The organism is Ramlibacter paludis (assembly GCF_022012305.1).
In the GTDB taxonomy this organism is placed as follows: Bacteria; Pseudomonadota; Gammaproteobacteria; order Burkholderiales; family Burkholderiaceae_C; genus Ramlibacter; species Ramlibacter paludis.
Genome location: NZ_JAKLTM010000003.1, coordinates 1 through 54,027 on the forward strand (window position 1 = coordinate 1; position 54,027 = coordinate 54,027).

The following is a 54,027-nucleotide window of genomic DNA, read 5'->3' on the forward strand; positions in this document are numbered from 1 at the left end:
GTACGAACCGCGGCTCCCCGGTAGGTCGGGGTGGCAACCCCGCCTCTCCCTACAAGCCCTTGCGCTTCATCGCTCCCCATTGCGACTGGCGATTGGTGGCCCAGCGGTACAGCCCCACCAGCCGCCACCAGCTGTTCAACTGCCGGTAGCCGAAGTTCTCGGCCACCACCACCAGCGCCAGCAGTCCCAGCTGCGAGGGCTTGGGGTAGATGTGGAAGGCGAGTTCCTCCAGCAGCAGGCCGGAAGCAGAAAGAAGGATGCCCAGCCCGATCGCCAGGAACAGGAAGATCGCGAACGCATCCCACGACACCAGCCCGAACGCATAGGCAAAGGCCATGAAGAGGTAGCCCCCGAGTTCGACCACCGGCCCCAACCACTCGAAAGCCACCATGAAGGGAAAGGCGAGCCAGCCGGGCGGGCCGCCGCGGCGGCTGAAGATCAGCCCCCAATGCGGCGCCAGGCTTTCCGACAGGCCGCGCTGCCAGCGGATGCGCTGGTTGCGCAGCGTCTGGAAGTCCTCCGGCGCTTCCGTCCAGCACACCGGGTCGGGCACGAACTCGATGCGGTAGTCGACGCCTTGCGCGCGCAGCATGCGATGCATGCGCACCACCAGCTCCATGTCCTCGCCGATGGTCTTGGGCCGGTAGCCGCCGGCCGCCACCACGACTTCCGTCTTGAACAGGCCGAAGGCGCCCGAGATGATCAGCATCGCGTTCACCTGCGACCAGCCGAGGCGGCCGAACAGGAAGGCGCGCAGGTACTCCACCACCTGGAACAGCGCCCAGATGTTGGAAGGCAGGCCCACGCGCGTGAGGAAGCCGCCCTCGATCGCGCAGCCGTTGGCCACGCGCACCGTGCCGCCGCTGGCCACCACGCGCGGGTCGCGCAGGAAAGGCTTCACCACGCGGTGCAGGCTGTCGCGCGCCAGGATCGAGTCCGCGTCGACGCCGCAGAAGAGGGGATGGCGCGCGAGGTTGATGCCCGCATTGAGCGAATCGGCCTTGCCGCCATTCTCCTTGTCGATCACGCGCAGGTTGGCATGCGTGCGCGAGCGCCAGATGCCGCGCAGCGGCTTGGTTGCCAGCCGCTCGTGGACGGCCTGCGGGAACAGCTCGAGCTGGAACTCGCGCTGCAGCACTTCCAGCGTGGTGTCCTTCGAGCCGTCGTTGATCACGATCACCTCGAACTCGGGATAGGCCAGCTGCAGCATCGAGCCGACCGATGCCGCGATCGAGGCTTCCTCGTTGAAGGCCGGCACCAGGATGCTGATCGGCGGCTCCAGTCCGGTGAAGACCTGCGGCAGTTCCTCCAGCACGCGCTCCTGCAATCCCCGGTGCAGGCTCAGCAGCGACAGCAGGTTCAGCAGCAGGTAGCCGCCATTGAGCAGCGCGAAGTACAGCAGGATGAACCAGGTGACCAGGTCGATCACGAGCCGCTGCGTCATCCCAGCCCCCGTTCTGCCAGCACCTGGCGCAGCTGCGCCGCCGCCGCGGGATGGTCCGCGCCCAGGGCTTGCAGCTCGCCGCTGCCCAGGAAAGGCAGGCGGCCCAGCGCACGCGCCGCGGCCATCCGCACGCCCCATTGCGGGTCGCCCAGCAGCGCGGCCAGCGCCGGCACGTCCTCGCGCCGCGCCAGTTGCGCCATCTGCACGGCGGCCTGTTCGCGCACGCCGGCTTCGGCATGGCCCAGGCAGCGGCGCACTTCATCGGCCAGCGCGAGGCTCTCGGTCAGGCGCAGCGCGGCCTGCACGACCTCCGTCGGCTGGCCGGGCTGCAGCAGGCGGGCCAGCGTGGCGTCCGGGAGCTGCAGCCGCAGCGCTTCCGCCAGCAGCAGGGTGCGCGGGAGCTCGTGCGGACGCAGCAACGGGATCGACTTGGCCATCAGCAGCCAGAAGGCCTGGCGCGCATCGGCCAGGAAGCCGGCGATGCGGCTCAGGTCCCAGTCGGTGCGCACGACCAGCAAGGGCATCAGGCCGTTGGCGGCGCGCAGCGGGTTGATCTGCACCAGCGCGCGGGCCGCATTGACGGCCAGCAGCGGGTCGCTGCTGCGCGCCAGGTCCACCAGGGCGTCCCAGGCTTCGACATCGCGCAGGTAGCCTGCGGCCAGCGTGGCCTGCAGCTTCTCGGCGCGGGCACCGCGACGCAGCAGGCGCCGCGCCGTGGCGTCCAGGCCCAAGGCGCGCGCCGTTTCGTTCAATTGCTGGCGGGCGTCGCCGCGCACCGACTCCTGCAGGTAGGCCCACAGGCGCAGGAACAGCACGTGCTCGCGCCGCTGCAAGGGTGGCAGGTCGTTCGCCGGTGCGGGATCGATGATGCGCGCCAGCAAGGCCGGGCGCCAGGTGGCGACGAAGCGCTGCCAGCGCCGCTCGCGCGAACGCAGGCGCAGCCGCAGGACGATGATGGTCAGCGTGAGCGCGAGCGTCAGCGCGACGGCCACGAGGCCGACGGCAAGCGCAACGCGCAGGTAGGGGTCAGAAATCGCGCTGGACACCGAGCGTGGCGCCGCTGCGGTTGTAGAGGCTGCCCTGGCGCACGTAGTGCAGCCCGTAGCGCAGCAGCCAGGGCCCGGCCCCCAGCGTGTGCTTGCCCACCAGCGCCAGCGCGCTCACGTGCGTCAGCACCACGCTGCCGGGGCCGGCCTGCGAGGCCTCGTTGCCGTCGCTGGCGATCAGGCTCACGGACGAAGTGTCCGAGTAGTACCAGGCGGCGCGCAGCTCGCCCACGTACTCGGTGGTGCCGAAGCCGCGCACCGAGCGCACGCCGGCCAGCGCGCCGAAGTCGCCGAAATAGTGTTCCACCATCACGCTGCCCTCGGTGATGTCCACCGACGGATAGCGCGTGTGGCGCAGGCCGGTGTGCAGCAGCCAGGCCTTGCGGAATTCCCATTGCAGGTTGGCGCCGGCGCTGTCGCGCGCCAGCACCCGGTGCGTGGGGCTGGCCGCCAGGCGGCCCGAGAGCGTGAGGGTGGGGGAGAGCGGTGCAAAGCCCTCGACCGCCATTTCGGTGTCGCGCTCGCCGAAGCGGCGCGTTTCGGTCAGTTCGGCGTTGACGCCGGTGCGCTTGTCCCATTGGCGGCCCACCTGCAGGGTCACGCTGGTCCAGTCGGGGGTGCCGTTGCTCAGGTGGCTGGCTTCGGTGAGCACGCCGACGTGGCTGACCGGCCCGCTGTCCTGGGCCGCGGCCAGGACCGGAAGCGCCAGCAGCAGCGCGGCGGCCGGCCTCATGCCTGCGGCCGGACGAAGCGGCGCAGGCGCGCCAGCAGTTCTTCCGGCTGGAAAGGCTTGACGATGTAGTCGTTGGCGCCGGCATCGAGCGCGCGGACGATGTCGCGCTCCTGCGCCTTCGCGGTGAGCATGATGACCGGCACTTTTTCCCAGCCCGGCTGCTTGCGCACCAGGCCGACGAGCTGGAAACCGTCCATGAAGGGGAGCATCACGTCGAACAAGGCCACGGCGGGCGCCGGCTGCGACTGGATGTGCGCCTGGGCCGCGCGGCCGTCGGGGCAGAGCGTGACCGCGTAGCCGGCACGGTCGAGCATGAATTTCAGGAGATGGCCGATGTGTTCGTCGTCCTCGACGACAAGGGCCGCTGGCTGCGATGGGGTATCTGCGGTCATCGGGCCCGATTGTCGCGCAGCCGGGCGGCTGCGCGGGACCTTCCCTGGGCCGAAAGTCCGGCGCGTCGCGCCGGCCCTACGGTCAGAAGCTGGTGCGGTAGTACACCATCGGCCGGCCGTCCTTGCGCTTGACCGAGATCTTGGCGCCGCTTTCCAGCTGGAAGCCGAGGAAACCGCCGGTCATGTTCAGGAGCGGGGACTTGCCGTTGTCGAGCCGCATTTCCACGCGCGCGCCGTACATGGGCGTGCGCTGCTGGATCAGGCTGTAGGCGTCCTGGTCGGTGCTCATGCGGCGCCAGGCCGTCACGTCCACCTGGTTGCTGTACACCGTCTGCCTCCAGCGCAGGCCGAGGTCCAGGCTCGGCTGGCCGGCAAAGCTGTTCGGCTGGGTGGCGTTGCGCAGGCCCATGTTGCCCATGCCCATGACGACGCCGAGGCCGCGGTTCTGCGGCGACAGGGCCAGGTCCACGCGCGGGGCCTGGAAGCCGCCGTCCTGCGCGTCCAGGCGCGGCAGGGTGCTGCTGTTGACCTCGAGCCGCACCCCTTGTTCGGAGCGCATCTCCACGGCCATCGCGCGGTCCTGCATGGACGACGCGACTGCGACTTCCTGCGCCCAGCCCAGCGGGCAGACGGCCAGGACACCCAACGCGATCGCGGCGCAACGGCCCATCGAACGCACCTCTTTGACAGCGACCAGCTTCTCCATGATGTTCACCTCCCAGTGATGCGAGTCACTTTAGGTGGGCGGTCGGCAGGAGTTTGTGGGAGCTTCCACCCGGATCCTGTCAGCCGGAACCCGGCATGCCACCGGGCACGCAACGGACAACTGCAGGATAGCGCCATCGCGCCCGAAAGGCGAATGGGACGAAAGGGAGGGTTGATCCCGCGCAAGTTGCCGGCGAAAAGCCGGATGGCGCGGAAAGTTGACGAGCCTTACCCCCGGCACTGGCTCCACAGTTAGGGCTGCTTGGTTCCCCACCTGACCCGGTTGGCCGCTTCACCATGCGGGGAGGCCCGTCAGGGTGCATTGTAGGCGAAGAGGGAGGGCGGAAACCCGCACGGGCCGCGCACTTAGAATCGGCGTCGATGTCGTACATAGTGCTTGCCCGCAAATACCGGCCCCGGACCTTCAGCGAGATGGTCGGACAGGAGCACGTGGTGCAGGCACTGTCGAACGCGCTGGAGCAGCAGAGGCTGCACCATGCCTACCTCTTCACGGGGACGCGCGGCGTCGGCAAGACCACCGTGTCGCGCATCCTGGCCAAGTCGCTGAACTGCCAGGGCGCCGACGGCAACGGCGGCATCACCGCCGCGCCCTGCGGCGTCTGCCAGGCCTGCACCGACATCGATTCGGGCCGCTTCGTCGACTACACCGAACTCGACGCCGCCTCCAACCGCGGCGTCGACGAGGTGCAGCAGCTGCTGGAACAGGCCGTCTACAAGCCGGTGCAGGGGCGCTTCAAGGTCTTCATGATCGACGAAGTGCACATGCTCACCGGCCACGCCTTCAACGCGATGCTGAAGACGCTGGAGGAGCCGCCCGAGTACCTGAAATTCGTGCTGGCCACCACCGATCCCCAGAAGGTGCCGGTGACGGTGCTGTCACGCTGCCTGCAGTTCAACCTGCGGCCGATGGCGCCGGAGACGGTGCAGGAGCACCTCGCGCACGTGCTGGCCGACGAGAAGGTGGAAGCGGAGCCGGGCGCGCTGCGCCTGCTGTCGCGAGCCGCGCGTGGCTCGATGCGCGACGCGCTGTCGCTGACCGACCAGGCCATCGCTTTCGGCGCCGGCCAGCTGCAGGAAGCGGCGGTGCGGCAGATGCTGGGAAGCGTAGACCGCAGCCACGTGTTCCGGCTGATCGAGGCGCTGGCCGCGGGAGACGGCAAGACCGTCGTCGAAACGTCCGAGGCGCTGCGCCTGCACGGGCTTTCTGCCGCCGCGGCGCTGGAGGAGATGAGCATGGTGCTGCAGCGCATGGCGGTGCTGCAGGCCGTGCCTTCGGCTTCCGAGGGCGGTGACGAGGAAGCGGCCACGATCGCGCGGCTCGCGCAGATGCTGCCGGCCGATGAAACGCAGTTGCTCTATTCGATCTGCCTGCATGGCCGCACCGAACTGGGGCTGGCGCCGGACGAATATGCGGCGTTGACGATGGTGCTGCTGCGGCTGCTGGCGTTCAAGCCTTCGGCTTCGCAGGAAAAAAAAACTCTGCTGACTAGGCCGGCGCCGCAAGCCGCGGTTCCTGCGTCACCACGGCCTACGGAAAATCCGGACGGCAGGCCGTCGGTGAGCCCGCAGGCGAACCGCGGCGATGCCCCCGCGGCGCCCCCGCGCCCCACCGCTCCCCCCGGCCGCGTCCTCCCGGTCGTCGAACCGCGCCAACCCGCGCCGCGCGCCGCCGCCCCCGCGGGCCAGGGCAACGACGTCGTCGGCGTGCCGGTGCGCTTGCAACCCGAACCGCTGCGCGACACCGCCACGGGCGTGCCCGCCGTCACGCCCACGCCCGAAGGCGACTTCTGGCAGGCGACGGTGCAGCAGCTCGTCGACCGCGAAGCCATCACCGCGCTGGTGCGCGAGCTGGCCCTGCAGGCGCAGCTGGTGGGCCGCGACGAAGGCCACTGGATGCTGCGCGTGGAGCGCGAGTCCCTCAACCAGCCGGCCAGCCGCGAGCGCCTGAAGAATGCGCTGCAGGCCGCCGGCCATGCCGTCGAGATTTCGGTGGAAGTGGGCGCCGTGAGCGACAGCCCGGCGCGCCGCAACGCCCATGCCGCCTGGCTGCGCCAGCAGGCCGCCGAGCAGATCATCCTGAACGACCCGTTCGTGCAGCAGATGCAGCGTGACTTTGGCGCGAAAATCGTGCCTGGCAGCATCAAACCCGTAGCGAAAACCAGAGAGTAGGAACCCATGTTCAACAAAGGACAGCTGGCCGGCCTGATGAAGCAGGCCCAGCAGATGCAGGACAACCTGAAGAAGGCGCAGGAAGAGCTCGCGCTGATCGAGGTCAGCGGCGAAGCCGGCGCCGGCCTGGTGAAGGTGGTCATGACCTGCAAGCACGACGTCAAGCGCGTCACGATCGACCCCAGCCTGCTGGGCGAGGACAAGGACATGCTGGAAGACCTGGTGGCCGCCGCCTTCAACGCCGCGGTGCGCAAGGCCGAGGAAACCAGCAACGAGAAGATGGGCAAGCTGACCGCGGGCCTGCCGCCCGGCATGAAGCTGCCTTTCTGAGTTGGCCGAACCCAGCCTCCAGGCGCTGATCGAGGCATTGCGCCGCCTGCCCGGCGTCGGCGTGAAGTCGGCGTCGCGCATGGCCTTCCACCTGCTGCAGCACGACCGCGAGGGCGCGCACGTGCTGTCGCGGGCGCTGGAGCAGGCCGCGTCGCACATCCGGCACTGCAGCGAGTGCAACACCTTCACCGAGGACGAGGTCTGCGCCACCTGCCGCAGCCCGCAGCGCGACCGCAGCAAGCTGTGCGTGGTGGAGACGCCGGCCGACCAGGCCGCGGTGGAGCGCACGCAGGCCTTCTCGGGCCTCTACTTCGTGCTGGGAGGCAAGCTGAGCCCGCTGGACGGGATCGGGCCGAAGGACATCGGGCTGCAGAAGCTCTTCACGCGCGCGACCAACGGCGAGGTGCAGGAGGTGATCCTGGCGACCAACTTCACCGCGGAGGGTGAAGCGACGGCGCACGTGATCGCCGAGGCGCTCAAGCAGCGCGGACTGCGGGTCACGCGGCTGGCACGGGGGGTGCCGGCCGGAAGTGAACTGGAATACGTGGATCTGGGGACCATCGCGCATGCGCTGGTGGACAGGAGGACAAAATAATGAACTACATGCGCTTCACCGTGGCGTACTGGTGCGTGCTGCTCGCGGTGCTGCTCCCGTACGCCTGCGCGATCCTCGCCAAGCGCGGCGGCATGGGCAAGCCGCGGCGCGAAGGCGGTTACGACAACGCCGACCCGCGCGGCTGGCTCGCGCGCCAGGAAGGCTGGAAGGCGCGTGCCAACGCCGCGCAGGCCAACAGCTTCGAGGCGCTGCCCTTCTTCATCGGCGCGATCATCATCGCCCACCAACTCGGCGCGCCGCAGACGCGTCTGGACATCCTGGCGGTCGTCTTCATCACACTGCGCATCATCTACATCGTGATGTACGTGGCCGGCCTGCCGACGACGCGCTCCGCCATCTGGGGGCTTGCCTTCCTCGTGAACCTGGCAATTTTCTTAAGCGGCTGGCACTAAAGGGAGCACTGATGCTCCGTCCGGTCCAAGTGCCGCTGCGCGGAGAGCACACCCGGGAAAATGCGAGGACCGCGCGGAATAACATGCAGCGCGGTCCCTCCTGTCGAGAGGATCCGGCTTTGCCGGTCCTCTCGACACTGATCGGGCAACTCTGAAAAATCGCATGGCGATTTTTCAGAGTTAAGTGATTACCCGCAGGGGATGGTCCTGATGCAGTGCAGCGAAGCTGCGTCTAACCTCTATTCATTCCGACAAGAAAAGAAGAGAGGACCACCGCGATGCCCCCGCCTTTGCTGGACCGACGGCGCTTTGGCCTGCTGGCCGCGGCCGTGGTGGCAGCCCCGGCGCTGCGTGCGCAGGGCAAGGTGGAGAAGCCGCGCGTCGTGATCGCGGTCGCCGGCAAGGCTTCGTTCTATTCGCTGCCGCTGACGGTGGCCGACCAGCTCGGCTACTTCAAGGCCGAGGGCGTCGATGTCGAACTGGCCGACTTCGCCGGCGGCGCCCGCGCGCAGCAGGCCGTGATGGGCGGCAGCGCCGACATCGTGAGCGGCGCCTACGAGCACACCATCAACCTGCAGGCGCGCAACCAGCATTACCGCAGCTTCGTGTTGCTGGGACGCGCGCCGCAGATCGCGATGGGCGTCTCCCCGCGCGCCATCCCCGGCTACCGCACGATCGCCGACCTGCGCGGCAAGCGCATCGGCGTGTCGACGCCGGGCTCGTCGACCAACATGGTCGCCAACCTGGTGCTGGCGCGCGGCGGCCTGAAGCCGGCCGACGTCAGCTTCGTCGGCGTGGGCATGTCGACCAGCGCCATCACGGCGCTGCGCGCGGGCCAGGTCGACGCGATGAGCAACACCGAACCGGTGATGACCATGCTGGAGCAGAAGGGCGAGGTCAAGATCATCAGCGACACGCGCACGCTCAAAGGCACGCAGGAGGTGTTCGGCGGCCCGATGCCGGCGTGCTGCCTGTACGCGCCGGTGGAATTCGTCGACCGTCATCCCAATACCTGCCAGGCGCTGGCCAACGCGGTGGTGCACAGCCTGAAGTGGCTGCAGACGGCGGGGCCCAGCGACATCATCAAGACGGTGCCCGAGGGCTACCTGCTGGGGGATCGCGCGCTGTACCTCGCCTCGTTCAACAAGGTGCGCGAGGCGATCGCACTCGACGGCATGCTGCCGGAAGAGGGCGCGAAGACCGCGCTGAAGGCGCTGGCGAGCTTCGAGCCGGCGGTGGTGGCGGACCGCATCTCCCTGGGACGCACGTACACGAACGATTTCGCGCGGCGGGCGAAGGAGAAATTCAAGGCGTAGAAAAGGGGCCCGAGGGCCCCTTGTTCATGTCGCTCGCTCTCTTAGCTGCGGCGGCGGTCGTCCGGGAAGCGGTCGTCGCGGTTGCGCACGCCGTCACCGTCGCGGTCGCGGTCGCGGGCATTCGGGATGCCGTCGCGGTCTAGGTCGCCGTTGGGGCCGAAGCGGCGGTTGTCGGCGTCGTAGCGGTTCGGGATGCCGTCATGGTCGCGGTCGCCGTTGGGACCGCGTTCCCAATTGCCGCCCACCATCATCCACTCGCCGTTGCCACGCTGGACCCAGCGCGGTTCACGGTACTCGTAGCCGCTGCGGGCGCTCAGCCAATGGCCGTCGACCCAGGCGTACTGGCCGCCGCGCCACTCGTAGTGGCCGGGCGCCCAGACATAGCCGTGGCGCGGGGCCGGCGCGACTTCGACGCGCGGCGCCGGCGGTGCGACCGACACGATGGCGGTGTACTGGGCATGGGCGGCGGCGCCGAGACCCAGGAGGGAAGCCGTGAGGACGGCCAGGGAGATCTTGTTTCGCATGGATAACTCCTTCCGGATGCAATGGAGCCACTTTGGCCCAGCCCGGCCGGGTGCCGCGTCGGGCCACGGCGGGAGCATCCGTGGGAGTTGTCCTGCTTCAACTGATGGTGGTTACAACTGGACGCCGCGCCTTCACGGGAGCGGGGCCAGCTTCACGCAACGAAGCTCAGCGGCGCTTCTGCTTCTGGATCGCGGGCTTGTGCCCGGCGGCTTTCGCGGGTGCCTTGTGCGGGGCGGCACCGTGGGCGCTGGCCTTGACCGGCGCCTTCGCGGCGGCGCGCACCGGCAGGTGCAGCACGATCTGCTGGCCGGCCTTCAGCGCGCTGGTCGCGCCGATGTTGTTCCAGTCGGCCACCTGCGCCGGCGTCACCTTGTAGCGGCGCGCGATCGCGGCGATGCTGTCCTTGCGGCCCGCCTTCACCACGGTGCGGCGCAGCGTCACTTCGGGCGCCAGGCTCAGCTGCGCGTTGTCGGCCACGTGGCCGGCCACGTCGGCCTCCTTGGCGCTCTTGCGCGGCACGATCAGCACCGAGCCGGCCTTGATCAGCATGCGCGGCGGAATGGCGTTGACGTTGCGCAGGTCGTTTTCCGGCATGCCCACGCGGCGCGCGGCCTCGCCCACGCTCATGGTCGCGGGCGCGGCCCAGGCCGTCCAGCTCGCGTACTTGCCTTCGCTGTACTCGGCGAAGTTGCGCTTGAAGACGGTGGCGTTGTCCCACGGCAGCAGGATCTGCGGCGTGCCCGCGGCCAGGATCACCGGCCGGTTCAACTGCGGGTTGAGCGCCTTGAAGTCCTCGATCTCGACGTCGGCCAGGCGCGCCGCCAGCGACACGTCCATGTCGCGCTCCAGCGTGACGCTCTGGAAGTAAGGATGGTTCTCGATCAGCGGCAGGTCGGCGCGGAAGCTCTCGGGCGTGGCGACGATGTTCTTCACCGCCTGCAGCTTGGGCACGTAGTTGCGCGTCTCGTTGGGCATGTTCAGGTCGAGGTAGCCCGTGCCCAGGCCGGCGCGCTGGTTGCGCTGGATGGCGCGCGTGACGTTGCCTTCGCCCCAGTTGTACGCGGCCAGCGCGAGGTGCCAGTCGCCGAACATGCCGTACAGGCGCTGCAGGTAGTCGAGCGCCGCCTTGGTCGACGCCAGCACGTTGCGGCGGTCGTCGCGGAACACGTTCTGCTTCAGGTCGTAGTCCTTGCCGGTGGCGGGCATGAACTGCCACATGCCGGCGGCGCGCGCGGTGGAGGTGGCCTGCGGGTTGAAGGCGGACTCGATGAAGGGCAGCAGCGCCAGCTCGGTCGGCATGTTGCGGCGCTCGAGTTCCTCGACGACGTGGAACAGGTACTTGCGCGAGCGGTCGGTCATGCGCTGGATGTAGTCCGGGCGCGTGGCGTACCACTGCTCGTTCTGGCGCACGAGGTCGCCCGCGAGGTCGGGCATGGCGAAGCCGCGGCGGATGCGGTTCCACAGGTCCGGCGGCGCCTCCAGGCCGGCGACGCCGCGCGAGGCGGACAGGTCGGTCGGCTGGATGTCGCTGAGCGGCCCGGTGGGGATGACGGCGGGCAGCGGCGCCTGCGCCTGGACGGCGGGCTTGCCGGCTTCCGCGCCGGCGGCGGGCACGGCCTCGGGGCCCTGCGTCGTAGCGCAACCGGCCAGGGCCAGCGCGGTGACCAGGACGAGGAGGTGGTACTGCTTCATCTGAATTCGTTCTTCCATTGGCGCAAGGTCGCGAACACCGAAACGGTGTCCTTCACGTCCGCGCCGCCATGGTCCTTCGCCGCCTGCGCCACTTCCGGCACGCGCGTGCGCAGGAAGGGGTTGATCGCCTTCTCCGTCGCGATCGAGGAGGGCAGGGTCGGCTCGCCGTGGGCGCGCTGCGACTCGCATTGTTGCCGGTAATGGATCAGCTGCGTGTTTCCGGGCTCCACCACCGTGGCAAATTTCAGGTTTCCGAGGGTGTATTCGTGTGTACAGCAGACACGGGTCGTGTCCGGCAGCGCCGCCAGCTTGTCCAGGGAGTCCAGCATCTGCGCCGGCGTGCCCTCGAACAGGCGGCCGCAGCCGCCGGAAAACAACGTGTCGCCGCAAAAGAGCAGGGGACGGCCGTCCAGGTCCGGCGTGTAGTACGCGATGTGGCCGGCGGTGTGGCCCGGAACGTCGATCACCGTGAAACGCAGGCCCAGGACCTCCACCGCGTCGCCTTCGGCCAGCTTCGTGAAGGGCTCGGGAATGCGTTCGCGCGCCGGGCCCCAGACCGGGGCGCCGGTGGCTGCGTGCAGTTCGGCGACGCCGCCGATGTGATCGGGGTGGTGGTGGGTGACTAGAATCGCTGCGAGTTGCAGCCCGTTGCGCGTGAGATATTCCCGCACCGGCGCCGCGTCACCGGGGTCGACGACCAGGGCCCGCTGTCCGTCGTGCAGCAGCCACAGGTAGTTGTCCTGGAAGGCGGGCAGCGGGATCAAGTTCATGAGCGAGCAGATTATAGGAATGCAGCAGTGGTTCGAGACCCCGCCCGGCCGGTACCTCCTGGCCTGGGAACGGGCGGAGTTCGACCGCGCGGTCGCCGACATCTTCGGCTACCACGCGCTGCAGCTCGGGGTGCCCGAACTCGATGCGCTGGCGGCGAACCGCATGCCGCACAAGTGGCTGGCGCTCGGCTCGCCGCACGAGGCGCAGGGCCCGCAGCGGCCCGCCCTGCTGACCGACTTCGCCGCGCTCCCGTTCGAGGAGAACAGCATCGACCTGGTGGTGCTGCCGCACTCGCTGGAACTGAACCTGGATCCGCACACGACGCTGCGCGAGGTGGAGCGCGTGCTGGTGCCCGAAGGCAAGGTGGTGGTCTGCTGCCTGAACCCGGCCAGCCTCTGGGGCCTGCGCCAGCGCCGCGCGCACCTGTACCGCCGCCTCGGCTTCGGTGAACTCTTCCTGCCCGACGCGGGCGAGTTCATCGGCTACCGGCGCTTGCGCGACTGGCTGCGGCTCCTCGGCTTCGAAGTGGAGAGCAGCAGCTTCGGCTGCTACCGCCCCGCGCTCGCCAGCGACCAGTGGCTGGACCGCTTCAGCTGGATGGACACGGTCGGCGCGCGTTCCTGGCCGATCTTCGGCGCCGCGTATTTCATCGTGGCGGTCAAGCGGGTGCGCGGCGCCCGCCTGATCGGCGCCAACTGGAAGAAGACCAAGGGGCTGGCCTCCGCGCCGGTCCCCATCGCGAACCGCAGCCACCGGCGGCACCGCGACCTCACACCCACCGAATGAACGCAATCGAGATCTACACCGACGGGGCCTGCAAGGGCAATCCCGGCCCCGGCGGCTGGGGCGTGCTGCTGCGCTCCGGCCCGACCGTCAAGGAGCTGTACGGCGGCGAGCGCAGCACCACCAACAACCGCATGGAGCTGATGGCCGTGATCCAGGCGCTGGAGGCGCTCAAGCGGCCCTGCAACGTCACGCTCTACCTGGACAGCCAGTACGTGCTGAAGGGCATCACCGAGTGGATGCCGGGCTGGAAGGCCAAGGGCTGGAAGACCGCCAGCAAGCAGCCCGTGAAGAACCAGGAACTCTGGCAGCGGCTGGACGCTCTGCTCCAGGGTGGCGGGCACGAAGTCGACTGGCGCTGGGTGCGCGGCCACAATGGCGACCCCGGCAACGAGCGGGCCGATGCGCTGGCGAACCTGGGCGTGACCCAGGCCCTGGCGGGCAAGTGAGGCCGCCGCCGGTGTTGGCATGCTAAATGTAAAGCGCGGGTAAAAAACCACGGCGCGGGGCCCTGCGGCCGGGTTCCTGCGGCCATCGCGGATGCCGCCGGAGCAACCACCTGTTACATTGGGCGATTGGCCTCGCGCCCAGGCGCGCGCCAGCTTGAACAAACGAGACAAGACGGACCTGTTTCCATGGCAGCCAAGGCTCTCTACACCGCCATTGCCGTCGTCGGCATAGTCGCCGCATCCGGCGCCGCCTGGTGGATGCAACACAGGCCCGCGTCGCGCAGCGATGCGGGGGAGACGGCTGCGGCCGCTCCCGGCGCGGCGCGCAGCAGCGCCGGCTCCGCCAGCGGCCCCGCGCGTGCGCCGGCGGTGGAAGTGGCGAAGGTCGAACTGGTGCGCCTGACCGACGATGCGCAGGCCGTGGGCAGCCTGAAGTCGCGCCAGAGCGTGATGCTGCGCCCCGAGGTGAGCGGCCGGGTCACGAGGATCAACTTCCGCGACGCCGACCGCGTGCGCCGCGGCCAGCTGCTGGTGCAGCTGGACGACCAGCTGCCCGCCGCGCAGGTGAAGCAGGCCGAAGCCGAACTCTCCATCGCGCGTGCCAACCACAAGCGCAACCAGGAACTGGTGGAGCAGAAGTTCATCGCGCAGCGCGCCGTGGACGAGAGCGCGGCCAACCTGCAGGTGGCCGAGGCCAAGCTGGCGCTGGCGCAGGCCACGATGGCGCGCCTGAAGATCGTGGCGCCCTTCGACGGCATCGCCGGCATCCGCGGCATCAACATCGGCGACTACCTCAAGGACGGCGCCGACATCGTCAACATCGAGGACCTGGACGCCGTCTACGTCGACTTCCGGCTGCCCGAGCGCTACCAGACGCGCGTGCGCCCCGGCCAGACCGCGCTGGTCGAAGTCGATGCCTTGCCCGGCAAGCGCTTCAACGCCGTGGTGCAGGCCATCGACCCGCTGGTGGACGCCAACGGCCGCTCGGTGGGCGTGCGTGGCTGCATCGACAACCGCCAGCTGATGCTGCGCCCCGGCATGTTCGCGCGCATCACGCCGGTGTTCAGCGTGCGCGAGGACGCTCGCGTGATCCCCGAAGAAGCGATCGTGCCGCAGGGCGGCCGCCAGTACGTCTACAAGCTCGTCGACGGCCCCGACCAGGACACGCGCATCGCGCAGCGGGTCGAGGTGCAGGTCGGCATCCGCCAGCCCGGCAAGGTGGAGATCGTGTCGGGCCTGCAGCCTGGCGACCTCGTCGTCACCGCGGGCCAGCAGCGCATCCAGAAGGACGGCACGCCGGTGCGCGTGCTGGACCTGAACGGCAAGGGCAACGCGCCCGGCGCCGTCGCCGCCGGCGGCATGGGCGCGCCCGGGGCGGCCCTTCGCGCCGCCGCGGCCTCGACGGAGGTCATCGCCTCCAGCGCGGGCAACCCCTGCGCCATTGCCGCCGCCGCTCCCGCGCGGGCTCCGCGCAAGCCGGCCGCCCAGCGCGCCGGCTGAGCGGGGGCCGCGATGCAACTTCCCGAAATCGCGATCCGTCGCCCCGTCTTCGCGACGGTGCTCTCGCTGCTGGTGCTGCTGGTCGGCGTGGTCAGCTTCACGCGCCTGTCGGTGCGCGAGTACCCCAAGATCGACGAGCCGGTCGTCACGGTGAGCGTCAAGTACGCCGGCGCCTCCGCCGAAGTGATCGAGTCGCAGGTGACCAAGCCGCTGGAAGACTCCATTGCCGGCATCGACGCCGTCGACGTGATCACCTCGATCAGCCGGCCCGAGCAGGCGCAGATCTCGGTGCGCTTCCGCCTGGAGAAGGACGCCGACACCGCCGCCGCCGAAGTCCGCGACCGCACCTCGCGCGTGCGCAACCGGCTGCCGCAGGCGATCGACGAACCGGTGATCGCCAAGGTGGAAGCCGACGCCTTCCCGGTGATCTGGCTGGCCTTCACCAGCGACACGCTCAACCCGCTGCAGATCAACGACCTGGTCAACCGCATCGTCAAGCCGCGGCTGCAGACGGTGACCGGCGTGGCCGACGTGCGCATCTTCGGCGAGCGCAAGTACGCCATGCGCGTCTGGCTCGACGCCGAGAAGCTGGCCGGCTACCGCCTGACCACGCAGGACGTGGAGGACGCGATCCGCCGCAGCAACCTCGAGGTGCCGGCCGGGCGCATCGAGTCGCAGCAGCGCGAGTTCAGCGTGACCTCGCAGACCGACCTGGTGAAGCCGGCGCAGTTCGGCGAGATCGTCGTCAAGAACGTGAACGGCTTCCCGGTCAAGATCCGCGACATCGCCCGGGTGCAGGAGGGCGCGGCCGACGAGCGCAGCGCCGCCCGCCTGAACGGCCGCTATGCCATCTCCGCCGGGGTGATCCGCCAGGCCACCGCCAACCCGCTGACCCTGTCGCAAGGCGTGCGGGACATGATCCCCAAGCTGAAGCAGGACCTGCCGGCCGACGTGACGATCGACGTCGCCAACGACAACTCGGTCTTCATCGACCGCTCGGTGAAGAACGTGTACCACACGATCGGCGAGGCGATCGTGCTGGTGGCGCTGGTGATCTTCGTGTTCCTGCGCACCGTCCGGGCGTCGATCATCCCCATCGTCACCATCCCGGTCAGCCTGATCGGCTGCTTCGCGCTGATGGCGATGTTCGGCTTCACCATCAACACGCTGACCCTGCTGGCGCTGGTGCTCGCCATCGGCCTGGTGGTGGACGACGCCATCGTGATGCTGGAGAACATCTTCCGGCACATCGAGGAGGGGCTGGATCCGTTCTCGGCCTCGATCAAGGGCGCGCGAGAGATCGGCTTCGCCGTCATCACCATGACCTTCACGCTGGTGGCCGTGTACGCGCCGCTGGCCTTCACGCCGGGCCGCACCGGCCGGCTGTTCGTCGAGTTCGCGCTGGCGCTGGCCGGCGCCGTGATGGTGTCGGGCTTCATCGCGCTCACGCTGACGCCGATGATGTGCTCCAAGCTGCTGCGCCACACCGAGAAGCACACCTGGTTCGACGCCCACATGGAGCGCTGGCTGACGGCGCTCACCGGCGCCTACGAGCGGGCGCTGCGCTGGGTGGTCACCGCGCGCTGGGGCCAGGCCTCCGGCGGCGCGCGCGGCCGGCTGCTGCAGGCGCGCTGGCTGGTGATCGGCGTCATGGTGCTGTGCGCGGGCGTGATCGGCCTGGTGTGGCCGACCATGAAGTCGGAGCTGTCGCCGCTGGAAGACCGGGGCACCATCCTCGCCAACATCAACGCGCCCGACGGCGCCACGCTGGAGTACACGGACCGCTATGCCAAGGCGCTGGAGCGCATCGGCAGCCAGTACAAGGAATTCGACCGGATCTTCGCCAACCTCGGCAACCCCACGGTCTCGCAGGGCAGCGTGGTCTACCGTGCCGTGGATTGGGACGAACGCAAGCGCTCGACGCTGGACATCGCGCGCGAGATGGCGCCCAAGTTCAACGCGCTGCCGGGCGTCAACGCCTTCCCGATCACCCCGCCGTCGCTGGGGCAAGGCTTCCGGGAGCGGCCGCTGAACTTCGTGATCCAGACCTCGGACAGCTACGAGAACCTCAACCGCGTGACGCGGCAGATGCTGGACGAGATCGCGAAGAACCCCGGCATCCAGAGCGTAGACGTGGACCTGCGCCTGAACAAGCCGGAACTGCGCATCGACATCGACCGCGAGAAGGCGGCCGACCTGGGCGTGGGTGTCGACGTCGTTGCGCGCGCCCTGGAAACCATGCTGGGCGGCCGGCAGGTGACGCGCTACAAGCGCGACGCCGAGCAGTACGACGTGATCGTGCAGACGCTGCCCAGCGGCCGCAGCACGCCCGAAGCCATCGACGCGATCAACGTGCGCGGCCGCGGCGACACCATGGTCCCGCTGTCGGCGCTGGTGAAGACGCGCGAGAGCGTCAGCCCGCGCGAGCTGAACCACTTCGGCCAGCGGCGCGCCGTGGCGATCACGGCCAACCTGGCGGCGGACTACTCGCTGGGCCAGGCGCTGGAGTTCATGAACGAGACCTCGGCCAAGGTGCTCAAGCCCGGCTACACCACCGACCTCAACGGCACCTCGCGCGAGTTCCGCAACTCGCAGGGCGCGCTGGCCATCGTGTTCGTGCTGGCGCTGCTGTTCATCTTCCTGGTGCTGGCGGCGCAGTTCGAGAGCTTCGTCGATCCGCTGGTGATCATGCTGTCGGTGCCGCTGTCGATGGTGGGCGCGCTGCTCGCCTTGAAGTGGAGCGGCGGCTCGCTGAACGTGTATTCGCAGATCGGCCTGATCACGCTGGTGGGCCTGATCACCAAGCACGGTATCCTGATCGTCGAATTCGCCAACCAGCTGCGCGAGCAGGGCCTCGACATGGTCGACGCGCTGGTGAAGGCGGCGTCGCAGCGCCTGCGCCCGATCCTGATGACGACCGGCGCCATGGTGCTGGGCGCCGTGCCGCTGGCCATGGCCACCGGCGCCGGCGCCGAGAGCCGCACCCAGATCGGCTGGGTGATCGTGGGCGGCATGTCGCTGGGCACGCTGCTGACGGTGTTCGTGGTGCCCACCATGTACACGCTGTTCGCGCGCAAGGAAGTGCCGGGGGCCAACAAGGCCGAGGCCAAGGAAGAGGCGGCGCACGTCCTGCCCGCTTGAAGCGGGATTGACCGCCGCCGCCGGGCGGTGTGCAATCCGCGCGTGCCCACCGTCGAATTCGCTCCCGCCCTCACGCGCCACGTGGCCTGCCCCCGGCAGGAAGTCGGCGCGGCCACGCTCGCCGCGGCGCTCGATGCCGCCTTTCGCGCCGCGCCCGCGCTGCGCGGCTACGTGCTGGACGAGCAGGGCGCCGTGCGCAAGCACGTGGCGGTGTTCGTCAACGGGCAGATGATTCCCAGCCGCTCCGACCTCACGCGCGCCCTGCAGCCGCAGGACAGCGTCATGGTCATCCAGGCCCTGTCAGGAGGATGAGATGCAGCCAGTGCTAGTCGCGACCCGCAAGGGCCTGTTCCTGGTCGAGCGGGGCAAGACCGCGTGGCATCCCGGCGCGCCGCACTTCGCCGGCGAACCGGTGACGCAGGTAACGGTGGACCCGTCCGACGGCGCCTGGTACGCGGCGCTGCGCCTGGGCCACTTCGGCGTGAAGATGCGCCGCAGCCGCGACCGCGGGGCGAGCTGGCAGGAGATCGCCACGCCGGCCTTTCCGCCCAAGCCCACGGAAGGTCCGTGGGCCGCCGATGCGACGCCCTGGACGCTGGACATGGTGTGGAGCCTGGAGGCCGGCGGCGGCCGCCTCTGGGCCGGCGGCCTGCCGGCGGGCCTGTTCTCCTCGGACGACCACGGCGACAGCTGGCAGCTCGTGGAAAGCCTGTGGCACGAGCCGGGCCGCAAGGACTGGTTCGGCGGTGGCTACGACCATGCCGGCATCCATTCGATCGTGGTCGATCCGCGCGACGCGAAGCACGTCACCATCGCCATCTCCTGCGCGGGCGTCTGGCAGACGCGCGACGGCGGCGCCACCTGGGCCAACACCTCGCAGGGCATGGACGCCGGCGACTACATGCCGCCCGAGCGCCGCTACGACGGCAACATCCAGGACGTGCACCGCATCGCGGCCTGCCCCGCGGCGCCGGACGTCGTCTGGGCGCAGCACCATGGCGGCATGTACCGGTCCACCGACGGCGGCCTGCAATGGCAGCGCCTGCCGCGGCCCATGCCCAGCGATTTCGGCTTCGTGGTGGCCGCGCATCCGCGCGACCCGCAGCGCGCCTGGTTCGTGCCCGCGCATTCGGATGCGCGGCGGGTGCCGGTGGACGGCAAGGTGGTGGTCAACGAGACGCGCGACGGTGGCGTGCGCTTCGAGAGCCTGGGCTACGGCCTGCCGCCGCATGATGCGTACCACCTGATCTACCGGCACGGCTTGGCGGTCAGCGACGATGGCGGCACGCTGGCGATGGGGTCGACGACGGGTGGACTCTGGATCAGCGAAGACGATGGCGCGCTGTGGCACTGCGTGTCGCGCGATCTGCCGCCCATTGCGCAGGTGCGGTTCGTGTAGCCGCGGTTCGCTTGCGGGCTCACCACGGCCTACGGGGACCGGCTCTCGTAGGCCGGGGTGGAAACCCCGGCTTGCGGCGGAGGAGCCGGGGTTTCCACCCCGGCCTACGCTTCTCGATGCTTTTGTAGGCCGTGGTGAGCCCGCAGGCGAACCGCGGCTAGATCGCCCCGTCGAACATCATCACGTCGACTTCCTCCCCCGCCGCGACGTTGCCCTGCGCGTGGTGCAGCACGATCAAGCCGTTCGCCTGCACCATGGAGCTCAACACGCCGGACCCCTGGTTGCCCGTCGTGCGCACCTGCAGCGACCCGTCCGCGGCCCGCGTGACCGTCCCGCGCTGGTACTCGGTGCGCCCCGGCTTCTTGCGCAACGCCTCCGCGCTGTGCGCCTTCAGCAGCACCGTTTCCGTCGCCCGCGCGCCCATCATGCGCAGCAGGGCAGGGCGCACGAAGGCGAGGAAGGTCACCATCACGGCCACCGGATTGCCCGGCAGCCCGAACAGGACCGAACGGCCGATGCGGCCGACGGCCATCGGCCGGCCCGGCCGCATCGCGATCTTCCAGAAGGCCACGTCGCCCAGCTTCTTCATCATGGCCTTGGTGAAGTCGGCCTCGCCGACGCTCACGCCGCCGCTGGTGATGATGGCGTCGGCACGCGCAGCCGCATCGGTGAAGGCGGCTTCGAGCAGCGCCGGCTGGTCGCGGATCACGCCGAGGTCGATCACCTCGCAGCCCAGGCGCCGCAGCAGCCCGTGCACCGTGTAGCGGTTGCTGTCGTACACCGCGCCTTCGCGCGGCGCCTCGCCCAGGCTCAGGATCTCGTCGCCGGTGGAGAAGTAAGCCACGCGCAGGCGGCGCTGCACTTCCACTTCGGCGATCCCGAGGCTGGCGATCAGCCCCAGCGCCGCGGGAGCCAGCCGTTCGCCGGCGCGCAGCGCGGGCTGGCCCTGCATCAGGTCCTCGCCCTTCAGGCGACGGTTGTCGCCCGCGGCCAGCAATCCGGCCGGGATCACGATGCGGCCATCGGCGCCGGCCTTGGTGAACTCCTGCGGAACCACCGTGTCCAGCCCGGCCGGCATGATCGCCCCGGTCATGATCTTCACGCACTGGCCCGCGGCGGCGGTGCCGCGCCAGGCCTGGCCCGCGAGCGCGGTGCCCACCACTTCGAGTTCCAGGGCGGACCCGCCGGCCAGCTGCGCGCCGTCGAACGCATAGCCGTCCATCGCGGAGTTGTCGTGCGGCGGCACGCTGAGCGGCGAAACGAGGTCGGCGGCCAGCACGCGGTCCAGCGCATCGAGCACGCCGACCGTCTCCGTCTCCGCTACGGGCGCCACGAGCTTCGCCAGGAACGCGCCCACGCCTTCGGCGCTGAGCGCCTGCGGGTCGTAGCCTTGCAGCTGCGCCGCAATCTCGGCGATCGTGGCGCTCATCGCGGTTGTTCCAGCTGGTGCAGCTCCGCCAGCGTGTTGGCGTTGAAGAAAGCGGCCGGGTCGTCGCCCTCCCGGTCGAAGGGAACCAGCACCGTCTTGTGCTGCGCGGACCAGGCGTCGATCTTGCGGCCGCCGCCGGTGGTGAAGCGCACCAGGCTTTCCATCAGCTCGTGCCGCAGGAGGGAGAACACCGGCTGGGAACGCAATTGCCCATCTTCCTCGCGCGCCGTCGCCATCGCGATGTCCGCGTCCTCGCGTTCCAGCGCCTCGGCCAGGCGGGCGACCAGGTCGGTCGGGAAGAGGGGGGTGTCGCAGGGCACGGTGACGAGGTAGGCCGTTTCGCAGCGCTCCAGGCCCACGAGGAAGCCCGCCAGCGGGCCGGCGTAGTCGGCCGGGGCATCGGGCCACACCGGCACGCCGAAGGACTCGTAGGCCGCCAGGTTGCGGTTGGCGTTCACCATTGCTTCGCCGACCTGCGGCCCGAGGCGCAGCAGCGTGTGCAGGGCCAGCGGCATCCCGCGGAAATTTTGCAGGCCCTTGTCGGCGCCGCCCATGCGGGAGCCGCGGCCGCCGGCGAGGACGATGCCCGTGATGTCTTCCTTGGCGATCATGCGCGGACTTTAACCCGCCGGCGCGGGGACCTCAGCCGCCGATGTAGCTCATCTCGACGCGGCGGCCACCGGTGCCGGTGTCGGCGGCCAGCGTGCTGCGCAGCTCGGAGTAGCGGTCGCCGCGGCCTTGCCAGATGTGGCCGATCGCCGAGGCGAGTTCCGCGTCGCTCGCGCCACCGCGCAGCAGCGCGCGCAGGTCGTAGCCGTTGCTGGCGAAGAGGCAGAGGTAGAGCTTGCCTTCGGTGGACAAACGGGCGCGGTTGCAGTCGCCGCAGAAGGCCTGCGTCACGCTGCTGATCAGGCCGATCTCGCCTTGGCCATCGGCGTAGCCCCAGCGTTCGGCCGTCTCGCCGGGCGCCGAGGGCGCGAGCTGCACCAGCGGGAATTCGGCGTGGATGATGTCGCGCACCGCCGCCGACGGCAGGACTTCGTCCATGCGCCAGCCGTTGGTCGCGCCCACGTCCATGTACTCGATGAAGCGCAGCACGACGCCCGTGCCGCGGAAGTGGCGCGCCATCGGCAGGATCTGGTCTTCGTTGGTGCCGCGCTTGACCACCATGTTGACCTTGATCGGGCCCAGCCCGGCGGCCCGCGCCGCGGCAATCCCGTCCAGCACCTCGGCCACCGGGAAGTCCACGTCGTTCATGCGGCGGAAGATCTCGTCGTCCAGGCCATCGAGGCTGACGGTCACCCGCTGCAGCCCGGCTTCCTTCAGCACGCGCGCCTTGCGGGCCAGCAGCGAGCCGTTGGTGGTGAGCGTGAGTTCCGGCGGCGTGCCGTCCACCGTGCGCAGCGCGGCCAGCTGCCCGACCAGGATCTCGAGGTTCTTGCGCAGCAGCGGCTCGCCGCCGGTCAGGCGGATCTTGTGCACGCCGTGGGCGAGGAACTGGCGGGCGGTGCGGGTGATTTCCTCGAAGCTCAGCAGCGAGGCATGCGGCAGGTACTGGTAGTCCTTGTCGAAGACTTCCTTGGGCATGCAGTAGCTGCAGCGGAAGTTGCAGCGGTCGGTGACGCTGATGCGCAGGTCGCGCAGCGGCCGCCCCAGGGTGTCCGCCAGCAGGCCGGTCGCCGCGATGGGCTGCGCGGGCAGGGTCGCGCCGAGCGCCGCGAGGCGCTGGTCGACCAGGGGAATCACGCGTTCAGCCATGCCCTATTGTCGCGCCCGCGGCTTAACCCGCAAAACGCGGGGACTCAGACGCAGCGCGCCCCATCCACCTCGATGCACACGCCCGAAATGAAGGCCGCCTCGTCGCTGGCGAGGTAAAGGCAGGCGTTCGCCACGTCCATGCTGGTGGAAAAGCGTCCCAGCGGGATGGTGGCCAGGAATTTGGCGCGGCGGGCATCGTCCACCGGGCCGCCGGCGAATTCGGCGGACAGGCCGGTGTCGGGGTTGAACACCGGGTTGACGCAGTTCACGCGGATGTTGTCGGGCCCGAATTCGGCCGCCAGGGACTTGCTGGTGGTGATGACCGCGCCCTTGGAGCCGTTGTACCAGGTGAGGCCGGGGCGCGGCCGCACGCCGGCGGTGGAGGCGATGTTGATGAAGCTGCCGCCCTTGTTGGCGCGGAAGGCCGGCACCGCGTGGATGGTCGCCAGGTAGATGCTCTTCATGTTGATGGCATAGACCTTGTCGAATTCCTCCTCGCTCACCTCCAGCGCCGGGCGGTTGCGGTGGGTCCAGCCGGCGTTGTTCACCATCACGTCCAGCTTGCCGTGGCGTTGCACGGCGGCGGCGACCAGCGCCTTCACTTCGTCGGATTTCGTGACGTCGGCGGCGAAGAAGCTGGCCCGGCCGCCCTGGGCGTTGATGGCCGCGGCGACCTTTTCGCCACGCGCGCTGTCGATGTCGTTGACGATCACTCGGGCGCCCTCGGCGGCCAGGCGATGCGCGATGCCTTCGCCGATGCCGCCGCCGGAACCCGTGACGATGATCGATTTGTCCTTCACCCGCATGTCGAACTCCTTTGTTGGTTAAAGCGCACGCCAGCGTGAAACCTGGCCGCTGGCGCGCTGATTTGGGTGCGGGCCGTTACACGTACTGGACGAGCCGGCAGCGCCGCATACAGTCGCATTGTTGCTGATTCCGGCGCGGGCCTCCGCGCCGGTTTCGGCCTTTCCGTTCACAGAGGCAGGAGTTCCACATGCCCGCACTTTTCGCACGCAGCCGCCCGGCCGTGCTGGCCCTGTTGCTGGCCGCCGGCGCCGTCCAGGCCCAGGTCCTGCCCGACACGGCCAAGCTCGCCCCGGGCTTCAGCACGCGGCCCGTCGCTTCCCGGCTGGTCATCATCCCCGCCGACATGGAGCTGTATTCGATCAGCGCCGGCGGCGTGGTCGAACCGCGCGCCGACTGGACCGAGCAGGCGCAGAAGAACCTCGCCGCGGCCCTGCTGCGCGACATCGGCCGCCTGGGCAGCAACATCTCGCGCCTGACGCCCGCGCAGATGGAGGACTTCAGCGAGGTCGCGGCCCTGCATCGCGCGGTGGCCGGCGCGATCTCCATCCACCACTTCGGCAACCTCAAGCTGCCGACGAAGAGCGAGCGGCTCGACTGGTCGCTGGGCGCGGAATCGGTGGCGGAACTCAAGGCGAAGACCGGCGCCGACTACGCGCTTTTCAGCTACCTGCGCGACACCTACGCCAGCAACGAACGCAAGATGGCGATGCTGGGCATGGCGCTGATCGGCGCCTACATGCCCGGGGGCGAGCAGCGCGGCTATGCCTCGCTGGTGGACCTGAACACCGGCCGCGTGGTCTGGTTCAGCGGCCTGGACCGCTCGTGGGGCGACCTGCGCGACGGCGGCAAGGCAATGGAGACGGTCGACGCCCTGCTCAAGGGCTTCCCGGGGCAGCAGTGATCATCGATCCCCGCATGAACCCCAACGGCCGGCGCGGCTTCCTGCGCTCCGCCTGCCGCCACTGCCTGGCGCTCGGCGCCTTGTCCACCGGCCTGCCGGCCCTGGCCGCCGACGGCGACGACAACGTCGTTCCGCCGCGATTCGCGCGGCCCGCGCCGGAAAGCGACGAAGGCGGCCTGTGGGCGATCATGGACCGCGAGGAAGCCCGCGTGCGCCGCAGCCCGCTCACGGTCAAGGACGCGGCGCTCACGACCTACCTGCAGGACCTGGTCAAGCGCCTCGCGCCGGCCCATGGCCTGGACATCCGCCCGCACACGGTGCGCATGCCGCTCTTCAACGCCATGATGGCGCCCAACGGCATGATGCTCATGTGGAGCGGCCTGCTGCTGCGCGCCGAGAACGAGGCGCAGCTGGCCGCCGTGATCGGCCACGAGCTGGGCCACTACCTGGAACGCCATTCGGTGGAGCAGCTGCGCCTGGCGCGCAACCACGCGCTGGTGGCGCAGCTGGTCGGCCTGGTGGGCGGCCTGGGCGGCGTGGCCGGCCAGATCGGGGTGCTGGCGAGCATGTTTGCCTTCTCCCGCGAACACGAGTCGCGCGCCGACCGCCTGGGCATGCGCCTGATGAAGCGCGCCGGCTACGACGGCCGGCAGGCGCCCGCCGTCTGGGAAAACCTGCTGGCGGAACTCAAGGTCACGGGCGGCGAGGAAGCCGGTTCGCGCCAGGACATCTTCGCCACCCACCCGACCACCGCGGGCCGGCGCGACGAACTGCGGCAGATGGCCGGCAACGGCGGCGGCGACCTGGGCGCCGACCGCCTGCGCCAGGCGATCGCGCCGCTGCGCTTCGGCTGGCTGCAGGACGAGATCAAGCGCGGCCAGTACGAGGAAAGCCTGGTGCTGCTCGATCGCATGGTGGCGCGCGACGCACAGGACGTGGACGCGCTCTATGCCCGCGGCGAGGTCTATCGCCTGCGCGACGAGGGCGGCGACGGCAATCGCGCGCTGGCCGACCTGCAGCTGGCCGCGCAGTTCAAGGCGCCGCCGGCGGAGACCTTCCGCTCGCTGGGCCTCATGCACCAGCAGCGCCGCGACACCGTCAACGCGGTCGCGAACTTCGAGCAATACCTGATCAAGGCGCCCAACGCCGCCGACGCCGGCCTGGTGCGCGGCTACCTCACGGACCTGAAGCCATGAAGACCCTTGCAACCCTGTTGCTGGCCTTGTCGCTGGCCGCCTGCAGCATCATGACCCGGATCGAAGGCGACGAAGTCGTCAACGAGAAGCTGGTGGTGCACGTGAGCGATGCCTGGAACCGCATCAACGACCCGTGGGAAGGCGAGAGCTACGACACCTGGACGCAGGAGGGCCTGCCGCTGGACCAGCTGCGCATCTGGGGCGCGGTCAAGCCGGGCCAGGCGCTGATGAACAAGCCGCAGTTCTATTCGCGCGGCGCCGACAGCCGCGAGCCGCGCGTGCCCACCTTCAAGGCCGGCCTGCCGGCCGAGAAGCTGGTGAGCCTGTTCGAGGAGCTTTACGCCAACGAAGGCGCCGTGACGGTCACGAAGATGGACCGCGGCAGCTTCGCCGGCCAGCCGGGGGTGCGCTTCGAGTTCACCCTGGAGCGCCGCGTGGACGACCTGACCCTGCAGGGCGTGGGCTGGGTAGGCGTGCGCAACAACCCGGTGGAAGGCGAAGAGCTCTACGCCGCCACCTTCATGGCGCCGAAGATGGCGTTCTTCACCCGCCTGCTGCCGATGGCGGAGACGGTGGTGAAGACGGCGCGGGTGAAGGGCTAGGCAAATCCCATGTCATTGCGGGCTCGACCCGCAATCCATCTCCCGTTGCTTATCCAGGCGCAGGAGATGGATCCCGGGTCAAGCCCGGGATGACAAGCTGGTGTGGCAACTCACCCGTGCTTGATCGCGACGGTCTTCAGCGTCGTGAATCCGTACAAGGCCTCGAAGCCCTTCTCGCGTCCGTAGCCGGATGACTTCACGCCGCCGAAGGGCAGTTCCACGCCGCCGCCGGCGCCGTAGTTGTTGATGAACACCTGCCCGCTCTTCACCTTGCGGGCCATGCGCAGCTGGCGCGCGCCGTCGCGCGTCCAGACGCCGGCCACCAGGCCAAACTGCGTCGCGTTGGCGAGCTCCACCGCGTGGTCCTCGTTGCGGAAGGACATGGCCGCCAGCACCGGGCCGAACACTTCTTCCTGCGCCAGGCGGTGCGTCACCGGCACGTCGCGCAGCAGCGTCGGCGCCTGGTAGAAGCCGGTCTCGGGCGCTTCGTCCACCACGCGGCCCTGGGCCACCATCGAAATGCCGGCGTGCTGCGCGTCGGAGAGGAAATCCCACACGCGCTGCTGCTGGCTCTGGCGGATCAGCGGGCCGACGTCCAGGTCCATGGGGGCGGGGCCCACGCGCAGGTTGGAGAAGGCCGTGCCGAGCCGCTCCAGGAGGGGCTCGTACAGCGACTGTTCGACCAGCAGGCGCGAGCCGGCGCTGCAGGTCTGGCCGGCGTTCTGCACGATGGCGTTGATGACGACGGGCAGCACCTGCTCGATGTCGGCATCGGCAAAGACGATCTGCGGGCTCTTGCCTCCGAGCTCCAGCGTCACCGGGCAATGGCGTTCGGCCGCCACCTGCTGGATGATGGTGCCCACGCTGGGGCTGCCGGTGAAGCTGATGTGGTCGATGCCGGGATGGCGCGCGAGCGCGTCGCCGACTTCATGTCCGTAGCCGGTGACGATGTTGATCGCGCCGGCCGGGAAGCCCACTTCCGCCGCCAGCTGCGCCACGCGGATCAGCGACAGGCAGGCATCTTCCGAGGGCTTGACCACGCAGACGTTGCCGGCGGCGAGCGCGCCGCCGACGCTGCGGCCGAAGATCTGCATCGGGTAGTTCCAGGGAATCACGTGGCCGGTCACGCCGTGCGGCTCGCGCCAGGTGAACACCGTGTAGCCGTCCTGGTAAGGCAGGGTCTCGCCGTGCAGCTTGTCGCAGGCGCCGGCGTAGAACTCGAAGTAGCGCGCGAGGGCCACCGCATCGGCGCGGGCCTGCTTGGTCGGCTTGCCGCAATCGCGCTGCTCGATGGCCGCCAGCTCCTCGGCGTGCTCGGCCACCTTGAGCGACAGGCGCATCATCAGGCGACCGCGCTCGGCGGCGCTCAGCTTGCTCCAGACGCCTTCGAAGCAGTGGCGTGCGGCCTGCACGGCCTGGTCCACGTCGTCGGCGGTGCCGCGCTGGATGGTGTCGTACTGCTGGCCATCCGACGGATCGATGACGGGCAGGGTGCGCTCGGACGAAGAGCGCACCGGGGCGTTGGCGATGTAGTGGTGCTGCATGGCGCTTATTTTGCGCCAGCAGCCCGGATCAAGCCGAGACGACCTTGTATTGCCCGGCGTTCGCGGCCAGCCATTGCTGCGAGGCCTCGGAATGCAGCTGCAGCGGGTGGAAGTCGGTGCGGAAATACTCGCGCCAGGGCGCGTAGGTGTGGCGCACCAGGCCGCGCTGGCCGAACAGGTAGCTGGCCGCGCTCTTCCAGGTGCTCCACTTCCACAGCGTGCCGTCGCGGCGCAGGTTGTTGACCGTCTGCCGCAGCGTGTCGACCAGGAACACCAGGGTCACGCGGCGCATCCACTTGATGCGCCAGTGATGGTCCCCGCCCAGCGCCTGGTACAGGTCGAAGGCCACGCACTTGTGCTCGGACTCTTCCGCCGAGTGCCACAGCCACAGCGTGCGCAGACGCTCGTCTTCGGTGCCCAGGAAGTCCGGGTTCGTCAGCATGAAATCGGCCAGGATCGCAGTGAAATGCTCGTTGGCGGCGGTGGCGGCCAGCCAGTGGCGTACGTCCACGCCGTCCAGCATCTTCATGCGCTCCTTGGCACGCGGTCCCCAGGTGTTCTGCAGGCCGAGCTTGTCCAGGTGCTCGTTGTAGAGGCTGTGCAGGCGGCGGTGCGTGGCTTCCTGGCCGATGAAGCCCTGGACCTCGGCCCGGTACTTCTCCTGCTTTTCCGGCGGCAGGGCCTTGAAGCCGTCGCGCACCGAGTCGATGAAGAACTGCTCGCCCACCGGAAAGCTCATCGACAGCGCGTTGAACAGCGCCGTGCGGAAGGCGTCGCCGCCGCACCAGTGGCGGGGGATCGGCTTTTCCATGTCGACGAGCAGGCGGCGGACGACGAGATCGGTCATGATCGGGATGCTCTCATCCGTTGTCGGTACTGTCAAGTACCACCGCATTCCATGTCCGAATTCGCCGTTCTCGAACTCGCTCCCGGTGCCTCCCAGCATCGCAGCCGCCTGCTGGAAGGCATGGCGCACGCCGTCGCCGCCAAGGGCTATGGCGAGACGACCATCGCCGACATCGTGCGCGAGGCGAGCGTGTCGCGCCGGACCTTCTACGAGCACTTCTCCACCAAGGCGGAGTGCCTGGTGGCGCTGTACGAGGCGGCCAGCCGCAATGCGCTGAAGGTGCTGCGCGACGCGATCGACCCGGCGCGCGACTGGGAGGCGCAGGTCGAACACGCCACTGCGGCTTACCTCGGCGCGATGGCGGCCAATCCGGTGCTGATGCGCACGCTGTTCATCGAGATCCTGCACGTCGGTGACGAGGGCCTGGCCGCGCGCCGCCGGCTGAATCAGGAGATCGCCGACTTCATCCGCGCGCGCGTGGCGATGCCGCCGGAGCTGGCGATGGCGGTGGTGGGCGGCATCCACGAGCTGGTGCTGCAGGCGATCGAGGACGGCAAGGTGTCGGAGCTGCCGCAGATCACCGGGGCGGCGGTGGCGCTGGTGAAGGCGGTGGCGCACCGCTGAAGAAAAGAGCGACCCGCAGGCCGCTCTTGGAAGCTCTGGATTCCCGCCTGAGCGGGAATGACGGGCTCAGGAGTGGAACTTCACCACCAGCGGCACGATCAGCAGCGCCACGATGTTGATGATCTTGATCAGCGGGTTGACCGCCGGGCCGGCCGTGTCCTTGTAGGGGTCGCCCACGGTGTCGCCGGTGACGGCGGCCTTGTGCGCTTCGGAGCCCTTGCCGCCGTGGTGGCCGTCTTCGATGTACTTCTTGGCGTTGTCCCAGGCGCCGCCGCCCGTGCACATGGAGATGGCGACGAACAGGCCCGTCACGATGGTTCCCATGAGCAGGCCGCCCAGCGCCTTGGGGCCGAGGATCAGGCCCACCAGGATAGGCACCACCACCGGCAGCAGCGAGGGGATCATCATTTCCTTGATCGCCGCCTTGGTCAGCATGTCCACCGCTACGTCGTACTGCGGCTTGGCCGTGCCTTCCATGATGCCGGCGATCTCGCGGAACTGGCGGCGCACTTCCACCACCACCGAGCCGGCGGCGCGGCCGACGGCCTCCATCGCCATCGCGCCGAACAGGTAGGGAATCAGGCCGCCGATGAACAGGCCGATGATCACCATCGGGTCGCTCAGGTCGAAGGTGATCTGGCGGCCGTAGCTCTCCAGCTTGTGCGTGTAGTCGGCAAACAGCACCAGCGCGGCCAGGCCGGCGGAGCCGATCGCGTAGCCCTTGGTCACTGCCTTGGTGGTGTTGCCCACGGCGTCCAGCGGGTCGGTGATGTCGCGCACGCTGGAGGGCAGGTCGGCCATCTCGGCGATGCCGCCGGCGTTGTCGGTGATGGGGCCATAGGCGTCGAGCGCCACCACGATGCCGGCCATCGACAGCATGGAGGTCGCGGCGACGGCGATGCCGTACAGGCCGGCCAGCGTGTAGGAGGCGATGATGGCGGCGCAGACGAACAGCACCGGCCAGGCGGTGGAACGCATCGACACGCCGAGACCGGCGATGATGTTGGTGCCGTGGCCGGTGGTGGAGGCTTGCGCGATGTGCTTCACCGGCGAGTACTGGGTGCCGGTGTAGAACTCGGTGATCCACACCAGCGCGCCGGTCAGCACCAGGCCGACCACGCAGGCGCCGAACAGCTTCATCTGGCTGCCGGTGGCGGTGATCGCGTTGTCCGGCATCAGCCACCTGGTGACGAAGAAGAAGGCGATCAGCGACAGCACGCCGGCAATGGCCAGGCCCTTGTACAGGGCCGGCATCACGTTCTTCATGCCGGGCGAGGCCTTGACGAAGAAGCAGCCGATGATCGAGGCGATGATGGACACGCCGCCCAGCGCCAGCGGGTAGAGCACCGCGTTGACGCGCGCGCCGGCGACCATCAGCGCGCCCAGCACCATGGTGGCGATCAGCGTCACCGCATAGGTCTCGAACAGGTCGGCGGCCATGCCGGCGCAGTCGCCGACGTTGTCGCCCACGTTGTCGGCGATCACCGCGGGGTTGCGCGGGTCGTCCTCGGGGATGCCGGCTTCCACCTTGCCCACCAGGTCGGCGCCGACGTCGGCGCCCTTGGTGAAGATGCCGCCGCCCAGACGGGCGAAGATCGAGATCAGCGAGGAGCCGAAGGCAAAGCCGATCAGCGGGTTGAGCATCGTCGCCAGGTTCCGGTCCGGCGTCAGGTTGCCGTTGCCGGCCAGGAACCAGTAGAAGCCGGTCACGCCCAGCAGGCCGAGGCCCACCACCAGCATGCCGGTGATGGCGCCGCCGCGGAAGGCGACGTCCAGCGCCGGCCCGATGCCGCGCGTGGCCGCCTGCGCGGTGCGCACGTTGGCGCGCACCGAGACGTTCATGCCGATGAAGCCGCAGGCGCCCGAAAGCACCGCGCCGATGACGAAGCCGATGGCCGTGGTGGCGTCGAGGAAGATGCCGATCAGGATCGCCAGCACGACGCCGACGATGCCGATGGTCTTGTATTGCCGCGCCAGGTAGGCGGCCGCGCCGGTCTGGATGGCGGCCGAGATTTCCTGCATCCGGGCATTGCCAGCGTCCTGGCTCAAGATCCAGCCACGTGCCCAGAAACCGTAAACCACGGCCGCAAGGCCGCAGACAAGCGCCAGGATCAGCGCCGAGTTGCCAGTCATGAAGTTTCTCCTGTCGTTTCGCTTGAGTCTTCGTGAGGGCGCCAACGCCGCGGAGCCCCCGCTGCGTTGCTTCCTCGTGGCTCCAGCGATAGGAGACGATTGGCCAACGGGCGGAATATATAGGCAAAGCGATGACAGTCCTACGGCGCCGGCGGGAATGCGGCGTCCGCCCCACTAAAATCAGGGTTTCTCCCGAGCCAACGCTAGTCCTTTCCCTTAACGCCAGAACCATGTCCCTCGACCTCGTCACCCCCGGCAAGAACGTCCCCGAAGCCTTCAACGTCATCATCGAGATCCCGATGAATGCCGACCCGATCAAGTACGAGGTCGACAAGGAGACCGGCGCCATCTTCGTGGACCGCTTCATGTCCACGGCCATGCACTACCCCACCAACTACGGCTACGTGCCCAAGACCATCAGCGGCGACGGCGATCCGGTCGACGTGCTGGTGATCACGCCGGTGCCGCTGATCCCCGGCGTGGTGGTGCCCTGCCGCCCGATCGGCATCCTGAAGATGCAGGACGAGGCCGGCGAGGACGGCAAGGTGCTGGCCGTGCCCACCGACAAGATCCTCTCGATCTACACGCAGTGGCAGAAGCCGGAAGACCTGAACCCGATGCGCCTGAAGACCATCTCGCACTTCTTCGAGCACTACAAGGACCTCGAGCCGGGCAAGTGGGTGAAGGTGCTGGGCTGGGAAGGCCCGGAAAGCGCGAAGAAGGAAGTCCTCGACGGCATCGAGGCGTACAAGAAGGCGCACCCGAACGGCTGAGGCCGCGCGGCGCGGGCGTGGCTCGGCTTCATCGCCGCCTACGCCTGCTGGGGGTGCCCATCCCACAGGGTTGTACGCGCCCGCCCCGTAGATTGGTCATGACCGGCCCGCCAAGCGCGGGCCGTTCCGTTTCAACCATCTACGAGGACCGCATGAGCGACAAAATTGCCTTCGAGGACGCCGTGGACCTGCTGGATGCAGACCACAAGGCCGTCAAATCCCTGTTCATCGAATTCAACGGGCTCTCCGACGACCAGGCCCCGGCGGCCGACCGGCAGGCTGTGGCCCTGAAGATCTGCCAGGCGCTGACCGTGCACGCCCAGCTGGAAGAAGAACTGTTCTACCCGGCGGTGCGCCAGGCCATCGGCGACGACGCGCTGATGGACGAAGCCATCCTGGAGCACGCGGAAGCCAAGGAGATGATCGCCCGGATCCAGGAGATGGATGCGGAGGACGAAGCCTTCGACGACACCGTCAAGGAACTGGGCATCGACATCGACCACCACGTTCAGGAAGAGCGCGGGGAGATCTTCCTGAAGGCGCGCCAGGCGGACCTGGACCTGCGGGGCATGGTGCCTGCGCTCGCCAAGCGCAAGGAACAGCTGCAGAAGAAGGCGGCGATGCCCGCGAAGGCGGCCGCATGAAGGCGCTCGTCTACAACGGTCCGCGGGACGTCAAGGTCAAGGAAGTGCCCGACGCGAAGATCGAACGGCCCACCGACGTCCTGGTGAAGATCACCAGCACCAACATCTGCGGCTCGGACCTGCACATGTACGAGGGTCGGACCAACATGGAGCCGGGCCGCATCCTGGGCCACGAGAACCTCGGCGAAGTGATCGAGATCGGCACCGCCGTCGACCGGGTCAAGGTCGGCGACCGCGTCTGCCTGCCGTTCAACATCGGCTGCGGCTTCTGCGAGAACTGCGAGAAGGGCCTGTCGGGCTTTTGCCTCACCTGCAACCCGGGAATGGCCGGCGCGGCCTACGGCTTCGCGGGCATGGGCCCGTACAGCGGTGGCCAGGCCGAATACCTGCGCGTGCCCTACGGCGACTACAACTGCCTGATCCTGCCGCGCGGCTCCGAGGAAAAGGAAAGCGACTACGTGATGCTGGCGGACATCTTCCCGACCGGCTACCACGCCACCGAGCTCGCCGGCGTGCAGCCCGGGGACAACGTGGTGATCTACGGAGCCGGCCCCGTCGGCCTGATGGCGGCGTATTCCGCAATGATCAAGGGCGCGGCCATGGTGATGGTGGTCGACACGCACAAGGACCGCCTGGCGCTGGCGGAGAAGATTGGAGCCATCGCCATCGACGACACCGGGGCCGCCGGCGTGGAGCGCATCATGGAGCTCACCGGGGGCAAGGGCGCGGACCGCGGCTGCGAATGCGTGGGCTACCAGTGCTGCAACATGCACCGCGAGGAGGTGCCGAACCTCACGATGAACAACCTGGTGAAGACCGTCAAGGCGGCGGGCTCCATCGGCGTGGTCGGCGTGTTCGTGCCGGAAGACCCGAACGCCGAGGACAGGCTGGAGAAGCGCGGCCAGATGGCCTTCGACTTCGGCGCCTTCTGGTTCAAGGGCCAGCGCATGGCGACCGGCCAGGCCAACGTCAAGGCCTACAACCGCTTCCTGAGCCGCTTGATCGAGAAGGACAAGGTCAAGCCTTCCTGGATCGTGTCGCACGAGATCCCGCTGGAGCAGGCGCCGCAGGCCTACGAGAAGTTCGACAAGCGGGAGAAGGGCTGGACGAAGGTCGTGCTGAAACCGGGCATGAAGAAGGCCTAGTCCTCGCGGCGGAAGGGCGTGCGCTCCTGCAAGTGCTGCAGGTAGCTCTCCACGCCCTTGCCCTCCCGCGCCAGGAACTTCTCCACCGCATCCGCGAACGCCGGATGCGCAAGCCAGTGGGCGCTGCTGGTCTTCACGGGCAGCAGCGCCCGCGCCATCTTGTGCTCGCCCTGCGCGCCGCCCTCGAAGCTGCGATAGCCGTTGGCGATGCACCAGGCCAGCGGCTGGTAGTAGCAGGCCTCGAAGTGCAGCGAGTCGACCCGCTCCAGCGCCCCCCAATAACGGCCATAAGCCACGCCGTCGGCGATGCCGATCAGGCTGCTCGCGATGCGCTTGCCGTTGCGCTCGGCGACGAACAGCAGCCAGTTCTCCGGCATGGTCGCGGCCATGCGGCGGAAGAAGTCGCGCGTGAGGTAGGGCGCGTTGCCGTGTTCGAGGTAGGTGCGCTCGTAGCAGCGGTAGAAGAAGTCCCAGTCGGTGGTGGCGATCGCCTTGCCTTCGAGAGCCCGGAAGGTGACGCCGGCCTCGGCGACCTTGCGCCGCTCCTGGCGGATCTTCTTGCGCTTCTCCTGCGCCAGGCTGGCGAGGAAGGCGTCGAAGTCCGTCCAGCCGGCGTTGGTCCAGTGGAATTGGACGGTGTGGCGCAGCATGAGGCCGTGGGCGGCGCACGCCGCGATGTCGTCCTCGTTGCCGAACAGCAGGTGGAAGGACGAGAGCTTGTTGCGCCGGCACAGCGTCAGCACTTCGGCGACCAGCGCGGCGCGCGCCGCGCCATCGCGGGCCAGCAGGCGCGGCCCCGGCACCGGCGTGAACGGCACCGCGGTCAGGCCCTTGGGGTAGTAGCGCACCCCGTGCTGCTCGTAGGCGTTGGCCCAGGCCCAGTCGAACACGTACTCGCCGTAGGAATGGTCCTTGAAGTACAGCGCGCAGGCGGCCTGCAGCTCGTCGCCGTGCCACAAGGTCAGGAAGTGCGCATCCCAGCCGGTGTCGGCGGTCGCGCTGCCGCTTTCGTGCAGCGCCGCGAGGTACTCGTGGCGCATGAAGGGCGAGCCGCCGGAGCGGGCCAGCAGCTCGTTCCAGGCGCGGGCGTCGACGTCGCCCGGCGCGCGCAGCACCCGGGTGACATAATCTTTTGCCCTGTCAGGCAAGGCTTTCATGGCACTCACAATCTGTACGGCCCAGTTGAACGTCATCGTCGGCGACACGGCGGGCAACGCGCAAAAAATCATCGCCGCGGCGCGTTCGGCCTACGAGCAGGGCGCGCGCCTGGTGCTCACCCCGGAGCTGTCGATCTGCGGCTATCCCGCCGAAGACCTGCTGCTGCGTCCCGCCTTCATGGCCGCCTGCGATGATGCCGTGAAAACGGTGGCCCGCGAGCTGGCGGGGTTGAAGGGCCTGCACGTGCTGGTGGGCCACCCGCATGGCACCGCGAGCCGAGGCAAGTCGGTGCAGGTGCAGCACCGCTACAACGCCGCCAGCGTGCTGTGCGAAGGCAAGGTGCTGGAAACCTATGCCAAGCGCGAACTGCCGAACTACCAGGTCTTCGACGAGTACCGCTATTTCATCCGCGGCCAGGGCACCTGCGTGTTCCAGGTCGAAGGCATCAACGTCGGCGTGCTGATCTGCGAGGACGCCTGGTTCGAGGAACCGGCGCAGCTGGCGATGTCCTCGGGCGCGCAGCTGCTGGTCGTGCCCAATGCCTCGCCCTACCACGCCAACAAGGACGACGAGCGTTTCGCCCGGATGGGGGAGCGCGCCCGCGCCGTGGAACTGCCGCTGATCTACGCGCACTGCGTGGGCGGCCAGGACGAGGTGGTCTTCGACGGCGCTTCGTTTGCCGTCAACGCCGACGGCAAGCTCGCCGCGCTGGCGAAAAGCTTCGAGGAAGACCTGTTCTTCGTGCAGGCGGAGATCGCCCCCGACGCGGGCCCGGTGCGCCTCTCGGGCCAGCTGGCGCCGCAGCCCGATGCGGACGGCGAGCTCTGGCACGCGCTGGTGCTGGGCGTGCGCGACTACATAGGCAAGAACGGTTTCCCGGGCGTGCTGCTGGGCCTGTCCGGCGGCATCGACTCCGCGCTGGTGCTGGCCATCGCCGTCGACGCGCTCGGCGCCGACAGGGTGCGGGCAGTGATGATGCCGTCGCCCTACACCGCGGACATCTCGTGGATCGATGCGCGCGAGATGGCGAAGCGCCTGGGCGTGCGTTACGACGAGATCTCGATCAAGCCGGAGTTCGAGGCCTTCAAGGCATCGCTGGCGCAGGAGTTCGCCGGGCTGCCGGAGGACACCACGGAAGAAAACATCCAGGCGCGCATCCGCGGCGTGCTGCTGATGGCGCTGTCCAACAAGTTCGGCTCCATCGTGTTGACCACCGGCAACAAGAGCGAGATGGCCACCGGCTACTGCACGCTGTACGGCGACATGGCCGGCGGCTTCGCCGTGATCAAGGACGTGCTGAAGACGGCGGTGTTCCGCCTCGCGCGCTGGCGCAACGCCAACGATCCCTTCGGCACCGGCGCCAATCCGATTCCCGAGCGGATCATCACCCGGCCGCCCAGTGCCGAACTGCGGCCGGACCAGACGGACCAGGACAGCCTGCCCCCTTACGAAATCCTCGACGGCATCCTCACGCGCTACATGGAAAACGACATGGGCATCGAGGAGATCGTGGCCGAAGGCTTCGACCGCGCCACGGTGGCACGCGTGGCGCGCCTGATCCGCATCAACGAATACAAGCGGCGGCAGGCCCCGGTGGGCATCCGCGTGACGCACCGGAGTTTCGGCAAGGATTGGCGCTATCCTATTACCGGTAAATTCCTGGCCTGACCACAACGAATCCGGAGAGCGAGCGCCCCATGAAACAGATCACCGCCATCGTCAAACCCTTCAAGCTGGAGGAAGTCCGCGAGGGGCTGGCCGAATGCGGCGTGACCGGGTTGACCGTGACCGAGGTCAAGGGCTTCGGCCGCCAGAAGGGCCACACCGAGCTCTATCGCGGCGCCGAATACGTGGTGGACTTCCTGCCGAAGGTGAAGGTCGAAGTGGTGGTGAAGGACGACGACGTCGAGCGCTGCATCGAGGCCATCATCAAGGCCGCCCGCACGGGCAAGATCGGCGACGGCAAGATCTTCATCACCAACGTGGAGCGCATCGTGCGCATCCGCACGGGCGAGCTGGACGAATCGGCGGTTTGAGGCGGCGCTGATGCCTGCGTAGGGTGGGTTCGCGCAGCGACCCCACCATCCCTAGATCTGCGACAGGTCCATCTTCCTGGGACTGCGACCCGCCGCTTCCACCAGCTCCTGCAGCAGCGGTGCCGGCTCCGCCCCCACCGTCAGCATCTCCATCTGCCCGTCGTTCATGAACCCGTGCTCCACGCCTTGCCGCAGGAAGGCGAGCAGCGACTGGTAGTAGCCGCCGGTATCCAGCAGCCCGATCGGCTTGCCGTGGACGCCGATGTGCCGCCACGTCCACACCTCGAAGAATTCCTCGAAGGTGCCGATGCCGCCCGGCAAGGCCAGGAAGGCGTCTGCGCGCTCGGCCATCATGCTCTTGCGCTGGTGCATGGTGTCCACCACGTGCAGCTCCGTGCAATCGCGCTTGGCCCATTCGCGCACCACCATCGAGTGCGGAATGACGCCGACGACGCGCGCGCCGGCGGCCAGTGCCGCATCGGCCAGCACGCCCATCAGGCCGTTGTTGCCGCCGCCGTAGACCAGCTGGCCGCCATGGCGGCCGATCCAGGTGCCGACCTCGGCGGCGACCTGCGCGTAGCGCGCATCCGCGCCGGGGCGCGAGCCGCAATAGACGCAGAGCGAGAAAGCCGGCGTCATGCGGAGAAGCGCTGCACCAGGGCGGCGATCCAGATGCCGCCGCACACCAGCAGCGCCAGCAGGACCGCGGCGCTGCCCATGTCCTTGGCGCGCTTGGACAGCGGGTGCCGTTCCAGCCCGATGCGGTCGATGGCGGCTTCGACGGCGGTGTTCAGCAGTTCGATCGCCATCAGCATCAGCACCGAGCCGGCCAGCAGCGCCACCTCGACCCAGCTGCGTCCGAGCCAGAAGGCCGCGGGCACGAGCACGATGGCGGCCAGCGCCTCCTGGCGAAAGGCGGTCTCGTCCCAGCCGGCGCGCAGGCCGGCCAGCGAGTAGCCGGCGGCATGCCAGACGCGACTGAGGCCCGAACGCAGTTTCTGGGGATTCACCACGTCGTTCATGGCGTCATGGGTGGTCGTCATCGCGCGATTGTCACCGACGGCGCATCGACCAGCCGCGTGCCCGCCAGCACGTCGTGCCAGAACTGCCGCTGGGGGTGGAAACGGGACAACAACGCCCAGAACAGCACCCAGGCCACCAGCGCATAGAACACGGGCTTCCAGTCGCTGACGCGTTGCTGGGCGAAGAACGCCACCGGCGGGATCACCCAGAGGGAGCAGGTGGCATAGCGCAGCCAGGCGCGCGCCCGGGTGACCGGACGGCCATGCGCATCGACGATCCGGATGCGCCAGGTCTGCATCGGCAAGGTGCGGCCCTTGCCCCAGCTCCAGGTGAAGTACAGGCCCAGCACCAGCCAGATCACGGCGATCAGCGCGAGCCGGCCATGCAGGGCGTGGCGCATCTGGATGACGACGGAGAACACGAAGGCGGTGGCCAGGGCGATCGCGAACGCCAGGAAGCCTTCGTAGAAGAGCGATGCCATGCGGCGGCGCAGGCTGGGCGCGGCCAGCGAAAGGGAATCGGTCAAGGGCTGGGAGTCGTCAGCGTGCCCGGTTGGGGCAGCAGCGTGTTGTGGTCGATCTGGCCGGGCGCGACGGCGATGCGCGCGTTCCTGTTCTCCGCCTTCTTGCCCTTGGGCGTGGCGGCCAGCTTCTGCGGCTGCACCGGCTGGACGGCGGCGGCCGTGGGCGGCACCGGCTTGCCGGCGCCGGCGGCGAGCTTCTTCTTTTCCTCGGGCGGCAGGGCCTGGTAGGCCTCCCACTTGGCGCGCTTGTCGTCCGAGGGCAGGGTCTGCGCCTCGGCGAAGTTCAGCCGGGCCTGGGTGCGCTGCTGCGGCGACAGGGCCGCCCACTCCGCCATGCGGCTGTGCAGGCGGGCCTGTTCGCCCGGCGGCATGGTGGGGAAATTGGACGACACGGCCAGCCACTTGCGCTTGTGCGCTTCGCCCAGGCGGCTCCAGCTGGCGGCCAGCGGCTCCAGGGCCTGCTTCTGGCGGGCGCTCAGCTCGGCCCAGGTGGGGGACGATTCGGCCTTGGGGGCGGAGGACGGGCGCGCCGGGACGGCCCGCGCGGCAACCGGGGGCTTGGCAGTGGCAGCCTGGGAGGCGGAAGGCGACGGGGCCGGCAGGGGATCGGCCGCCCACGCCAGGCTGCCCAGGCACGCCGCGCCAAGCAAGGCGGCGGCGAGGAGGGCGTTCGGGTGGCTGGGCGGCGTCATGGTCCGGGCGACGCGGCTATTCGCGGCCGGACTTGAGGAACTGGACGAACCCGGGGTCGGCATAGGCCGCCGGCGGCAGGTCATCGGTCAGCAGGGCCGCATCGACTTCGGCGATTTCGCTCGCCCGGCGGTCGGCCTGGATGACGTGGATGAACACCAGGCCGCCGACGAGGGCGACCAGGGGCAGGACGGAGGCAACGCGGTTCCAGAGGCTCAAGCCTTCGCCCAGTGTGGCGGCGCCGCCACGGCCCACTAGGACCGGCGCGTGCACTTCGGCCTGCTTGCGCGCTTCCAGGGCGCGCACGCGCGCGGCGCGCAGGCGTTCCCGTACTTCGTAGCTCAGCTCGTCCGTGCCCGCGGAAAGGCGTGCGGCCACCGCACGGCCGAACCGGTCCGCCGGGGGCGGGAGCAGGAGGTCGTTGGTGGTGGTCATAGTTGTATTCCCTTTGCCTTCAGTGCTTTGCTGAGGGCGGCGACCGCCCGCGAACAGTGCGTCTTGACACTGCCCTCGGAGCAGCCCATGGCCGCCGCCGTCTCGGCTACGTCCATGTCCTCCCAGTAACGCATCAAAAACGCTTCGCGTTGACGGGCGGGCAGTTCCAGGATCTCGGTTTCGATCTCTCGCAAGATCTGAGCCCGCCTTGTGGAATCCTCCGCACTCTCGACCTGCTGAGACTTGTCCGCCGAGGAATAAGTTTCCAGCAGGTCGAAATCTCCGTCCTCCGAAGAGGATTCGAAGTCGCTCATGTTCGAAAACAGGGCGTTGCGGGTCTTCTGCCGGCGGAACCAGTCCAGCGTGCAGTTGGACAGGATGCGCTGGAACAGCATCGGCAGCTCGTTGGCCGGCTTGTCCGCATAGTGTTCGGCCAGCTTCATCATGCTGTCCTGCACGATGTCCAGCGCCGACTCCTCCTCGCGGACGTGGTAGACGGTCCGCTTGAAAGCCCGCTTCTCGACGCTCTGCAGGAAATCGGAAAGTTCGCGGTCGGTTGCCAAAGAGTCCGTCGGGCGGGGAGGAAAGCCGGAAATTATGGCATTGACGACCTGCCCTCTTGGGCAAGTTCTGTTGCAGTGCGATAATGCGCCTGCAAGTCAAAAGGCAAACGAGCCCGGATCCGGCGGCGCAACCAGCCCGCCCATGGCCCGAGGTTCTAAGTTCCGACACTGCCTCACGAGGGCGTGTGAAGGAGCACCCAAGGTTTTTCGTTCCCGAAATCCGAAAGGTTCATCATGGAAATCTCCCGCACGGAGCTCAGCTCCGCGGCCGCCGCTTCCGGCGGCCAAAGCCAGGATCTCCGCGGCGCTGAAATCCTCGTCAAGGCCCTCCAGGCCGAGGGCGTGAAGTACGTCTGGGGCTACCCGGGCGGCGCGGTGCTGCACATCTACGACGCTTTCTACAAGCAGGACACCATCCAGCACGTGCTGGTGCGCCACGAACAGGCGGCGGTCCATGCGGCCGACGGCTATGCGCGCGCCACCGGCGACGTCGGCGTGGCCCTGGTCACCTCCGGCCCCGGCGTCACCAACGCGGTCACGGGCATCGCCACCGCGTACATGGACTCCATCCCGATGGTGATCATCACCGGGCAGGTGCCGACGGCCGCGATCGGCCTCGACGCCTTCCAGGAATGCGACACCGTGGGCATCACGCGCCCCGTGGTGAAGCACAACTTCCTGGTGAAGGACGTGCGCAACCTCGCCGAGGTGCTGAAGAAGGCCTTCCACATCGCCCGCAGCGGCCGTCCCGGCCCGGTGGTGGTGGACATCCCCAAGGACGTCTCCTTCAACAAGACGCCGTATGCGGGCTACCCGGCCAGCGTCGAGATGCGTTCGTACAAGCCGGTGCACAAGGGCCACGGCGGCCAGATCCGCAAGGCGGTGCAGCTGCTGATGAACGCCAAGCGGCCGTACATCTACACCGGCGGCGGCGTCATCCTGGGCAACGCCACCGACGAACTGCGCACGCTGGCCAACCTGCTCGGGTATCCGGTCACCAACACGCTGATGGGCCTGGGCGCCATCTCCGGCACCGATCCCAAGTTCCTGGGCATGCTGGGCATGCACGGAACCATCGAAGCCAACAACGCAATGCAGAACTGCGACGTGCTGCTGGCCGTGGGCGCGCGCTTCGACGACCGCGTGATCGGCAACCCCAAGCACTTCGCCTCCAGCGACCGCAAGATCATCCACATCGACGTCGACCCGTCCAGCATCTCCAAGCGGGTGAAGGTCGACATCCCGATCGTGGGCGACGTGAAGGACGTGCTGGCGGACCTGATCGCCAGCATCCGGGAGGCCGGCGCCCGGCCGGACGCCGGCGCGCTGGGCGCTTGGTGGGAGCAGATCGACGGCTGGCGCAAGCGCGACTGCCTGAAGTACGACCACGGCAACAAGGACGTGATCAAGCCGCAGCGCGTGATCGAGACGCTCTGGAACATGACCAAGGACACCGAGACGTACATCACGTCCGACGTCGGCCAGCACCAGATGTGGGCCGCGCAGTTCTACAAGTTCCAGGAGCCGCGCCGCTGGATCAACTCCGGCGGCCTGGGCACCATGGGCGTGGGCATTCCCTATGCCATGGGCATCAAGCTCGCGAAGCCCGACGCGGAAGTGTTCTGCGTGACCGGCGAGGGATCGGTGCAGATGTGCATCCAGGAGCTCTCGACCTGCCTGCAGTACAACACGCCGATCAAGATCGTCTCGCTGAACAACCGCTACCTGGGCATGGTGCGCCAGTGGCAGCAGCTCGATTACGAGGGCCGCTACAGCCACAGCTACATGGACGCGCTGCCCAACTTCGTGAAGCTCGCCGAGGCCTATGGCCACGTCGGCATGCTGATCGAGAAGCCGCAGGACATCGAACCGGCGCTGCGCGAGGCCCGCAAGCTGAAGGACCGCACCGTGTTCATGGACTTCCGCACCGACCCCACCGAGAACGTCTGGCCGATGGTGAAGGCGGGCCAGGGCATCACCGAGATGCTGCTCGGTTCCGAGGATCTCTAACCCTTAACGGACGGCAAATCTATTGGTTGCCGAGCCCGCTGCTTACCGGCAGCGGGGGAGGGCACCGAAAAGAGGCGCCGGTTTGACATGAAGCACATCATTGCCGTGCTGCTCGAGAACGAGCCCGGCGCCCTGTCCCGCGTGGTGGGCCTGTTCTCGGCCCGCGGCTACAACATCGAATCGCTCACCGTGGCGCCGACGGAAGACCCGTCGCTGTCGCGCATGACGATCCAGACCACGGGCTCCGACGACGTGATCGAGCAGATCACCAAGCACCTGAACCGCCTCATCGAGGTGGTCAAGGTGGTCGACCTCACCGAAGGCGCCTACACCGAGCGCGAGCTCATGATGGTGAAGGTGCGCGCGGTGGGCAAGGAGCGCGAGGAGATGAAGCGCATGGCCGACATCTTCCGCGGCCGCATCATCGACGTCACCGAGAAGAGCTACACCATCGAGCTCACCGGCGACCAGAGCAAGAACGACGCCTTCCTGGTCGCCATCGACCGCACCGCGATCCTCGAGACGGTGCGCACGGGCGCCAGCGGCATCGGCCGCGGCGAGCGCATCCTGCGCGCCTGAACCCCTTTCACCCAACCCATTTCACCCCGGAGAGACTCATGAAGGTTTTTTACGACAAGGACTGTGACCTCAGCCTGATCAAGGGCAAGACGGTCGCCATCATCGGCTACGGCTCGCAGGGCCATGCGCACGCGCAGAACCTGAACGACAGCGGCGTCAAGGTCGTCGTCGGCCTGCGCAAGGGCGGCGCCAGCTGGCCCAAGGTCGAAAAGGCCGGCCTGAAGGTCGCCGAAGTCGCCGACGCCGTGAAGGCCGCCGACGTCGTCATGATCCTGCTGCCCGACGAGCAGATCGCCACCGTCTACAAGAACGACGTCGAGCCGAACATCAAGCAGGGCGCGTCCCTCGCGTTCGCCCACGGCTTCAACGTGCACTACGGCCAGGTCGTGCCGCGCGCCGACCTCGACGTCTGGATGGTCGCGCCCAAGGCCCCGGGCCACACCGTGCGCAACACCTACACCCAGGGCGGCGGCGTGCCCCACCTGGTGGCCGTGCATGCCGACAAGAGCGGCAAGGCCCGGGACCTGGCGCTGTCGTACGCGATGGCCAACGGTGGCGGCAAGGCCGGCATCATCGAGACCAACTTCCGCGAAGAGACCGAGACCGACCTGTTCGGCGAGCAGGCCGTGCTGTGCGGCGGCACCGTGGAGCTGATCAAGGCCGGCTACGAGACGCTGGTGGAAGCCGGCTACGCGCCCGAGATGGCCTACTTCGAGTGCCTGCACGAGCTGAAGCTGATCGTGGACCTGATCTACGAAGGCGGCATCGCGAACATGAACTACTCGATCTCGAACAACGCCGAGTACGGCGAGTACGTGACCGGCCCGCGCATCATCACCGAGGAGACCAAGAAGGTGATGAAGCAGGTGCTGAAGGACATCCAGACCGGCGAGTACGCCAAGAGCTTCATCATCGAGAACCGCGCCGGCGCCCCCACGCTGCAGTCGCGCCGCCGCCTGAACGGCGAGCACTCGATCGAGGTGGTCGGCGAGCAGCTGCGCGCCATGATGCCCTGGATCAAGAAGAACAAGCTGGTGGATCAGTCGCGCAACTGATCGTTGCGCTTCCCTCGAGGGGCTAGGTGCTACCTAGTCCCAAGCCCCCAGCACCTAGCCCCTGTGTAAGGCCCGCTCTGCGGGCCTTACACTTGCGCCCATGCACGACGGACACGAGGACGAATTTCCCGCCGAGGGAGTGGTGGTGCGCAAGCGCCGCAAGGGCATCTACATCCTGCCCAACCTGTTCACGCTGGCGGCGCTGTTCGGGGGCTTCTACTCGGTGGTGATGGCCATGAACGGGCGCTTCGACCTGGCGGGATTCGGGGTCCTGAGCGCCATGGTGCTGGATAGCCTGGACGGCCGCGTGGCGCGGATGACCAACACGCAGAGCGCTTTCGGCGAGCAGATGGATTCGCTTTCCGACATGGTGTCCTTTGGCGCCGCTCCCGGCCTGATCGCCTACGAATGGGCCTTGAAGGGCCTGGGCCGCTGGGGCTGGATCGCCGCCTTCGTCTACTGCTCCTGCGCCGCGTTGCGGCTGGCACGCTTCAACGTCAACACCGGCGTGGTCGACAAGCGCTACTTCCAGGGCCTGCCTTCGCCGGCCGCCGCGGCGCTGGTCGTCGGCTTCATCTGGCTGATGGACGACTACCAGGTCAAGCCCTACGACGTGGTGTGGATCATGTTCGCGGTGGCGCTGTTCGCCGGCCTGACCATGGTGACCAACGTGCCCTTCTACAGCTTCAAGGACATCCAGATGAAGAAGACGGTGCCCTTCGTGGTGATCGTGCTCATCGCCCTGGGCTTCGCCTTCATCGCCATCCACCCGCCGGTGGTGCTGTTCGGGGTCTTCGTGATCTACGGCCTCTCGGGCTACGTCGTCTACGGCTGGCGCAAGTACAAGGGCATCCGCACCAGCATGATCAGTACCTCGACCGACGAACCCGAAGAAAGTGGTTTGCACCGATAGGCAATCACTCCAAAAAGTCGCTATGCGACTTTTTGGAGTGGCTGGTCAGTGTGAAGAGGCCCGGCAAAGCCGGATCCTCTTCACAAGTGGGACCGCGCTGCATGTTATTCCGCGCGGTCCTCGAAAAGGCTCCCGCGCAGCGGCACGTGGACCGAGCGGAGCATCGCGCAGTCCGGTCCCCCTTGTGAACCGGATCCGGCTTTGCCGGGCCGGTTCACACCATTCAGACCACTCTGAAATCCGCTAAAGCGGATTTCAGAGTGAACTGTGATACATTGGCTTCCATGAACCGCATTGCGCTGGCCCTACTGCTATCCCCCCACGGGCGGAGACGGTAGCGCGCGCGCTTTAAATTCCCGTAGACGGCCCGTTTGCACCAGCAGCGGGCCGTTTGCTTTTGGGGCTGCTGGTTCACCTTCCCAACCGAGCGAGAGATTTCCATGCCGATGTCGAAGAACCCCGCCAGCAAGTACCGCCCCTTTGCGCCGATCGGCCTGAAGGACCGCACCTGGCCGGACGCGGTGCTCACCAAGCCCCCCGTGTGGTGCAGCGTCGACCTGCGCGACGGCAACCAGGCGCTGATCGAGCCCATGGACATCCCGCGCAAGCTGCGCATGTTCCAGAAGCTGGTGGAGATCGGCTTCAAGGAGATCGAGGTCGGCTTTCCCTCGTCGTCGCAGGTCGAGTTCGACTTCCTGCGCAAGCTCATCGACGAAGACCTGATTCCCGAGGACGTGACGATCCAGGTGCTGACCCAGGCGCGCGAGCCCCTGATCCGCCGCACCTTCGAATCGCTGCAAGGCGCCCGCCGTGTCATCGTCCACCTGTACAACGCCACCGCGCCGGTGATGCGCAAGGTGGTGCTGGGGCTGGACGAGGACGGCATCGTCGAGCTCGCCACTTCCCACGCGCGGATGTTCTCCGAGCTCGCCGCGAAGCAGCCGCAGACCGACTGGATCTTCCAGTACTCGCCGGAGATGTTCTCGGGCACCGAGCTGCCCTTCGCCAAGCGCGTGGTCGACGCGGTCACCGCCGTCTGGCAGCCGACGCCGCAGCGCAAGTGCATCATCAACCTGCCGACGACGGTGGAACTGTCCACGCCGAACATCTTCGCCGACATGATCGAGTGGATGCACCGGAACATCGAGCGCCGCGATTCGGTGGTGCTCTCGGTGCACCCGCACAACGACCGCGGCACCGGTACCGCCACCGCGGAGCTGTCCGTCATGGCCGGTGCCGACCGCCTCGAAGGCTGCCTGTTCGGCAACGGCGAGCGCACCGGCAACCTCGACCTGGTCAACGTCGCGCTCAACCTGTACACGCAAGGCGTGCACCCGGGCCTCGACTTCTCGGACATCGACGAGATCCGCCGCACGGTGGAGCACTGCAACCAGCTGCCGGTGCACCCGCGCCATCCTTATGTCGGCGACCTGGTCTACACCTCGTTCTCGGGCTCGCACCAGGACGCGATCAAGAAGGCCTTTGCCGCGCGCAAGGACTCGGACCTCTGGGACATGCCTTACCTGCCGCTCGACCCCAAGGACCTGGGCCGCAGCTACGAGGCGGTGATCCGGGTCAACAGCCAGTCCGGCAAGGGTGGCATCGCCTACCTGCTGGAGGCCGAGTACGGCCTGGAGCTGCCGCGCCGCCTGCAGATCGAGTTCAGCCAGGTGGTGCAGGGCGTGATGGACCAGGACGGCAAGGAGCTGAGCGCGCAGGACCTCTGGAACCTGTTCCAGAAGGAGTACTGCGTCGGCCAGGCCGAGGTGACGCACCACGTCCAGGAAAGCGGCGACGGGGTGAGCCTGACCGCCGAGGTCAAGGCCGGCCAGGAAACGATCGCCGTGCGCGGCGAAGGCAACGGCCCCATCAACGCTTTCGTCGAAGGACTGGGCGAGGCCACGGGCCAAACCATCCGCGTGCTGGACTACCATGAGCACGCGGTCGCCGCCGGCGCCGATGCGCGCGCCGTCGCCTACCTCGAGCTGCGCGTGGGCGACCGCACGCTGTTCGGCGTGGGCAGCGACGCGAACATCGTGTCCGCCTCGCTCAAGGCCATCGTCTCGGGCCTGCAGCGCGCCGGACTCGCGACCGACAACCGGGAATCCGCATGGCAGACCAACTGATCATCTTCGACACCACGCTGCGCGACGGCGAGCAGTCGCCAGGCGCGTCCATGACGAAGGACGAGAAGCTGCGCATCGCGCGCCAGCTCGAGCGGCTGAAGGTCGACGTGATCGAGGCCGGCTTCCCGGCCAGCTCCAATGGCGACTTCGAGTCGGTGCTGGCGATCGCCGGCGCCATCAGGGACTCGGTCGTCTGCGGCCTGTCGCGCGCCAACGACCGCGACATCGCCCGCGCCGCCGAGGCGCTGAAGCCGGCGGCGCGCTCGCGCATCCACACCTTCATCGCGACCTCGGCGCTGCACATGGAGAAGAAGCTGCGCATGACGCCGGAGCAGGTGCACGAGCAGGCGAAGCTGTCGGTGCGCTTTGCCCGCAACCTGTGCGGCGACATCGAATTCTCGCCGGAAGACGGCTACCGCAGCGACGTCGATTTCCTCTGCCGCGTGCTGGAAACCGTGATCGCCGAAGGCGCGACCACGATCAATGTGCCCGACACCGTGGGCTACGCGGTGCCGGAGCTGTACGGCAACTTCATCAAGACCCTGCGCGAGCGCGTTCCCAACTCGGACAAGGCCGTCTGGTCGGTGCATTGCCACAACGACCTCGGCATGGCGGTGGCCAATTCGCTGGCCGGGGTGAAGATCGGCGGCGCGCGCCAGGTGGAATGCACCATCAACGGCCTGGGCGAGCGCGCGGGCAACTGCTCGCTGGAAGAAATCGTGATGGCCGTGAAGACCCGCAGGGACTACTTCGGCCTCGACGTCAACATCGACGCCCGCCACATCGTGCCGGCCAGCCGCATGGTGAGCCAGACCACCGGCTTCGTCGTGCAGCCGAACAAGGCGGTGGTCGGCGCCAACGCCTTCGCCCACGCCAGCGGCATCCACCAGGACGGCGTGCTCAAGGCGCGCGACACCTACGAGATCATGCGCGCCGAGGACGTCGGCTGGTCCGCCAACAAGATCGTGCTGGGCAAGCTGTCGGGCCGCAACGCCTTCAAGCAGCGCCTGCAGGACCTGGGCGTGCAGCTGGAAAGCGAGGCCGACATCAACGCGGCCTTCGCCCGCTTCAAGGAACTGGCCGACCGCAAGAGCGAGATCTTCGACGAGGACATCCTGGCGCTGGTCAGCGACGAATCGGTCGCCCACGAACAGGACAGCTATCGCCTGGTTTCACTGCGCCAGCACAGCGAGACCGGCGAGCGGCCGCATGCCGAGGTGGTCTTCACCGCCGCCGGCAAGGAAGTGCGCGGCCAGTCCGACGGCAACGGCCCGGTGGACGCTTCGCTCAAGGCGATCGAAAGCCTGGTGCAGAGCGGGGCGGAGATGGTGTTGTATTCCGTCAACGCCATCAGCGGCTCGACCGAAAGCCAGGGCGAGGTCACCGTCCGCCTGCAGAACTCCGGACGGGTGGTCAACGGCGTGGGCGCGGACCCGGATATCGTCGTGGCGTCGGCCAAGGCTTACCTCAGCGCGTTGAGCAAGCTCCAGAGCAAATCCGACCGCGTGGCAGCTCAGGGTTGAGGTAACCAAGGGTAACTACCTAGATCATAGGTGCTTGATTAGGACATATTCCTAAGTACTTGATTTGTGTAAGTTTTGCCTCCCGAAGTACACTGCGCAGCCTGTCCGTGCGTTGAGAAGTCCGAAACGTACGACGCAAGTCGTTTAGGAGTGCCGTACCCGTGAACCGAGTCGTCCGTACCGTCGCCGTCAGCCTGCTGGCCCTGGCCCTGGCGCCGCTCACGCAGGCCGCCGACCAGGCCATCGCCAAGAAGCCGCACGGCGCCGTCGCCAAGCAGGCGCGCGTCAGCAAGACCTTCCAGGGCGGCCGCACCAGCGTCATGAAGGCCAGCCGCCGCTCCGTGGTGCGCCTGGCCCCGCCCAAGCCTTCCTTCGGCCAGCTGGCCGGCCTGCACGCCACCACCGACGAACTGGACCTGCGTTCCAGCGTGGCGCTGGTGATGGACCAGGACACCAACGAGATCCTCCTGAGCAAGAACGATTCGGCCGTGCTGCCGATCGCCTCGCTCACCAAGATGATGACCGGCCTGATCATCAGCGAAGCCAAGCTGCCGATGGACGAGCAGATCACCATCACCGACGACGACGTCGACACCGAAAAACATTCGAGCTCGCGCCTGCGGGTGGGCACGACGCTGAGCCGCGGCGAACTGATGCACCTGGCGCTGATGTCGAGCGAGAACCGCGCCGCGCATGCCCTGGGCCGCACCTATCCCGGTGGCCTGAGCGCCTTCGTCGAGGCCATGAACGCCAAGGCGCAGCTGCTCGGCATGAAGGACACCCGCTACGTCGAGCCGACGGGCCTGTCCAGCCGCAACCAGTCGAGCGCGCAGGACCTGGCGCGCCTGGTGGGCACCGCCGCCACCGACCCGATGGTGCGCGAGTTCTCCACCTCGCCCGGCGCGCAGGTCGCCGTCGGCAAGCGCACCCTGCAATTCAGCAACACCAACCGCCTGGTCAAGAACCCGGCCTGGGACATCGTGGTGCAGAAAACCGGCTTCATCAACGAAGCGGGCCAGTGCCTGGTGATGCAGGCGAAGGTCGCCGGCCGCAAGCTGGTGATGGTGTTCCTGGACTCCGCCGGCAAGCTGAGCCGCATTGCCGACGCCGAGCGCGTGCGCAAGTGGATCGAGGCGAATCCGCAGAACGGCGGCAACATCGTCGTGCGGCAGGTCAGCAGCTGATCCCTGCACCCCACATAAAGAAAGCCGGCTTGCAGCCGGCTTTTTCATGGGTGGGTCAGGCCACCAGCCGCACCGCCGCCTTGTGCCCCAGCGCCCCCGAGATCTCGTTGGCGGTCGTCTGCAGCTTCGCCAGCCAGTTCTCGTCCAGCCGGTCCGCCGGCGCCGAGATCGACAAACCGGCCACCAGCCGCGCCTGGTCGTCGTAGATTCCCGCTGCCATGCAGCGCACACCCAGTTCGAGTTCCTCGTTGTCGCGCGCGATGCCGTACTGGCGCGCCTTGGCGAGCTCGCGCTCCAGCAGCGGCAGCTGCGTGATGCTGTTCTTGGTGTGGCCGGCCAGCCCGGTGCGGGTGGCGTAGGCGCGCACGCGCTGCGGATCGTCGGCAGCCAGGAACAGCTTGCCGGTGGAGGTGAGGTGCAGCGGCGCGCGGCCGCCGATGGCGCGCACCACCTGCATGCCCGAGCGCTCGCTGTAGGCGCGCTCCACGTAGACGATCTCGTCGCCCTGGCGCACGCTCAGGTTGACCGGCTGCTGGATCTGCTTGTGCAGCTCGCGCATGGGCGCCAGCGCGGCGTCGCGCACGTTCAGGCGGGCCTTCACCAGGTTGCCCAGTTCCAGCAGGCGCATGCCCAGGCGGTAGCTGCCCGCCTCGGGCCGGTCGACGAAGCGGCCGGTGGCCAGGTCGTTCAGGATCCGGTGCGTGGTGGAAGGATGCAGCCCCGTCTTCTCGCTGATCTCCTTGAGCGAGACGGCATCCTCGCGCGAAGCCAGCACGTCGATCAGCGCGAACATGCGCTCGATCACCTGGATGGTGGGAGTGGCCGCAGCCTGGTTATCGGTTTTTCGCATGGCGGAGTCATTTTACTTGGTGAAATCCAAGCAGCCCCGCCCAAGGGCAATTTGGAGAGCTCAGCCGGGAGCGCCGGGGGTCCAGTTGCCGTCCACCAGTACCTCGTGCGGGTGGAAGCGCGCCTTGTAGTTCATCTTGCCGCTCTCGGCGATCCAGTAGCCCAGGTAGACGTGCGGCAGCTTGAGCTTCTTCGCCTGGTCGATCTGCCACAGCACGCTGTAGGTGCCGTAGCTGGCGGCCGGCTCGGGCTCGTAGAAAGTGTAGACGGCGGAGATGCCGTCGTTCAGCACGTCGAGGATGGACACCATGCGCAGCGCGCCGGGCTGGCCGTCCGCGCGCTTCTCGCGGAACTCCACCAGCCGCGAGTTCACGCGGCTTTGCAGCAGGAACTGCGTGTACTGGTCGATGCTGTCGTGGTCCATGCCGCCGCCCGCGTGGCGGCCGGTCTGGTAGCGCAGGTACAGGTGGTAGTGCTCGGGCACGAAGCACAGCTTGAGCACGCGCGCCTGCAGGTTCTCGTGGCGCGCCCAGGCCCGGCGCTGGCTGCGGCTGGGGGTGAACTGGTCCGCCTTGACGCGCAGCGGCACGCAGGCGCGGCAGCCGTCGCAGTAAGGGCGATAGGTGAACATGCCGCTGCGGCGGAAGCCGCCCGTCACCAGGTCGGAGTAAGCGTCGTTGTGGATCAGGTGGCTGGGCGTGGCCACCTGCGAGCGCGCCTGCCGCCCCGGAAGATAGCTGCAAGGGTACGGCGCCGTCGCATAGAACTGCAGCGTCTGGAGCGGTAGGTCCTTGAGGTGCGTCACGCTGGTGCGATGGGCAGGAGTTCGTTCCAGTATACGGGCTCGAACCGCCAGTCGGCCGCCGGCAGTGCCGCCTGCCGGCCCACCTCCCCCACAAAGTCGCGGCGGGCGATTTCGCGCGCGCCCAGCGAGGCGAGATGGCGCGTGTTCTGCTGGCAGTCGATCATGGGCACCTGCGCCTGCCTGGCCCAGGCCACCAGGGCGGCGAGGGCGATCTTGGAGGCGTCGGGCACGCGCGTGAACATCGACTCGCCGAAGACCGCGCGGCCGATACGCACGCAATACAGGCCGCCGGCCAGTTCGCCGTCGATCCAGGTCTCCACGCTGTGCGCATAGCCCGCGCGATGGAAGTCCCGATAGGCGGCCACCATCGCCGGAACGATCCAGGTGCCCGATTGCCCGGGCCGCTGGCTGCCCGCGCAGTGGCTGATGACCTCGTCGAAGGCGCCGTCGAAGCGGATTTCGCAGCGCGGGTCGGCGCGGAATTTCGCGAGGGTCTTGCGCAGCGACCGGTGCAGCTTGAATTCACCGGTGAACAGCACCATGCGGGGATCGGTGCTCCACCACAGGATGGGCTGGCCCTCGCTGAACCACGGGAAGATGCCTGAGCCGTAGGCGCGAGCCAGCGTCTCCACGTCGAGGGCGCCGCCCGCGGCCAGCAGGCCGGGCGCCGGCTGCTTGTGGTCCCAGGCGCGGGAGGGGTCGGGGAAGGGATCGCCGGGGTTCAGCCAGGGCAGGTGCATCGCGCCTTAATTGTGCAGCGGCGTTCCGCACCGCGTCGCGCCGCGTGCGCCCTGTCCGACAGCGCGCGTCGCCACCTCACTACAAAGTCCGCCCCCACGCAGGCCTAGCTTGCATTCAACTGACCCAATCCGGACCTTCCATGATGATTTCATCCGAACCGAGAGGGAGCGAGCAACGGACGGCGGTGCGTTTCGACACGCACCTGCCGATCCGCATCGACGGCGCCCGCGGCGTGGCGCACAACATCAGCAATACGGGGATCTATTTCGAGACCGAAGCGCCGCAGTCGCCCGGGCAGCTGGTGAACGTGCTGGTGGAATACCAGGCGCAGGGCCGCAAGCGGCAGCTGCAGTGCGAGGGCCAGGTGCTGCGGGTGATCCGCGAGGATGGCCGCGTCGGCGTGGCCGCGCGGCTGCTGACGCCTTTTTTCGCGTAGGCCCTTAGTCGCCCGCCGGCGTCATCGCGGCGACTGGCGACTGCGGGGCCAGCCTGGCACCGATGCGCCAGCCTTCGGGCAGGTCCTGCACGCTCACGACCTCCGCCTCGCAGGCGAGCGGATAGTTGTGGCCGTCCAGCAGGTACTCGATCACGACCTCCACGTGGGCGCCGATCGGGTAAGGATGGTCGGCAATGAAGGACAGGCCGCTGTGGCTGAGGTCCTCCGTGGTCGCGCCGCTGCCGTTCACGCGCACCGGCATGGCGGCCACGAAACGGTCCTCGCTGCGGCGCTCGCGCACCTGCAGCAGCACGGGGATCGTCACAGCGGTGAGGGCCGTCATGCACAGGACTGTTGGCCCAGCCGTGCCGGCATCCTGTAGGCCGCCGGCCCGCCACGTCGTCGGACGCTGCCGCGTGGCCGAGGCAAATCATGCCTCTGCGACTACGGCGCGGTCAGGCGTTTTCCGACAAGCGCCGGCCCGCCGGCCATCGCACGATGCGCTGTCTCTCCAAGGGAGCTTGCCATGCCGCACGACACCGATTCCTTCCGGTCCCCAGGCTGGGCGCGCGCCGCCGCCGTGGACGCGGGCGGTGCTTTCGAGAGCCTCAGCTGGTGGCTCATGGGCGGCGCGACCTTGCTGGTGTGGACGGGCCTGGCGCTGCTGCTGACCAGCGCCTGAAAAGCGTGGGGGCAGGGCTCACGGCGCTGGCCTGGGGCGGCGGTCTGTGCCACACTTGAGGTGACCATGCCTGCCCCCAACGACGACCGCAACACGCTCCTGCCCGAAGGCCGGCGCTGGGGCCGTGGCGCCAGCAGCATCGTTCCCTATCTCTACGTTTCGCTGCTGGTGAAGCCCTTCACCCGCTCGCCCGACGAAGAGGGCGATTTCATCCGCAATCCGGTGTTCCCGCACATGGAGCACACGCTGCGCATGCTGCGCCGCGGGCACTGAACGCTCAATCCGCGGCCTGAAGCCAGGCCAGGGCTTCCTTCTCGTCGTCGAACACCGTCACCTGGGTGCCGTCGCGTCGCGCCGCCTTTTCGCTGATGCGGGTGACGCGTTCGCGCGGCACGACGGAGGCGATCTTGCGCAGGTGCGCCAGGCTGGCGGCCGTCTCGAGTCCCAGTGTGCGCTGCTCCGCCTCCGAGAAAGGCGTGCTCACCTGGCGCAGGTCCACCAGCAGCGCGTCGTGCTTCCAGTTGCTGCTGTCGACGCCCAGCACGTGGATCAGGGCGACGAGCTCGTCGATGCCGGGCGTGCCCTTGATGGCGACGCGGGTGTAGAACTGCTTCTGCGTGACCGAGACGTCGAAGGCCATGGCGATCCACTTTGCCATGCGAGGGCGACGCACGGCAATTGCGGCGCTGCGCGACTTGGTATCTTTTGGCAAATGGCGGCGAAAGAAATCGCCGGACGCGGCTTGCGGACCCGCGGCTGGCGTCGTTTCCCTACAGCGCGGCCGCGCCGACGCGCGCATCCTGAGCGCATGATCTCCGCCGAATACACGCGAACCACCGGTCGCAGCCTCACCTACCGCATCCGCGCCG

The 54,027-nt window shown here is 68.3% G+C and carries 58 protein-coding genes and 1 other RNA gene (1 of these 59 only partly in view); 31 read left to right on the forward strand and 28 right to left on the reverse strand.

Annotated features, from left to right (window positions below; genetic code table 11):
* Positions 1-49: 49 nt before the first annotated feature.
* The 6 genes from LZ009_RS10715 to ffs form a co-directional block, all read right to left on the reverse strand.
* A complete protein-coding gene (locus LZ009_RS10715) occupies positions 50-1,444 on the reverse strand; it encodes a glycosyltransferase family 2 protein (protein ID WP_275697921.1) in 1,395 nt (464 codons plus the stop codon).
* Positions 1,441-2,490 carry a HEAT repeat domain-containing protein gene (locus LZ009_RS24295; protein ID WP_275697922.1) on the reverse strand — a complete coding sequence of 350 codons (1,050 nt, stop codon included), beginning with the start codon at positions 2,488-2,490 and terminating at the stop codon, positions 1,441-1,443. The genes LZ009_RS10715 and LZ009_RS24295 overlap by 4 nt, the downstream gene beginning before the upstream one ends.
* Positions 2,471-3,223 (reverse strand): YaiO family outer membrane beta-barrel protein, encoded by a 753-nt coding sequence (locus LZ009_RS10725; protein WP_275697923.1) that lies wholly within the window; start codon positions 3,221-3,223, stop codon positions 2,471-2,473. Before LZ009_RS10725 ends, LZ009_RS24295 begins: the two co-directional genes overlap by 20 nt.
* Complete coding sequence (locus LZ009_RS10730; protein WP_275697924.1) at positions 3,220-3,615, reverse strand: response regulator transcription factor; 396 nt, start codon at positions 3,613-3,615, stop codon at positions 3,220-3,222. The genes LZ009_RS10725 and LZ009_RS10730 overlap by 4 nt, the downstream gene beginning before the upstream one ends.
* Positions 3,616-3,697: 82 nt before the next feature.
* Positions 3,698-4,321 carry a hypothetical protein gene (locus tag LZ009_RS10735; RefSeq protein WP_275697925.1) on the reverse strand — a complete coding sequence of 208 codons (624 nt, stop codon included), beginning with the start codon at positions 4,319-4,321 and terminating at the stop codon, positions 3,698-3,700.
* A gap of 216 nt (positions 4,322-4,537) precedes the next feature.
* An RNA gene (gene ffs, locus LZ009_RS10740) (signal recognition particle sRNA small type) lies at positions 4,538-4,634 on the reverse strand.
* Positions 4,635-4,701: 67 nt separating this feature from the next.
* Between ffs and dnaX the strand changes: the two genes are divergently transcribed.
* The 5 genes from dnaX (at position 4,702) to LZ009_RS10765 (ending at position 9,164) form a co-directional block, all read left to right on the forward strand.
* Positions 4,702-6,510: a DNA polymerase III subunit gamma/tau gene (gene dnaX, locus LZ009_RS10745; protein WP_275697926.1), complete on the forward strand. Its 1,809-nt coding sequence runs from the start codon at positions 4,702-4,704 to the stop codon at positions 6,508-6,510.
* A gap of 6 nt (positions 6,511-6,516) precedes the next feature.
* Entirely contained in the window at positions 6,517-6,840 is a 324-nt protein-coding gene (locus LZ009_RS10750) for a YbaB/EbfC family nucleoid-associated protein (RefSeq protein WP_275697927.1), read from the forward strand.
* A gap of 1 nt (position 6,841) precedes the next feature.
* Positions 6,842-7,435, forward strand: coding sequence for a recombination mediator RecR (gene recR / locus LZ009_RS10755; RefSeq protein ID WP_275697928.1), 594 nt, complete (start codon positions 6,842-6,844; stop codon positions 7,433-7,435).
* The gene (locus tag LZ009_RS10760; protein WP_275697929.1) at positions 7,435-7,848 is read left to right on the forward strand and encodes an MAPEG family protein; all 414 of its coding nucleotides are present in this window, start codon (positions 7,435-7,437) and stop codon (positions 7,846-7,848) included. The genes recR and LZ009_RS10760 overlap by 1 nt, the downstream gene beginning before the upstream one ends.
* Positions 7,849-8,126: 278 nt before the next feature.
* Positions 8,127-9,164 carry an ABC transporter substrate-binding protein gene (locus tag LZ009_RS10765; RefSeq protein ID WP_275697930.1) on the forward strand — a complete coding sequence of 346 codons (1,038 nt, stop codon included), beginning with the start codon at positions 8,127-8,129 and terminating at the stop codon, positions 9,162-9,164.
* A 41-nt stretch (positions 9,165-9,205) separates the two neighbouring features.
* Here LZ009_RS10765 and LZ009_RS10770 read toward each other — a convergent pair whose 3' ends face one another.
* The 3 genes from LZ009_RS10770 to gloB form a co-directional block, all read right to left on the reverse strand.
* The gene (locus LZ009_RS10770; RefSeq protein ID WP_275697931.1) at positions 9,206-9,688 is read right to left on the reverse strand and encodes a YXWGXW repeat-containing protein; all 483 of its coding nucleotides are present in this window, start codon (positions 9,686-9,688) and stop codon (positions 9,206-9,208) included.
* 166 nt (positions 9,689-9,854) lie between these two features.
* Positions 9,855-11,381, reverse strand: coding sequence for a transglycosylase SLT domain-containing protein (locus LZ009_RS10775; RefSeq protein WP_275698464.1), 1,527 nt, complete (start codon positions 11,379-11,381; stop codon positions 9,855-9,857).
* On the reverse strand, positions 11,378-12,151 hold the full coding sequence (gloB, locus tag LZ009_RS10780) for a hydroxyacylglutathione hydrolase (protein WP_275697932.1): 774 nt from the start codon (positions 12,149-12,151) through the stop codon (positions 11,378-11,380). The genes LZ009_RS10775 and gloB overlap by 4 nt, the downstream gene beginning before the upstream one ends.
* Between gloB and LZ009_RS10785 the strand changes: the two genes are divergently transcribed.
* The 6 genes from LZ009_RS10785 to LZ009_RS10810 all read left to right on the forward strand — a co-directional run bounded on the left by LZ009_RS10785 (position 12,150) and on the right by LZ009_RS10810 (position 19,424).
* Entirely contained in the window at positions 12,150-12,938 is a 789-nt protein-coding gene (locus LZ009_RS10785; RefSeq protein ID WP_275697933.1) for a class I SAM-dependent methyltransferase, read from the forward strand. The genes gloB and LZ009_RS10785 overlap by 2 nt on opposite strands.
* Positions 12,935-13,384, forward strand: coding sequence for a ribonuclease HI (gene rnhA, locus LZ009_RS10790; RefSeq protein WP_275697934.1), 450 nt, complete (start codon positions 12,935-12,937; stop codon positions 13,382-13,384). Before LZ009_RS10785 ends, rnhA begins: the two co-directional genes overlap by 4 nt.
* 186 nt (positions 13,385-13,570) lie before the next feature.
* A complete protein-coding gene (locus LZ009_RS10795) occupies positions 13,571-14,884 on the forward strand; it encodes an efflux RND transporter periplasmic adaptor subunit (protein ID WP_275697935.1) in 1,314 nt (437 codons plus the stop codon).
* A 12-nt stretch (positions 14,885-14,896) separates the two neighbouring features.
* Positions 14,897-18,025, forward strand: a complete 3,129-nt coding sequence (locus LZ009_RS10800; protein WP_275697936.1) for an efflux RND transporter permease subunit — start codon at positions 14,897-14,899, stop codon at positions 18,023-18,025.
* A gap of 42 nt (positions 18,026-18,067) precedes the next feature.
* Entirely contained in the window at positions 18,068-18,337 is a 270-nt protein-coding gene (locus LZ009_RS10805; protein ID WP_275697937.1) for a MoaD/ThiS family protein, read from the forward strand.
* Between the two features lies 1 nt (position 18,338).
* On the forward strand, positions 18,339-19,424 hold the full coding sequence (locus LZ009_RS10810) for a beta propeller repeat protein (protein WP_275697938.1): 1,086 nt from the start codon (positions 18,339-18,341) through the stop codon (positions 19,422-19,424).
* A gap of 157 nt (positions 19,425-19,581) precedes the next feature.
* Here LZ009_RS10810 and moeA read toward each other — a convergent pair whose 3' ends face one another.
* From moeA to LZ009_RS10830, 4 genes are read right to left on the reverse strand one after another with little or no spacing between them, the layout of a single operon-like run.
* Positions 19,582-20,853 carry a molybdopterin molybdotransferase MoeA gene (gene moeA / locus LZ009_RS10815; RefSeq protein WP_275697939.1) on the reverse strand — a complete coding sequence of 424 codons (1,272 nt, stop codon included), beginning with the start codon at positions 20,851-20,853 and terminating at the stop codon, positions 19,582-19,584.
* Entirely contained in the window at positions 20,850-21,464 is a 615-nt protein-coding gene (gene mobA, locus LZ009_RS10820) for a molybdenum cofactor guanylyltransferase MobA (protein WP_275697940.1), read from the reverse strand. Before mobA ends, moeA begins: the two co-directional genes overlap by 4 nt.
* A gap of 31 nt (positions 21,465-21,495) precedes the next feature.
* Entirely contained in the window at positions 21,496-22,611 is a 1,116-nt protein-coding gene (moaA, locus tag LZ009_RS10825) for a GTP 3',8-cyclase MoaA (protein WP_275697941.1), read from the reverse strand.
* 44 nt (positions 22,612-22,655) lie between these two features.
* The gene (locus LZ009_RS10830) at positions 22,656-23,417 is read right to left on the reverse strand and encodes an SDR family oxidoreductase (protein ID WP_275697942.1); all 762 of its coding nucleotides are present in this window, start codon (positions 23,415-23,417) and stop codon (positions 22,656-22,658) included.
* Between the two features lie 188 nt (positions 23,418-23,605).
* Here LZ009_RS10830 and LZ009_RS10835 point away from each other — a divergent pair, with 188 nt between their 5' ends.
* The 3 genes from LZ009_RS10835 to LZ009_RS10845 are packed head-to-tail and all read left to right on the forward strand — an operon-like array spanning position 23,606 to position 26,117.
* Positions 23,606-24,319: a hypothetical protein gene (locus tag LZ009_RS10835; RefSeq protein WP_275697943.1), complete on the forward strand. Its 714-nt coding sequence runs from the start codon at positions 23,606-23,608 to the stop codon at positions 24,317-24,319.
* Positions 24,316-25,515 carry a M48 family metallopeptidase gene (locus LZ009_RS10840; protein ID WP_275697944.1) on the forward strand — a complete coding sequence of 400 codons (1,200 nt, stop codon included), beginning with the start codon at positions 24,316-24,318 and terminating at the stop codon, positions 25,513-25,515. Before LZ009_RS10835 ends, LZ009_RS10840 begins: the two co-directional genes overlap by 4 nt.
* Positions 25,512-26,117: a hypothetical protein gene (locus LZ009_RS10845; RefSeq protein WP_275697945.1), complete on the forward strand. Its 606-nt coding sequence runs from the start codon at positions 25,512-25,514 to the stop codon at positions 26,115-26,117. Before LZ009_RS10840 ends, LZ009_RS10845 begins: the two co-directional genes overlap by 4 nt.
* Before the next feature lie 110 nt (positions 26,118-26,227).
* Here LZ009_RS10845 and LZ009_RS10850 read toward each other — a convergent pair whose 3' ends face one another.
* Together LZ009_RS10850 and LZ009_RS10855 are read right to left on the reverse strand one after the other, a co-directional pair.
* Positions 26,228-27,661 carry an aldehyde dehydrogenase family protein gene (locus LZ009_RS10850; RefSeq protein ID WP_275697946.1) on the reverse strand — a complete coding sequence of 478 codons (1,434 nt, stop codon included), beginning with the start codon at positions 27,659-27,661 and terminating at the stop codon, positions 26,228-26,230.
* A 28-nt stretch (positions 27,662-27,689) separates the two neighbouring features.
* A complete protein-coding gene (locus tag LZ009_RS10855; protein ID WP_275697947.1) occupies positions 27,690-28,508 on the reverse strand; it encodes a metal-dependent hydrolase in 819 nt (272 codons plus the stop codon).
* A 51-nt stretch (positions 28,509-28,559) separates the two neighbouring features.
* Here LZ009_RS10855 and LZ009_RS10860 point away from each other — a divergent pair, with 51 nt between their 5' ends.
* Entirely contained in the window at positions 28,560-29,132 is a 573-nt protein-coding gene (locus LZ009_RS10860) for a TetR/AcrR family transcriptional regulator (protein WP_275697948.1), read from the forward strand.
* Between the two features lie 66 nt (positions 29,133-29,198).
* Here the strand turns inward: LZ009_RS10860 and LZ009_RS10865 are convergent, their stop codons facing one another.
* Positions 29,199-31,265 carry a sodium-translocating pyrophosphatase gene (locus LZ009_RS10865; protein WP_275697949.1) on the reverse strand — a complete coding sequence of 689 codons (2,067 nt, stop codon included), beginning with the start codon at positions 31,263-31,265 and terminating at the stop codon, positions 29,199-29,201.
* A 230-nt stretch (positions 31,266-31,495) separates the two neighbouring features.
* On the opposite strand from LZ009_RS10865, the gene ppa reads away from it, so the two are divergent.
* From ppa to LZ009_RS10880, 3 genes are all read left to right on the forward strand, one after another.
* Entirely contained in the window at positions 31,496-32,038 is a 543-nt protein-coding gene (gene ppa / locus LZ009_RS10870) for an inorganic diphosphatase (protein ID WP_275697950.1), read from the forward strand.
* Between the two features lie 152 nt (positions 32,039-32,190).
* On the forward strand, positions 32,191-32,682 hold the full coding sequence (locus LZ009_RS10875) for a hemerythrin domain-containing protein (RefSeq protein ID WP_275697951.1): 492 nt from the start codon (positions 32,191-32,193) through the stop codon (positions 32,680-32,682).
* Positions 32,679-33,827, forward strand: a complete 1,149-nt coding sequence (locus LZ009_RS10880) for a glutathione-independent formaldehyde dehydrogenase (RefSeq protein ID WP_275697952.1) — start codon at positions 32,679-32,681, stop codon at positions 33,825-33,827. The genes LZ009_RS10875 and LZ009_RS10880 overlap by 4 nt, the downstream gene beginning before the upstream one ends.
* Here LZ009_RS10880 and LZ009_RS10885 read toward each other — a convergent pair.
* Entirely contained in the window at positions 33,824-34,984 is a 1,161-nt protein-coding gene (locus LZ009_RS10885) for a GNAT family N-acetyltransferase (RefSeq protein WP_275697953.1), read from the reverse strand. The two genes, LZ009_RS10880 and LZ009_RS10885, sit on opposite strands and share 4 nt — an antisense overlap.
* Between LZ009_RS10885 and LZ009_RS10890 the strand changes: the two genes are divergently transcribed.
* Complete coding sequence (locus tag LZ009_RS10890) at positions 34,983-36,653, forward strand: NAD+ synthase (protein WP_275697954.1); 1,671 nt, start codon at positions 34,983-34,985, stop codon at positions 36,651-36,653. The two genes, LZ009_RS10885 and LZ009_RS10890, sit on opposite strands and share 2 nt — an antisense overlap.
* Positions 36,654-36,682: 29 nt before the next feature.
* Positions 36,683-37,021 carry a P-II family nitrogen regulator gene (locus LZ009_RS10895; RefSeq protein ID WP_275697955.1) on the forward strand — a complete coding sequence of 113 codons (339 nt, stop codon included), beginning with the start codon at positions 36,683-36,685 and terminating at the stop codon, positions 37,019-37,021.
* Positions 37,022-37,072: 51 nt separating this feature from the next.
* Here the strand turns inward: LZ009_RS10895 and LZ009_RS10900 are convergent, their stop codons facing one another.
* Genes LZ009_RS10900 through LZ009_RS10925 form a run of 6 tightly spaced genes read right to left on the reverse strand, consistent with a single transcriptional unit; the run spans position 37,073 to position 40,255 of the window.
* Complete coding sequence (locus LZ009_RS10900; RefSeq protein ID WP_275697956.1) at positions 37,073-37,660, reverse strand: LOG family protein; 588 nt, start codon at positions 37,658-37,660, stop codon at positions 37,073-37,075.
* On the reverse strand, positions 37,657-38,064 hold the full coding sequence (locus tag LZ009_RS10905; RefSeq protein WP_275697957.1) for a diacylglycerol kinase: 408 nt from the start codon (positions 38,062-38,064) through the stop codon (positions 37,657-37,659). The genes LZ009_RS10900 and LZ009_RS10905 overlap by 4 nt, the downstream gene beginning before the upstream one ends.
* On the reverse strand, positions 38,061-38,570 hold the full coding sequence (locus LZ009_RS10910; RefSeq protein ID WP_275697958.1) for an RDD family protein: 510 nt from the start codon (positions 38,568-38,570) through the stop codon (positions 38,061-38,063). Before LZ009_RS10910 ends, LZ009_RS10905 begins: the two co-directional genes overlap by 4 nt.
* Positions 38,567-39,259 carry a DUF3106 domain-containing protein gene (locus LZ009_RS10915; protein WP_275697959.1) on the reverse strand — a complete coding sequence of 231 codons (693 nt, stop codon included), beginning with the start codon at positions 39,257-39,259 and terminating at the stop codon, positions 38,567-38,569. The genes LZ009_RS10910 and LZ009_RS10915 overlap by 4 nt, the downstream gene beginning before the upstream one ends.
* Positions 39,260-39,275: 16 nt before the next feature.
* The gene (locus LZ009_RS10920; RefSeq protein ID WP_275697960.1) at positions 39,276-39,692 is read right to left on the reverse strand and encodes a DUF3619 family protein; all 417 of its coding nucleotides are present in this window, start codon (positions 39,690-39,692) and stop codon (positions 39,276-39,278) included.
* Positions 39,689-40,255 carry an RNA polymerase sigma factor gene (locus LZ009_RS10925; protein WP_275697961.1) on the reverse strand — a complete coding sequence of 189 codons (567 nt, stop codon included), beginning with the start codon at positions 40,253-40,255 and terminating at the stop codon, positions 39,689-39,691. The genes LZ009_RS10920 and LZ009_RS10925 overlap by 4 nt, the downstream gene beginning before the upstream one ends.
* A gap of 234 nt (positions 40,256-40,489) precedes the next feature.
* Here LZ009_RS10925 and LZ009_RS10930 point away from each other — a divergent pair, with 234 nt between their 5' ends.
* The 7 genes from LZ009_RS10930 (at position 40,490) to pbpG (ending at position 49,645) form a co-directional block, all read left to right on the forward strand.
* Entirely contained in the window at positions 40,490-42,265 is a 1,776-nt protein-coding gene (locus LZ009_RS10930; RefSeq protein WP_275697962.1) for an acetolactate synthase 3 catalytic subunit, read from the forward strand.
* 87 nt (positions 42,266-42,352) lie between these two features.
* Positions 42,353-42,844, forward strand: coding sequence for an acetolactate synthase small subunit (gene ilvN, locus LZ009_RS10935; RefSeq protein WP_275697963.1), 492 nt, complete (start codon positions 42,353-42,355; stop codon positions 42,842-42,844).
* Between the two features lie 38 nt (positions 42,845-42,882).
* On the forward strand, positions 42,883-43,899 hold the full coding sequence (gene ilvC, locus LZ009_RS10940) for a ketol-acid reductoisomerase (RefSeq protein WP_275697964.1): 1,017 nt from the start codon (positions 42,883-42,885) through the stop codon (positions 43,897-43,899).
* Between the two features lie 100 nt (positions 43,900-43,999).
* Positions 44,000-44,812 (forward strand): CDP-diacylglycerol--serine O-phosphatidyltransferase, encoded by an 813-nt coding sequence (gene pssA, locus LZ009_RS10945; protein ID WP_275697965.1) that lies wholly within the window; start codon positions 44,000-44,002, stop codon positions 44,810-44,812.
* Between the two features lie 446 nt (positions 44,813-45,258).
* A complete protein-coding gene (gene leuA / locus LZ009_RS10950) occupies positions 45,259-46,938 on the forward strand; it encodes a 2-isopropylmalate synthase (RefSeq protein WP_275697966.1) in 1,680 nt (559 codons plus the stop codon).
* Positions 46,923-48,461: a 2-isopropylmalate synthase gene (locus tag LZ009_RS10955; protein WP_275697967.1), complete on the forward strand. Its 1,539-nt coding sequence runs from the start codon at positions 46,923-46,925 to the stop codon at positions 48,459-48,461. Before leuA ends, LZ009_RS10955 begins: the two co-directional genes overlap by 16 nt.
* A gap of 161 nt (positions 48,462-48,622) precedes the next feature.
* Complete coding sequence (gene pbpG, locus LZ009_RS10960; protein ID WP_275697968.1) at positions 48,623-49,645, forward strand: D-alanyl-D-alanine endopeptidase; 1,023 nt, start codon at positions 48,623-48,625, stop codon at positions 49,643-49,645.
* A gap of 55 nt (positions 49,646-49,700) precedes the next feature.
* On the opposite strand, the gene LZ009_RS10965 is transcribed toward pbpG, so the two are convergent.
* From LZ009_RS10965 to aat, 3 genes are read right to left on the reverse strand one after another with little or no spacing between them, the layout of a single operon-like run.
* Complete coding sequence (locus tag LZ009_RS10965) at positions 49,701-50,495, reverse strand: IclR family transcriptional regulator (protein ID WP_275697969.1); 795 nt, start codon at positions 50,493-50,495, stop codon at positions 49,701-49,703.
* A 60-nt stretch (positions 50,496-50,555) separates the two neighbouring features.
* On the reverse strand, positions 50,556-51,299 hold the full coding sequence (locus LZ009_RS10970) for an arginyltransferase (protein WP_275697970.1): 744 nt from the start codon (positions 51,297-51,299) through the stop codon (positions 50,556-50,558).
* Positions 51,296-52,039 carry a leucyl/phenylalanyl-tRNA--protein transferase gene (aat, locus tag LZ009_RS10975; RefSeq protein ID WP_275697971.1) on the reverse strand — a complete coding sequence of 248 codons (744 nt, stop codon included), beginning with the start codon at positions 52,037-52,039 and terminating at the stop codon, positions 51,296-51,298. The genes LZ009_RS10970 and aat overlap by 4 nt, the downstream gene beginning before the upstream one ends.
* 185 nt (positions 52,040-52,224) lie before the next feature.
* Between aat and LZ009_RS10980 the strand changes: the two genes are divergently transcribed.
* The gene (locus tag LZ009_RS10980) at positions 52,225-52,476 is read left to right on the forward strand and encodes a PilZ domain-containing protein (protein WP_346730736.1); all 252 of its coding nucleotides are present in this window, start codon (positions 52,225-52,227) and stop codon (positions 52,474-52,476) included.
* Between the two features lie 4 nt (positions 52,477-52,480).
* On the opposite strand, the gene LZ009_RS10985 is transcribed toward LZ009_RS10980, so the two are convergent.
* Positions 52,481-52,819 carry a PilZ domain-containing protein gene (locus LZ009_RS10985; RefSeq protein ID WP_275697972.1) on the reverse strand — a complete coding sequence of 113 codons (339 nt, stop codon included), beginning with the start codon at positions 52,817-52,819 and terminating at the stop codon, positions 52,481-52,483.
* 183 nt (positions 52,820-53,002) lie between these two features.
* Here LZ009_RS10985 and LZ009_RS10990 point away from each other — a divergent pair, with 183 nt between their 5' ends.
* Both LZ009_RS10990 and LZ009_RS10995 read left to right on the forward strand, forming a co-directional pair.
* Positions 53,003-53,158 carry a hypothetical protein gene (locus LZ009_RS10990; protein ID WP_275697973.1) on the forward strand — a complete coding sequence of 52 codons (156 nt, stop codon included), beginning with the start codon at positions 53,003-53,005 and terminating at the stop codon, positions 53,156-53,158.
* 66 nt (positions 53,159-53,224) lie between these two features.
* On the forward strand, positions 53,225-53,431 hold the full coding sequence (locus LZ009_RS10995) for a hypothetical protein (RefSeq protein WP_275697974.1): 207 nt from the start codon (positions 53,225-53,227) through the stop codon (positions 53,429-53,431).
* 4 nt (positions 53,432-53,435) lie between these two features.
* Here the strand turns inward: LZ009_RS10995 and LZ009_RS11000 are convergent, their stop codons facing one another.
* A complete protein-coding gene (locus tag LZ009_RS11000) occupies positions 53,436-53,816 on the reverse strand; it encodes an STAS/SEC14 domain-containing protein (RefSeq protein ID WP_275697975.1) in 381 nt (126 codons plus the stop codon).
* 150 nt (positions 53,817-53,966) lie between these two features.
* Here LZ009_RS11000 and LZ009_RS11005 point away from each other — a divergent pair, with 150 nt between their 5' ends.
* Positions 53,967-54,027, forward strand: the 5' end (the start) of a protein-coding gene (locus tag LZ009_RS11005) for a hypothetical protein (RefSeq protein ID WP_275697976.1). 170 nt of this gene lie beyond the right edge of the window; only the first 61 of its 231 coding nucleotides appear in the window; its start codon is at positions 53,967-53,969; its stop codon lies off the right edge, out of view.

Coding starts and splice junctions, on each gene's coding strand:
- ppa (WP_275697950.1), top strand. CDS start 31,496: ATGTCCCTCGACCTCGTCACCCCCGGCAAGAACGTCCCCGAAGCCTTC.
- LZ009_RS10955 (WP_275697967.1), top strand. CDS start 46,923: ATGGCAGACCAACTGATCATCTTCGACACCACGCTGCGCGACGGCGAG.
- dnaX (WP_275697926.1), top strand. CDS start 4,702: ATGTCGTACATAGTGCTTGCCCGCAAATACCGGCCCCGGACCTTCAGC.
- LZ009_RS10880 (WP_275697952.1), top strand. CDS start 32,679: ATGAAGGCGCTCGTCTACAACGGTCCGCGGGACGTCAAGGTCAAGGAA.
- LZ009_RS10735 (WP_275697925.1), bottom strand. CDS start 4,321: ATGGAGAAGCTGGTCGCTGTCAAAGAGGTGCGTTCGATGGGCCGTTGC.
- LZ009_RS10965 (WP_275697969.1), bottom strand. CDS start 50,495: ATGCGAAAAACCGATAACCAGGCTGCGGCCACTCCCACCATCCAGGTG.
- LZ009_RS10905 (WP_275697957.1), bottom strand. CDS start 38,064: ATGACGACCACCCATGACGCCATGAACGACGTGGTGAATCCCCAGAAA.
- LZ009_RS10995 (WP_275697974.1), top strand. CDS start 53,225: ATGCCTGCCCCCAACGACGACCGCAACACGCTCCTGCCCGAAGGCCGG.
- moaA (WP_275697941.1), bottom strand. CDS start 22,611: ATGGCTGAACGCGTGATTCCCCTGGTCGACCAGCGCCTCGCGGCGCTC.
- pssA (WP_275697965.1), top strand. CDS start 44,000: ATGCACGACGGACACGAGGACGAATTTCCCGCCGAGGGAGTGGTGGTG.
- LZ009_RS10760 (WP_275697929.1), top strand. CDS start 7,435: ATGAACTACATGCGCTTCACCGTGGCGTACTGGTGCGTGCTGCTCGCG.
- LZ009_RS10885 (WP_275697953.1), bottom strand. CDS start 34,984: ATGAAAGCCTTGCCTGACAGGGCAAAAGATTATGTCACCCGGGTGCTG.
- LZ009_RS10795 (WP_275697935.1), top strand. CDS start 13,571: ATGGCAGCCAAGGCTCTCTACACCGCCATTGCCGTCGTCGGCATAGTC.
- rnhA (WP_275697934.1), top strand. CDS start 12,935: ATGAACGCAATCGAGATCTACACCGACGGGGCCTGCAAGGGCAATCCC.
- gloB (WP_275697932.1), bottom strand. CDS start 12,151: ATGAACTTGATCCCGCTGCCCGCCTTCCAGGACAACTACCTGTGGCTG.
- LZ009_RS10930 (WP_275697962.1), top strand. CDS start 40,490: ATGGAAATCTCCCGCACGGAGCTCAGCTCCGCGGCCGCCGCTTCCGGC.
- LZ009_RS10895 (WP_275697955.1), top strand. CDS start 36,683: ATGAAACAGATCACCGCCATCGTCAAACCCTTCAAGCTGGAGGAAGTC.
- LZ009_RS10785 (WP_275697933.1), top strand. CDS start 12,150: ATGAGCGAGCAGATTATAGGAATGCAGCAGTGGTTCGAGACCCCGCCC.
- LZ009_RS10730 (WP_275697924.1), bottom strand. CDS start 3,615: ATGACCGCAGATACCCCATCGCAGCCAGCGGCCCTTGTCGTCGAGGAC.
- LZ009_RS10715 (WP_275697921.1), bottom strand. CDS start 1,444: ATGACGCAGCGGCTCGTGATCGACCTGGTCACCTGGTTCATCCTGCTG.
- LZ009_RS10765 (WP_275697930.1), top strand. CDS start 8,127: ATGCCCCCGCCTTTGCTGGACCGACGGCGCTTTGGCCTGCTGGCCGCG.
- LZ009_RS10915 (WP_275697959.1), bottom strand. CDS start 39,259: ATGACGCCGCCCAGCCACCCGAACGCCCTCCTCGCCGCCGCCTTGCTT.
- LZ009_RS10800 (WP_275697936.1), top strand. CDS start 14,897: ATGCAACTTCCCGAAATCGCGATCCGTCGCCCCGTCTTCGCGACGGTG.
- LZ009_RS10920 (WP_275697960.1), bottom strand. CDS start 39,692: ATGACCACCACCAACGACCTCCTGCTCCCGCCCCCGGCGGACCGGTTC.
- mobA (WP_275697940.1), bottom strand. CDS start 21,464: ATGATCGCCAAGGAAGACATCACGGGCATCGTCCTCGCCGGCGGCCGC.
- LZ009_RS10725 (WP_275697923.1), bottom strand. CDS start 3,223: ATGAGGCCGGCCGCCGCGCTGCTGCTGGCGCTTCCGGTCCTGGCCGCG.
- ilvC (WP_275697964.1), top strand. CDS start 42,883: ATGAAGGTTTTTTACGACAAGGACTGTGACCTCAGCCTGATCAAGGGC.
- LZ009_RS10890 (WP_275697954.1), top strand. CDS start 34,983: ATGGCACTCACAATCTGTACGGCCCAGTTGAACGTCATCGTCGGCGAC.
- LZ009_RS10990 (WP_275697973.1), top strand. CDS start 53,003: ATGCCGCACGACACCGATTCCTTCCGGTCCCCAGGCTGGGCGCGCGCC.
- moeA (WP_275697939.1), bottom strand. CDS start 20,853: ATGAGCGCCACGATCGCCGAGATTGCGGCGCAGCTGCAAGGCTACGAC.
- LZ009_RS10830 (WP_275697942.1), bottom strand. CDS start 23,417: ATGCGGGTGAAGGACAAATCGATCATCGTCACGGGTTCCGGCGGCGGC.
- LZ009_RS10985 (WP_275697972.1), bottom strand. CDS start 52,819: ATGACGGCCCTCACCGCTGTGACGATCCCCGTGCTGCTGCAGGTGCGC.
- LZ009_RS10865 (WP_275697949.1), bottom strand. CDS start 31,265: ATGACTGGCAACTCGGCGCTGATCCTGGCGCTTGTCTGCGGCCTTGCG.
- LZ009_RS10835 (WP_275697943.1), top strand. CDS start 23,606: ATGCCCGCACTTTTCGCACGCAGCCGCCCGGCCGTGCTGGCCCTGTTG.
- LZ009_RS10855 (WP_275697947.1), bottom strand. CDS start 28,508: ATGACCGATCTCGTCGTCCGCCGCCTGCTCGTCGACATGGAAAAGCCG.
- LZ009_RS10810 (WP_275697938.1), top strand. CDS start 18,339: ATGCAGCCAGTGCTAGTCGCGACCCGCAAGGGCCTGTTCCTGGTCGAG.
- LZ009_RS10875 (WP_275697951.1), top strand. CDS start 32,191: ATGAGCGACAAAATTGCCTTCGAGGACGCCGTGGACCTGCTGGATGCA.
- LZ009_RS11000 (WP_275697975.1), bottom strand. CDS start 53,816: ATGGCAAAGTGGATCGCCATGGCCTTCGACGTCTCGGTCACGCAGAAG.
- LZ009_RS10770 (WP_275697931.1), bottom strand. CDS start 9,688: ATGCGAAACAAGATCTCCCTGGCCGTCCTCACGGCTTCCCTCCTGGGT.
- LZ009_RS10775 (WP_275698464.1), bottom strand. CDS start 11,381: ATGAAGCAGTACCACCTCCTCGTCCTGGTCACCGCGCTGGCCCTGGCC.
- LZ009_RS10860 (WP_275697948.1), top strand. CDS start 28,560: ATGTCCGAATTCGCCGTTCTCGAACTCGCTCCCGGTGCCTCCCAGCAT.
- leuA (WP_275697966.1), top strand. CDS start 45,259: ATGTCGAAGAACCCCGCCAGCAAGTACCGCCCCTTTGCGCCGATCGGC.
- ilvN (WP_275697963.1), top strand. CDS start 42,353: ATGAAGCACATCATTGCCGTGCTGCTCGAGAACGAGCCCGGCGCCCTG.
- LZ009_RS10850 (WP_275697946.1), bottom strand. CDS start 27,661: ATGCAGCACCACTACATCGCCAACGCCCCGGTGCGCTCTTCGTCCGAG.
- LZ009_RS10750 (WP_275697927.1), top strand. CDS start 6,517: ATGTTCAACAAAGGACAGCTGGCCGGCCTGATGAAGCAGGCCCAGCAG.
- LZ009_RS10900 (WP_275697956.1), bottom strand. CDS start 37,660: ATGACGCCGGCTTTCTCGCTCTGCGTCTATTGCGGCTCGCGCCCCGGC.
- aat (WP_275697971.1), bottom strand. CDS start 52,039: ATGCACCTGCCCTGGCTGAACCCCGGCGATCCCTTCCCCGACCCCTCC.
- LZ009_RS10845 (WP_275697945.1), top strand. CDS start 25,512: ATGAAGACCCTTGCAACCCTGTTGCTGGCCTTGTCGCTGGCCGCCTGC.